We start from the raw sequence: 51,173 nt of genomic DNA, 5'->3' as shown, positions 1-51,173 counted from the left end.
CGACTCAACATCCGCTACGACCGAAAAGCCACCCACTACCTGGCATTTCTCACCTTGGCTGCGACACTGACCGGCTACAAGAAGCTCGCGAAGGCGAGAACGAAATCATCCACGTGAGACACGGTCTAAGACCGGCGCTGATGTACTTTTCGCTCCCAAAGTTCGCTTGCCGTGGCCGAAGGCAACGATGGACCGCCTACTTCACGTCTCGCCCGTAGCCGAACTGGCTGTCCAGTGCCCAGTTGATCTCTTCGACGACGAACGGGCTGGGCACCGGGTCGTCGGATTCAGTGATGACATCTTCCGGTGTGACGTATTGGAACGATTTGCCGTCATCGTACGGATCGCTTCTGCGAGACCAGTATTAGTATTTGGCGACGCCGCCATATACATCCACAGGGCAATCGCGCATCCCGCCGGCGCAGCGGGCCCGCGGCATCTTCGCAGTTCGTGGCTTGATCTCATCGAGCACCATGTGGTGCACCCAGAGGTCGGCGAAATCGTAGAGGTAGAACAGGGTGTCGCCCGGCGTGGTGATGAGTTCGTCCAGGCGAACCTGTTCCTCGGGCACTGCGGTATCACCGTCTTCGACCGCCTCGGGGCAGATATAGCGCTCCATCGTCGGGTCGTCGAAGGCTGGGCCGCAACGGAATTCGTGGGACGCACGGTCGACCCAGCCGAAGGATGCGCCGATGACCTCATGCAGATCGTTGAGGAACAGTTCGGAGGACACCTCCAACCACCGGAACAGCGGCGGCTCGGTGCCCACGATCGACGCATGCAAGCGGAAGGTGACCGGCCTCTTGCGGCGCGGTCCACGGCGGGAGAGCGGCTTCATATCGGCCACGGAGCGACATTAGCTGATGTGGTGCCGAGGTTCGTCGGTTCCGTGGAAGGTGAATCAGGATGGTGTGGTCGGAGATCCAGTTCGTCGGCCCGTTTCAAGCACCTGCACCATTCGGCATGTCGGCATCCGGCGCGCACTATCGTAGTGACAACGAACAGAAGGAGGATCCAGTGTCCGACCCCATGTCGAGTTCGGAGCGGCGGCAATTGCAGGCCCTGGAACGCGAACATGCTCGACTGCTCGCTGAACAGGAGCGGTTGCAGGGTCAATTGGCTTCCCGCGCAGCATATCTCGGTAGTCATTTGCAGCCTCCCGGCGAAATCGCGCGCCAGTTCGAGGAAGCAGCGGATGCCGATCCCGTGGATCGCGCCCAAAACCTCAACGAGGCTGCGGGGTACTGGGCTATGGCGGGCGAACTGGAGCGCGCTCGCCGCATGCATCTCGCCGCCATTGCCGACGGCGGTGAGGTCGCCGGCGACGCACGGGTCTGGTACGCGGAGTTCCTGCTCGAGTTCGGTGACGCGCAGGCCGGGCGGGCGTTGCTCGACACGGTCCTCGCCGAGGGACCGGACGATTTCGGCATCTACGAGTCGGTCGCGGAGACATTCGAAGCCATCGACGCACCGGATGAGGCACTCCACTGGTTCGACGCGGGTTTGGCCCGGCTACGGTTGACCGCTCCCGATCAGGAATTCGAGTTATATCGACTTGCGATCGGCCGCAGTCGAATTCGAGAGTCGCTCGGCCTCCCCGAGGACTCCGACGATCGATGGGCCGAACAGCAGCGCGAGGGATGGGTTGAACGCCTGACCCTGGACGGTCGCAGCGCCCAGACACATTCCGTCGCCACGGCGGTGTTCTACTTCCCGGAGCCGGAGTTCGATGCCGCGCTGCGTCGATGGCCGCAATTGCGGGAGCAGTATGACAGTCATGAGGAGCATCGCGAATCGGTCGAAAAGCGGCTCCGGGCAATGGATTCCGGACACGACACGCGTGTGTCTCCAGCTACTGTCGACGGCCTGGCCGAGTATGCGGCGGCCGGCGACGGGGATCCGGCGCAGTCGAAAACCCGTGCGGCCTACGCCGCCGAATTGAGTCGTCTCGGCATGGACATCGATTGGCCGCCGGGACGTAACGAGCCCTGTTGGTGCGGATCATCCAGGAAGTACAAGAAGTGCTGCGGTCGGCCGAACTGACGCTTCGGGGCGCGGGCACGAGTGGTCATCGAAAAGCCAAGCCGGACAGCTCCTTTCAAGCCAGCCGGGGAAGTCTTCGCTGGTGCCACCCGTTGTAGGTCGGCACCGCGTTGATGCTTCCTACCGGATCGCACATTCTTCACCGAATAGCCACACGATGTTGATTCGGTATGAGTATTGTCAAACCTTGACAGCTTTTGGCATCTATCGACATGATCTGTTGCTGGAGGAGGGCTGACATGCTGCTGCGATTTCGGGTAGAGAACCATGCGTCACTACGCGATGAACAGGAGTTGACGCTTGTCAGCTCCGAGTGCCACCCGAAGCGAGCCGAAGCCGAGGTACCTGGTTCGAGTGAACTCGTGACGGTTCCGGTGGCGGCGATCTACGGCCCGAACGCCTCGGGAAAGTCGAATGTCATCGACGCCATCACCTGGATGCGCTGGGCGGTCCTGTCGTCCTACCGCCGATGGGACCCGACCGGTGGCGTTCCGCGTCGCCCATTCCAATTCCGCCGAAATCCGGAGGACCACCCCACCGACTTTCAGATCGATTTCGCCGTCGACGGGGTGCGGCACGCCTTCGGATTCTCCGTCGATGACACGAGAGTCCGGAATGAGTGGATGGTCTACTACCCCGAAGGGCGAGCGCGCCGGCTCTACGATCGTGACGACAAGGATGAGGTGACCTTCGGCCGCTGGTTGACCGGCCGCCGCAAGACGGTAGCGGACTCGCTGCGGTCCAATAGTCTTTTCCTCTCGGTCGCTGCGGCCCAGGGGCATGAACAGCTGAGCCGCATATTCCGCTGGTTCCAGTTCGGCCTGGTGGTAGCTGATGACAGTGACTACTCCGGACGACTCGAGCACACATTGCATCTCCTGCTCGAGGACGATGTGCACCGTCCGGAGTCACGGGCGGTGGCAATGCTGCTTTCCTACGCTGATCTCGGCGCCACTGGGCTCGAGGCCAAGGAGTTCGACGAGACGGACGATGAGGAGTTGCGGAGGGTTCGCCAAGCATTGCGCGATGCGGTCGGCAGCCGCCTCGTTGTAGAGCCCGGCCGGTTCAAAGATGTGCGCGTGCGGCATCGGACAACGGATGGGGAATTCACTCTGCCCTTGTCCCACGAGTCGAGCGGAACTCGTACTTGGATCGGTCTGCTCGGGGTGGTGGTCTCCGCGCTGATGCGCGGGGCCGTCCTGTGTGTCGATGAACTCGACGCACGGCTGCACCCCCAGTTGGTCGACGCTCTGATCGGAATGTTCGCTTCGGCGGAGGTGAACACGCGCGGGGCGCAACTCGTATTCAGTTCTCACGATATGACTTTGCTGGGGCGGAACGCTCAGACGGAACTGTCGCGTGACCAGATCTGGTTCACGGAGAAGGATCCCGGTACCTTGGCGACGAACCTGTTCCCGATGACCGACTTCCCGGTGCGTGACACCGACAACTTCGAACACCGCTATCTGCTGGGCCGTTTCGGCGCGGTTCCATATCTGGACGACGACTTTCTGCCGCGGCTGGTAGAACTTCTCGAGCGTGAGGACGTGAATGAGGGGGAAGAAGCCGCTCCAGCAGACGGCGAAGTCGAAACGGCAGGAGCGACTTCGCTTCCTCATCTACTGTGAGGACGAGAAGGCGGGTGCCGAGTACTTCAAAGGCGTCAAAGGCGACCTGCGAGCGCAGATCAAAATCGGGTCACAGCATGGCGAACCGCTCGGCTTGGTGAAAGCCGCTGTCGACCATATGGATCGAGCGGAGCGTTGCCGGGAGGACCGATGGACGCCCTACGACGAGGTCTGGTGTGTCATCGATGTGGAGGCGCCGCAGCCGCACGCCTGCTTGGATCAAGCGTTGCAGCTTGCGAAGCAGAACGGCGTGGGGGTCGCGTTCGCGAATCCTTGTTTCGAGCTCTGGGTGATGCTGCACTTCGAATCGGTTACCGCACACCATGATTCATCCCGTATGCAGGCCGTTTTGGAGGGAAAGGGGCATTGCGGATATAACGCGAGGGCGAAGTCCATCCAGTACGGTTCTCTCCGTGGGAAGTACGAGACGGCTCGGATGAACGCAATGAACCTGCGGCTGGACCCACTCAGCGATTACCGGTGGAATCCATGGACCGATATCGACGAATTGGTCGAGCGCGTCAAGAAATACGCTGCGGGCAGCGTCGACGGCACAGCGTTGTAGTCGACGGCCTTCCTGATTCACTTCGGTTGGTGGCCAACTCATTGTGGTTGAGAGGTTCGGGGATTACTGCGGGCCGGTGCTGATTTAGGTGTGAGTAGCACGCTCACTGTGCTGGCCCGTTGACGATCTGAAAGGCTGGGTCGGAGCAACCCTTCAGTCGTGAACCTCGGTCGTATCCGCCTATCAAGTTGTTGATCGGCTGCATGTACAGCCGAAGCCGATGTCTCCGGGCCGAGATAGTCGAATCCGTTTTCTTCGGCGATAGTCCGAGCCTCTTCGTAGGACACCGGTTCGAGGTCGGTCCAATGTCCTTGCATGGCTCTGGAGTCAGCCGCCCACTTCCGCCAGTAGCAGGCTCGACAGGTCGGCTCTCCGTAGCTGTTCTTGTCGAGGGTGTAGTTGAACCGGTAGTGCGCATCGACTGTGCATGTGCGGCAACGAGTCAACTGCCAGCTGTCGGGGTGAGTGAACGGCTCCATTGGATCGAGGCCGCCGGCACCTTGAATTTCGGAGATGTGCTGCTCGCACCACGTTGGTTTGGTTCGGGTTTTGAACGCGGCTTCGTTGGTACAGCCTGCTGCGGAGCAGATCTGATCGGTTGGGGTTGGCTTGCGGCGTAAGGGCTTCGGCGGCCTGGGCTTCGGCCTCTCATCCAAAGGGGCTGCGCAGCCGACTCGGTGTCGGCGGCCGGCGATTCGGTTCGTCCTCGCCTGCTATGCCGATCCCGTCGAGAGGTTTGCCCTCGAGACATCTGAGGAAGTCGTCCTCGGTCATGACCTCGATGTCCTGGCCTTTATCCTGAAGTTCGAATGCTTTGCGAGCCTTGCCAGTGATGTTGGAACCTGGACGTAGCACGGCAGGGTTGATGTCACCCACGACGAGGACGTTCGTTTTCTTCGTGACGACTTTGTCGGCCGGTGCGCCGACTCGAGCGGACTCCTGCCAGGCGATCTGCCGGGTCATGGAAATCAGGGTGCCGGTGAAAACGACGACTCTGCCGTAGAGGTAGCCCTCGGGGTCGGCGTTCGGATCGAGTTCAGGCCGCACCAGTCGGGATCCGGTACCTGCGGAAATCGCAACGCTGCCTTTGTAAAGGCCGCCGGCCATCGTGCCGATGCGAACACCAACCGAACCGGCTAGTTCCTCGAGGTCGACAGCGTTTTGTCTTCCGGCCAGCCCGCGAACCAAGTCCACCACAGCTCTGGCGTCCGCGAGTGGATCGTGATGGTCGTCGATCGACCCGCCGAGCGACTCCAGGACATACGGAAGCCGATACGAAGGCAGGGAAAGGACGCGGCGAGACAGCACCATCGTGCACAGGAATCGCAGGCCCGGCCACTCGATTTGGTCGACCGCACAGGCATATCGGATGACGCCGGTGTCGAAGCCCGCATTGTGGGCAACAACGACATCGTCGCCGATGTAGTCGACGATCGCCGGCAGGATTTGCTCCCAGCTCGGCGCGTGCGCGACGGTCTTCGCGCTGATGCCGTGCAGCACAGTGTTGTACGCGTCGAAGTAGTTAACCGCCTCCGGAGGACGGATCAACCAACGGCGTTCGTCCACCACAGCCCCATCGCGGACACGGACGAGACCGACCGCACAAGGCGATCCGCGGTAGGAGTTCGCGGTCTCGAAATCGATAGCCGTGTAGTCGAACATCAGGCCACCGGCTCCGGCTGCACGCGTTCCAGGAACTCGTCGGGCAGGACCGAGATGGTCTGGCTATTGAGTTCCATCGGCATGATCCACGGGGTTTCGCCAGTCTTGGGTGCCCTGGTCCGCCGGTGCCGTTGCTCGTCGGTGAACAGCCACGCCGCCCACGTCTGGGCGACGTAGTTGGCTACCGTCAGAGCGCGGAATTGCGGTTTTTCGGCTTCCGGCGGGGCGAGCACGGGCGTCGGCGGAAAGCCCGGAATGACAAGGTCTTTGCGGTTGCTCGAGTTGTAGTCGCCGATCGCCTCACAGATGCGGTCCTGGTGGGTGGCAGTCCGCTTGATCAGGTCGTCGAACGCGTCGACGTTGACGGCGTGAACAAAACCGGCAGGGGGCTCGGTACCGGTGGTGAGCACTACCGATCGGTCTCTTGTGAGGGAGCGGATTTTCATGTCGTAGTCGGGATCGTCGTGTGAGATGACAACCGCGTTGGTGTTGTTCACGCTGGTGCGTCCGGTGCGGCTGGTCAGCCAGATGGCGGTGGCGTCGGCGGCCGATTGCCGATCGACGATTGCGAAGCCGAGCATTGCTCTCCAGTGGCGGTTGTCGGATTCCGGCATTCGAGTCATGCACGAATGGCGGTGGCGGTCGAGACCGAAGGAACTATCCTTGAATTCGGAACTCCCACACGTAGTCCCGGGCGCGGCTGTGCACAGCCGCTGGCAAGGCGAATCCCGCCGGATTGCTCTCCGACCCACCGCCGTCGCTTCTCGAGCCGCATATCGGGCATTGGCGAACCCCAGAATTTCTCTCGATCTAGGCGAACCCCCTGATTCGCAATTTGAGTATCAGTGCAGGCTTCGCGGAACGGCCCGCCATCGAATGAGATTGGCACGGAATGACACTCTCGGGGATTCCAGGTCAGAGGCGGGCGGGGAGTGGCCCGCCCTGTCGCGTGAGATGTTCGAGGGGTTAGTGCAGCGAGACCGTGACTCCGCCGGAGAACATCGAGTCGTGCAGGACTATGTGGTCCGGGGCTGAGTCTGCGGGGAGGTCGTAGACGACCTGGGCGGTGATTGTGTTGCCCGGGTTGAGGTTTGCGTAGAGGCTGGTGTCGGACTGGAGGTTGATGGCGGCGGTGGCGTCGTTGCTGAATTTGCGGTTCTTCGCGTCGAAGACGTATTGGTCGCTGGGGGAGAAGCCGTAGGGCTTGTCTGAGGTGTTGGTGATGGCTATCGACACGATGGTGAAGGCGCCCTGGGCGGTCTTTTGGAGGAATTCGTTGTCGCCCAACGTTTTCACGCCGGTTTGGACTTGGGTGACGACGAATTCGAATTTGCCGTCGCGGACGGGGGTGTTCAGGCCGGGGACGGGTTTGCTGGGGTCGGCGGCGGGGGAGCCGGAGGAGGACGAGCTGCCCTTGCTCATCAGTGCGCCGCCGATGCCGCAGACCGCCACGATGACGGCTATGACGATCAGGATGGTCCTGAGGGTGTGCGATTTCTTGGGCGGCGTGGGCATCGCGTACTGCGGGTAGCCGGGCTGCTGCGGGGGGATCTGGCCGGGCTGCGGGTGGGACATGAGGCTCCTGAGGGCGTGTTTCGGGAGGTCCCCGGCGGCTTGCCGGGGACCGATCACGTTGGTGCGGACTGGGTTTCGTGCCGGGTCGGTTACTCGGCGACCCAGGTGCAGCCGCTGACGTCGACGACGTCGCCGGCGTTGAGGCGCACGAAGGACGCCCCGGTGTAGGACTCGATGTCGATCAGGTCCGAGGACTTCGCGCCCTTGTAGGGCAGCCAGGTGATGAAGCAGGAGCCGTAGTCCTGATCGCGCGGGCCGGCGGTGCGGTAAGTGCCGGGCTGGACGTCCTGGCCGACTACCTGCTGGCCCTCGTGGAGCTGGGTGGCGGGGTCGGCGTGGGCGATGCCGGTGCCGGCGAGGGTGGTGAGGGCGGCGGCGGCCAGGAGGGTGATCACGTTGCGGCGCATGGGTTTTCCTTCGTTCGGTACTGGAGATCGGGGCGGCCGGATCAGGCTCTGTCCCGCTGATGCAAAACCGTATGAGACTGTGAAAACATTGTCAACACGAAATTGGAGATTGATTTTTGCTCACGCGTCGACAAGGGTGGAGGGAACGTTCACGAGAGGAGGGGTATGTCGAAGCCCGCGTCAACGGTCAGTGCTGCGGAGATTTCGCGGCTGGCCGACGTCACGCGTGCCACGGTCAGCAACTGGCGGCGGCGGCACGACGACTTTCCCAAGGCGATCGCCGGGAGCAGTGAGGCCCGACCCCAGTTCGACCTGCGGGAAGTGCAGGAATGGCTGGTCGGGCACGGGGTTGAGGTGTCGGAGTCGCCGACTACCGAGCTGCGGACGCTGGTGCGGACACAGGCGACGGCCGACGCTATTGCGCGGGTGATGACGGGTCTGCGGGTATCGGGAGGACGTTGGGCCGCGAGTGAAGCTCTGGTGGGCGGCGTCGGGGCGGATGCTTCGGCCGGCGAGATGAGCGGGGCCCGGCTCGATGTACGCAGTGGTTTCGCCGAGGATCTGCTGCAGGCGCTCGAACGGGCAGCCGTCGCGGACGGTAACCGTGCCGCCATCGATGTACTGGCGGAGCGAGCACTTGATGACACCGCGGCGACGGGTGTGTACATCACCCCCGAGCCCGTCGCGAAACTCATGGCGGCACTGCTGGATTCACCCACACAGCGGTTGCGCAGCGTGCTGGACCCGGCGTGCGGGAGTGGATCACTACTGCTCGCAGCCGCGCAGTTGGGCGCGACTGATCTCTACGGTCAAGACTCGCTCCCGGTGCAGGGTCAGCGCGCGAGACTGCTCCTGGAAGCCGACGCCGATCTGGAACCCGTTGTGTGCGAGGGCGATTCCCTGACAGCGGACGCTTTCCCGGACCTGCGCGTCGATGCCGTGCTCTGCAATCCGCCGTACGGGCAACGCGATTGGGGCTCAGGCGAACTGGCCTTCGACACCCGCTGGGATTACGGCACACCGCCGCGTGGTGAGCCGGAACTGGCCTGGGTGCAGCATGCGGTCGCACATCTGCAACCCGGCGGCACCGCCGTTCTGCTCCTGCCACCCGCGGTCGCGACTCGCCCGTCCGGGCGCAAGATTCGCGCGGCGCTGGTGCGTAAGGGCGCGCTGCGTGCGGTCATCGGATTGGCTCCGGGTGCGGCGCAACCCTGGCATGTGGGATTGCAGCTCTGGGTGCTGCGGCCACTGCAGGTAGATGTACCTGCCTCGGACACCATGCTTTTCGTCGATACGACCGCACTGCCTGCCGCCGCGGACGGCATCGACTGGGACGCCGTCATCGAATCGGTGGTCCGGGCCTGGCGGGCATTCGATGGTGAGAACTCCGGTACCGCAACCGTTTCCGGGATTGCCGCCGCTGTCCGACTCGTCGAGGTGATGGACGATGAAGTTGATCTGACACCCGCTCGCTATGTTCGGTCGTCGCTCGACTCGGATACCGTCTCGGGTGAGGTCGATGACGCGATTCGCAGACTGGCAAGTGTCGCAGCGGAATTGGCTTCGGTGACCGACGCGCTGGGTGGGTGGTCGACGGCCTCGGGCAAGTCCTGGCGGTTCGTATCCATCGCCGATCTGGTGAACTACGGTCAGCTGGAATGGATTCGAGCATCTCCGCCGAGTACTGCCAAGTCGGCCAATGACACCCGCGTCCTGACCGCTCCGGACGTTGCCACGGGCAACCCGGCCTCGGGCAGCTTCGCGACCTCCGCACCGGAGACCGAGATCGAGATCCACGCCGGGGATGTGCTCATCCCGGCGATCCGCAGTGATCGAACCGGTGGCCGCAGTGCGCGTGTCGCGGGTCCCGAGGATGCGGGGGCGATTCGCGGGCCGCATGTGCACCTCCTCCGCCTCGATCGTGAGCGACTTGACCCCTGGTTCGTCGCGGGCTTCCTCACTGGCGCGGAAAATGTTTCCGCCACAAGGACATCCACTATTCGATTCGACCCGAGCCGACTGCGGATCCCGGTGCTCGCGTTGTCCGAGCAGCAGCGCTACGGCGAGACCTTCCGTCACCTGTTCCTATTGCGCGGCGCTGCCCGCCGGGCGAGCTATGCCGCCGAACATGTCGCGGAGCTGGTGACCACGGGCTTCACCGCCGGAGCGCTGGCACCGGACGAGAAGGACCACAAGTGAGGCGTGCGAGCACATCCGCTACCCCGGGCTCGGCGCTGCTACGGTTGCCACAATCCGCGGTAATTGTGCGGGCGATGAGTACAGGGGAGACAGCCGGTCGTGATAGGGGACATCGCCGCCCATCCCAATTCCGCGCCGCTCGCGGAAGGGATGGTCGACTTGCTTGATGAGAGACTCGATTCGGCGCCCCGCGGCCGTGCGGTGGATTCACTTGCCGATTACGTCGCATTGCGGTCCACGCTGCTTGACCAACCTGCCTCGGAACCACCTGCGCTGCAATCGAATACCGGCGAGTTCAGCACGGTTTCGCTGGAAGAGCTCGTCGATGCCGGGGCGGTGACTCTCCATGAAGCACCCCCTACCGTTGTCTCCGAAACCGGCGAGACTCCCATGCTCTCCGCGAAGGATGTCCGACTGGGCCGTGCTCCGTCCCGCTGGGGGAACGTGGCCGCACCCGGCGCGGTGACCGTGCGCGCGGGTGATGTCGCGGTGGTGATCGGCACCGATGTCGCGGTCCGTGTCTGCGCCGACGCCGGTGCCCTCCTCGGGCCCGGAATTCACCTGGTGCGCAGCAATGTCAAAGCCCTCGATCCGGACTTCCTCGCCGGGGTGTTGCGCGCCGCCGTGGATGCAGCCGACGGCAATCACGTCGACCTGTATCAGGTCTCGGTGCCGCGCATCCCGCCTGCCGAGCAGCGCCGTTACGCCGATGTTTTCGCACAGCTGACCGAGCTGGAAACCGCTTGGCAGCAGCAGCGTTCGAATATGGAGCGCCTGATCCGCTCCGGATTCCGCGGCCTCGCACAGGGTCGCCTGAGGCCCGGCACCGGCGACGAGTAGCGTTTCGGTTTCCTGGACTCACGGAGGTAGGCGCGGTGCAACCGCAGGTCGTCGGCGGCCGGTACGAGCTGCTCAATGAGATCGGCGCGGGTGGCATGGGGCAGGTCTACGACGGCTTCGATCGCCATCTGCGGCGGCAGATCGCGGTGAAGTTCACGCATCCGAGTTTGGACAAGGATCCGGATTGGACCAAACGCTTCTTCCGGGAAGCGGAGTTCATGGCTCAGCTGCGGCATCCGGGACTGCCGATGATCCACGACGCCGGGATTGAGCCGGGGCAGCCTGAACGGCCTTATCTCGTAATGGAATTCGTGAAGGGGGTTACCTTCGACGAATTGCTGGACCGGCAGGGGCCGCTGCCGGTGGGGGCGGTGGCTTCGCTGGGCGCGCAGGCGGCGGCGGTTCTCGCTGCGACGCACCGCAATCGGATCTATCACCGGGATTTGAAGCCGTCGAATCTCATGCTGTGCGACGACGGGACCGTCAAGGTGCTGGATTTCGGGCTGGCGGTATCGCTCGATGCCGACAAGACCCGATATACCAGCACCGGACATACCTTGGGCACACCGGCTTTCATGGCTCCGGAGCAGGTCGAGGGTGGGACGGTGGTGCCGCAGACCGATCTCTACGCGCTCGGTCTCGTGCTGCACGAATTGCTCACCGGCGACCGGGTTATGACGGGTAGTTCGCCATATGTGGTGTGGCAGAACCAGGTTCATCAGACTCCGCCCGATATCCGTTCCGAGAGACCAGAAGTGCCTGTCGAACTGGCTCGGTTGATTATGGGCATGCTGGCAAAATCGCCGGATCAGCGACCCGAAGACGCGGCTACCGTGCATGCGGTGCTGCTGCGGCATGCCACCGGTGTGGGGTCGCTGTCCGAGGTGACCGATCCGGTCAGCCCGGCGGTGATGTACGCGCGGGCAGCCGCGGCCGGCGGATCTTCGCGCACCGCACAGACTGTCGTGTCCGCGACCCGGGTGCTGCGGACTCCACCCGAGCACGCGCCGAGTGTCCCGCCGAAACCGTCGGCAACCGATTTCAGCCGCGGCGATCTACAGCGCGCCATGCGCCGCGCCCGCGATTTCGCCGACGACTCGCGGTACGACCCGGCGGTGCACGAGCTCCAGACCATCGTGGACAAGGCTCTCCCTCGATTCGGATCCCGCGATGCCGATGTGGTCGAGGCGCGCCTGCGACTCGCGGATCTGCGTTTCGAAGGTGTCGACTATGCCGGTGCCGCAGAGCTTTACCGCGAACTCATCGATGATCTGACCGCCGAGCGTGGACCCTACGACGACCACGTCATGTACTGCCAGCGCCGGTTGGCGTCCTGCCATGTACACACCGGAGATGTGAAAGCCGCGCTGACTCGACTCAAGCGGCTGCACAGTCAGATGGCGGTGCGATACGGCGAGCAGGACAGGCGCGTCATCGAATTGGCGGCGCAGATCGGACATATCAAAGCCGGTTGAGCTCGGTAGTCTCACCGAAATCGGCAGACATGTCGGACCCATGCTCTACGGTGTCCGGTGCAGAGCATCCGCAGCGACCTCGGAGCGTCATGACCATTGCGACTCAAACCGTCCTGTCCCTTGTAGTGGTGCTCGACAAGGTGGAAGACCGGTTGGTTGTTTGGCACGTGAATGTCGGTCGGGCCATTGGTCTTTCGCGCCTATCGGGCGCTTGGGTGGTGGGGGAGGACAGCGCGCAGGAGATTGCGGCGCTCACCGCCGGATATGACTCGGTGTGGTGCGGTCGGGTAGCGGAGGGTATCGCCGCGGCGGGGGTCGTGGATCTCGATGCGACGTTCGCGGCCGCACAGGCAGAAGTTGACGCGGCGGACTCGCTGCTCACCGAATATCAAGCCGCACAGTCGAATAAAGCGATACGCCCGGAGTGGCCGGAGTTGGTGCATCCCGCCGAGGCGGGACGAGCGCCGGGCGTCGTAGACGAAATCGTCCACGATGCACTAGTTTTGGCGCGCGGCATTGCCGATCTCGCCGATCGCTGGTCCGATTTCGAATCCCTGCGCGTGGCAAGGCATTTCCTGACCAATCACGGCGGGCCGACCGTGCGGCCACTGCCACTCGTGGTCCGGTGAGAATGCCCGGACTGTCGTTCGCGGCTCTCGACGTCGAGACGGCAAATTCCTCTCGCGGAAGTATCTGCGCGGTAGGCGTCGCGATCGTCCGCGACGGCGTGCGCCTGGCCACCCACTCCTGGCTGTGCCGCCCACCCCGCTCGGTGGACTTCTTCTCCCGGCACAACATTCGCGTACACGGCATCTCACCGACGATGGTGGCAGACCAGCCAGTCTTCGCCGCCCGTTTTCCCGAAGTGCTCGAGGTTGTCGCCGACCTCCCGCTGGTCGCGCACAATGCCGGTTTCGACAGCAGCGCAATCCGCGAAGCCTGCCGCCACAGCGAAATCCCTTCCCCAAGCTGGGATTTCACCTGCACCCTGACCATGTCCCGCCGCCACCTCGACCTCGACAGCTACCGCCTCCCCGCCGTCGCCGATGCCCTGGACATTCCCCTCCTAACCCACCACAACGCAGCCGCCGACGCCACGGCCGCCGCCGACATAGTCCTGGCACTGGCCGCCCGCACAGGCATCGACTCCCTCAGCGACCTCGAACGCCTGGGCGCAGACCGCCCCTATCGCACTCGCCCGGCCGCCCCGCGCCACATGGAATACCCTGCCCGCGTGGAGGTCTCGCGCCCCCGCCAATCCTTCTTCGCCCGTGCGGAATTGGTCATGCCGGAAATCACCGGCACAGACCCAGCCCATCCCCTCCACGGCCAAACAGTGGTCTTCACAGGCGATCTCACCACCCTCACCCGCCAGGAAGCCTGGAACATAATCGCCGCCTGCGGCGCAACCCCCGCCAAAAACGTCACCAAGCGCACCACCTGCCTGGTAATCGGCGACGCCTTCACCGGCCAAGACCCCTCCGCCTTCACCACCACCAAGGCCCACCGCGCCGCCCACCTGCGCACCCAGGGCCAACAGATCGAAATCCTCGACGAGCAGCGCTTCCTCGCGACCCTGAAACCGGTCGGAGGTGAGAGCCAGGATTCGTGCCAGCTAACTTTCCGCAGACTTCAGCGCAGCTCCCGGATTTGATAGCGAGCTGTCATGACTATCGACGCAGGTCATCGCGGAGCGGTTCCGGTATGTGGGAGCGGCGCGGCGGGTCGGCGGGATTATCGACCGGCGCGGCGACCGATAAACTCCTTCGCGTGACCGACGAGAAGCTGCTGCAGGGACCAATCCACGCCGTCCATGTCGAACTGGGCGCTACCTTCGCGCCGTTCGGGGGGTGGGAGATGCCGGTGTCGTATGCGGGGACCGTGGGGGAGCACGCCGCCGTACGGACCACCGTGGGGCTGTTCGATGTCAGCCACCTCGGGAAGGCCACTGTCGAGGGTGAGGGCGCCGCGGCGTTCGTGAACTCGGCGTTGAGCAATGACCTCGATCGGATTCGGCCCGGCAAGGCGCAGTACACGCTGTGCTGCACGCCCGAGGGTGGCGTGATCGACGATCTCATCGCCTACTACGTCAGCGATGACGAGATCTTCCTGGTGCCGAACGCCGCCAATACCGCGACCGTGGTCGCGGAGTTGCAGAAGCGGGTGCCGGCGGGAATCACCGTGACCGATGAGCATCGCGGCTACGCGGTGTTCGCGGTGCAGGGGCCGAAGTCGGCGGAAGTGCTTGCGGCGCTGGGGTTGCCGACCGATATGGAGTACATGGCGTACGCCGATGCCGAATGGGACGGGCGGCCGGTGCGCGTCTGCCGGACCGGGTACACCGGGGAACACGGCTACGAGTTGCTGCCGAAATGGGATGACGCCGAGGCGGTATTCCGGGCACTGGTGACGCAGGTCGAAGCCGCCGGGGGACAGGCCGCCGGACTCGGCGCGCGTGACACCCTGCGCACGGAGATGGGCTACCCGCTGCACGGACATGAACTCTCCGTTGACATTTCGCCGTTGCAGGCGCGCACGGGCTGGGCCGTCGGCTGGAAGAAGCCGGAGTTCTGGGGCAAGGCCGCGCTGGAGCAGGAGAAGGCGGCCGGTCCGCGACGACTTCTGCTGGGGCTCAAGGCAATCGACCGTGGCGTGCTGCGTCAGGGGCAGGCCGTCATGCGTGGCGACGAGCAGGTCGGTGAGACCACCTCCGGCACTTTCTCGCCCAGCCTCAAGGTGGGTATCGCGCTCGCGTTGATCGACACCGCGGCAAAGATCGAACCCGGCGATGAGGTCGAGGTCGACGTGCGTGGCCGCCGCCTCAAGTGCGAGGTCGTCAAGCCGCCATTCGTCGAACCGCATACGGCCTGAACCGCATACGGCTCAGCCGTGACAATCGTGTACCTGCGGACTCGGATTGTGCGCGTCCTCCTCGAGGGTCCGCAGGCGCGCGGGCGGGCGGATTTCCGCCCGAATGCGGTGGTGAACGCTCGAAAGAGCCGGGTCTGAGACGCGCGACGCGCGAGGGATTCCGGCCGGTGGGTGGGTGGCGGCGTGTCCGGTAAAGCCACAAATTAAACTCCCCGACATGACAGTTGCCGCGCAGTTCACCCGCACCTCGCACCCCGCCCCGACCTCGGCGGAGCGACGGCAGGAGATTCTCGCGGCCCCCGGATTCGGGCGTTTCTTCACCGATCACATGGTGTCCATCGACTACATCGACGGGCAGTGGGTGAACCCGCAGGTCGAACCGTACGGGCCGCTGTCCATGGATCCGGCGACCATGGTGTTCCACTACGGGCAGGCGATCTTCGAGGGGTTGAAGGCGTACCGGCAGGCCGATGGCAGCATCGCGACCTTCCGGGTCGATGCCAATGCGGCGCGGTTCCGCCGGTCGGCGGCGCGCATGGCGATGGCCGAGCTGCCGGATGAGCTGTTCATCGAGTCCGTGCGTCAGCTGCTCGAGGTCGACTCCGCGTGGGTGCCGCCCGCCGGTGGTGAGGAGTCGCTGTACCTGCGGCCGTTCATGTTCGCCACCGAAGCCGGGCTCGGGGTGAAGCCGGCCTCGGCTTACAAGTACCTGCTGCTGGGTTCGCCTGCGGGCGCGTACTTCCCGCGTGGTGTGAAGCCGGTGAAGGTGTGGCTGTCCACCGAATACGTGCGCGCTGCCCCCGGTGGTACCGGTGAGGCGAAGGTCGCGGGTAACTACGCCTCCTCGCTGCTGGCGCAGAAGCAAGCCTCTGAAGAGGGCTGCGATCAGGTGGTGTGGCTCGATGCCATTGAGCGCCAGTATGTCGAGGAGATGGGTACGAACAACCTGTTCTTCGTCTTCGGTACCGGGTCGCAGGCGCGGCTGGTGACACCGGAGCTGTCCGGGTCGCTGCTGCCGGGTATCACTCGCGATTCGCTGCTCACCCTCGCCGCCGATGCGGGGTATCCCGTTGAGGAGCGCAAGATTTCGGTCGACGAGTGGCACAAGGGTGCCGAAAACGGGGAAATCTCAGAGGTTTTCGCCTGCGGCACCGCCGCGGTTATCACGCCGGTCGGCACGGTGAAGTCCGCCGAGGGCGAATTCACCATCGGCGGAGGCGAACCCGGCGAGGTCACCATGGCATTGCGGGATACCCTCACCGGAATCCAGCGCGGTACCTTCGCCGACAGCCACGGCTGGCTGCGCACCATGGCGTAAGCCTCTGGATGCTGAAAAGCGCCCGCTCCGAACGAGATTCGGTGCGGGCGCTTTCCGTTCGGGACGAAATCAGCCGGGCATGAACATCTGCCACTCATCGAGGGTCTTGGGCCGCATAACGTAGTTCTTCTCGACGATCTTGGACAGCTCGGCGCTGGGCTCCTCGGAGTACCAGTGCCCCGGGTACACCACCGGATTGCCTTGCAGCGCAGCCAAAGACCGCAGGCTGCGGAACATATCGTCGGAGTTGCCGCCCGGGAAGTCGGTGCGCCCGCAACCATCCACGAAGAGCGTATCGCCCGCGATCAACCTGTTCTCGAACAGGAAGCACTGGCTACCCGGCGTATGCCCGGGCGTATGCAGCAGTTCGATCTCGAACCCGCCGACCGCGACCTTGTCGCCGTGCGCGTGCCCGGTCAGCTCACTGGGCGCGATACCGGTGACATTGGCGACCCACGGCAGCTCCTCGGCATTGACGTGCACCGCCACATCGACCTTCTCCAGGAGCTCCTTCACCCCGCTCAGCGTGAAGCCCAACATGGTGCCGCCGACATGATCGGGATGGTGATGTGTGGCCAGCACGCCCGACAGCCGCATACCGTCGGCCTCGGCGATCTCCACCAGATCCCCGGCGGCATACGCCGGATCGACGACCACGCAGTCGCCGGTCTCCCGGTCGCCGATCAAATACGCGAAGTTCCGCATCTGCGTGGCGATCGGATCACCGACCGCCCAGTCGCGACCCGCGAGCAGCTGACGAAAATACAAACGGTCCGAGGCCATAACGAACACCCTATTGCCTCGCAGACGATCGAATGTGCAGGACCCCTACCGAAGTTGGACCCCCGCCCAGTCACGGCCTGGGCGGAGAGCTTGTGCGAGGCATTCAGGCGGAATCGCGATCCAGCAGTACTACGCGGGCTGTGGCTCTTGACCGGCCGAGGAGACGCCGGTCGCGGATTCCGCTGCGGCGTCGCGCCGATTCCGCACGGCCACCAGCCAATTGGCGAAGAAGATGCGCGAATGCGTGGACCAGTCCCGCGCTACTTCGGTGTGGTCGGCGGGCAGCACCAGCTCGTCGAGCAGCGCCGGATCGCGGCGGTTTCGCACCGATTCGGCATGCGCGGTGAGCCGCTCGTGCACCTCGGCCGGGAAGTATCCGACCGGAATCCGAGGGAACGGCAGCGTCGAATCGGCGATCCACCGCCGTAGATCCCGGCGGTATTCGCGAGCCATGGTGTCCGGCAGATACTCGGGATGACCCTGAATGAAGACGTGCCGCAGCCCCTGCGGGCCGATGGCCAACTGCCATTGTGCCTCCTCGGAGTCGAGCAGCACGGTGAGTCCGGCCGACCGCAGGTCCGCCGAGGTCATGACATTCCAGCGCGAATGCGGCACGCGCACGGGCGTGGCGAGCCCCGCCGTGAGTTCAGCCTCCGGTCCATCGGCGAAATTCGCTCCGGCCGTACCCATTTCGACCGGATCGAGAGCGCCCGGCGCAAGATGCACCCGATGGTCGAATGCCCCATGGCATCGATCCGCGAGCCGGTGACGGCGCACCCCGTGCAGCAGATGCAGTGCGGCATGCGCGGACTGACAGGAGAACAGCAGCGAGGTGGCACCCGCGCACTCCCGCAGCAGCCGGTCGATTATCGCCAGACACGGTTCGCCCGCGATCTCCGTCGCCGTGGGTTCACTGCCACTGATGATCAGCGCGTCCATCGCGGACAGGGCGGGCCAATCCACCGAGTTCGGGGAACCGAGCGGGTCGATGCCGAAGCAGCTCAGCTCCACCCGCACCGGATCGCCGCCGAGGAGGCTTGTCCCCGCTGAAGCGTCGCGCGAATCAGCTTGACGGACAGGGAATTCGGGCCGCTCCGTGACCAGTGGATCGGAGCTGAACGGCAGGTCCGGCACTGCCCACCCGAGCCGTTCGGTCGCGGCGCGCACCGCCTCGGCGAATACGCGTTTCGTCATGCTGTCCGGCCGAAGTGAAAGCAGATCCACTACGCCGACCCGTACCACCATCATCAGGTCCTTCGAAATAAGAGCTGACAGAACAACGCGAATGAACCGCGGTGATCAGGCCCGGTTCTCGCGCAAAAAGAACCGCACGCCAATCATTTGATCAGCGTGCGGTACGAACTTGTCGAGCAGGTTTCAACGAAGAATATTCTCGATCTCCGAAGCCGCTTCCGGACCGTAAGCCTCGCGCAGCCGCTTCAGCGCGACGTCCTTGTCGAGGGTCCATTCCTGGGTGCCGATGGTCTCGAGGACGAGAACCGCGATGAGTGAACCCAGCTGGGCCGAGCGCTCCAGGGACAGCCCGGCCGAGTGTCCGGTGAGGAAGCCCGCGCGGAAGCCGTCGCCGACGCCGGTCGGGTCGACCTTGGCATTGTCGGGGACCACGTCGACGTGCAGTTCGGTGCCGTCCTTGTCGACGATCTTCGCGCCCTTGGAGCCGAGGGTCGTCACCCGAATGCCAACGCGCTCACCGATTTCGGCTTCGGTGAGGCCGGTCTTCTGCAGCAGCAGGCCCCACTCGTACTCGTTGGTGAACAGATAGGCGGCGCCTTCGATGAGCGACAGGGCCTGCTCGCCGTCGAGACGCGCCAGCTGCTGCGATGGGTCGGCGGCGAAGGCGATGCCCGCGGTACGGCACTGCTCGGTGTGCAGCACCATGGCGTCGGGATCGTTCGCGCCGACGAGCACCAGCTCGAGGTCGCGATCGGAAGCCAGCGCGCCGATGGAGATTTCGCGGGCCTCGCTCATCGCGCCCGGGTAGAAGGACGCGATCTGTGCCATCGACTCATCGGTGGTGCAGACGAAACGCGCGGTGTGCGCCTCGGTGGAGATCCGCACGGCGGAGCAGTCGACGCCATTGGATTCCAGCCACTGCCGGTAGTCGCCGAAGTCGGGGCCGACCGCGCCGACCAGCAGCGGGGTCTGGCCCAGCAGGCCCATGGCGTAGGCGATATTGCCGGCCACGCCGCCGCGGCGGATGACCAGGTCGTCGACGAGGAAGCTCAGGGACACATGCTGGAGTTGGTCGGCCAGCAGCACATCGGAGAACTTCCCCGGAAAGCGCATGAGGTGGTCGGTCGCAATGGAGGCGGACACGGCGATGGTCACGGGCGTCGATCCTTCGGTGACGTGCGCTGCGCACACCTGAACGAGACGAGGCAGACGCGGGGCCGGGTGGAGCGAACCGAGGGGTTCGCACTTAGAAAAATACACTGTCCGAGACGGGTAGACCCAACTCTCGGGGCTCTCAGGGGCTTCGCCCCCGAACCCCCAGGAGCATTCGGGGGCGCTGCCCCCGGACCCCCGGAATGGGCGGGGTCTGTCCCGTCCGGACATGCAGCAGCGCGGAACCTCCGGTGAAGGAATGTTCCGCGCTGGATGCGTCAGATCAGTTGAAGCTGTCGCCGCAGGCGCAGGAGCCGGTGGCGTTCGGGTTGTCGATGGTGAAGCCCTGCTTCTCGATGGTGTCGACGAAGTCGATCGAGGCACCCTGGATGTACGGGGCGCTCATACGGTCGACGGCGAGCTTGACGCCACCGAATTCGACAACCAGGTCGCCGTCGAGCGAGCGATCGTCGAAGAAGAGCTGGTAGCGCAGACCGGCACAGCCACCGGGCTGCACGGCGATGCGCAGCGCGAGGTCGTCGCGGCCCTCCTGATCGAGGAGCGCCTTAGCCTTGACGGCAGCGGCGTCGGTCAGAGTCGCACCATGGGTGGTGGTCTCGTTCTGCACAGTCATGAACTCTCCTAAAGGACCTGTTTTCAACCCGTGAGAAGGGGCACGGCTCGATGCGTGTCAACGCCTCTTCGCGGACGACTATTCCCAATCCTACGCGGCAGCGATTCTGCCAGCAGTGCAGGGACTGAGCGGCCGCTCCTTCACTGAGATACCAAAGATGGGCGGACCAGGTTTTTCCGGCGGACAGGCCATCGAATAGCCTGGTCGCCGTGAAGTTCCTGCGCCGTGGCGATCCCAACCCCACCTCCGACACCTCCACCGTCGATGCCGGTGGCGCCGCGACGGCCGAGGAGCGATCCTCCACCGCCGGTAAGGGGCGGCCCACGCCCAAGCGGCGTGAGGCGCAGGCCCGCCGTCGCGGGCCGGTCGCGCCCGCCCCCCTGACCTCGAAGGAAGCGCGTGCGCGCCGCAAGGAGCTGCGTGGTTCCCGGGCGGACCGCAAGGTCGAATCGGCCGAGCGCAAGGCCGCGACGCAGGATCGCCGGGCGCGCATGCTCGCCGGTGAGGAGCAGTACCTGCTGCCGCGCGACAAGGGTCCGGTGAAGGGTTACGTGCGGGATATCGTGGACGCGCGCCGCAATCTGCTCGGCCTGTTCATGCCCCTTGCACTCGTATTGATCCTGAGCATGATTCTCTCGCCCGCACTGCAGGCGATTGTCACGCTCGCAATGCTGGTGATGATGGTCTTCATGATCATCGAGGGTGTTGTCCTGGGCCGCATCGTGAACAAGCGGGTGCGCGAGCGCTTCCCGAATGCCGAGGATTCCAGCTTCTCGCTGGGCTGGTACTCGTTCGTGCGCGCCTCGCAGGTTCGCCGCATGCGTGCGCCGAAGCCGCGGGTCAGCGCGGGGGACAGCATCTAGCAATACGTCGAAACGACGAGGGCCGCCGAATGATTCGGCGGCCCTCAGTTGTTCGCGGGGTGGTCATCGGTGCTGTGACACTGTGGTGGCGGTTCGGGTGGATGGTGTGGGCGTTCATCTCCGAAGCGGACATCCGTCGCCGTGGTGCCCCAGTGGCGCGGTGCGGGGCCGATGAGGGCGAGGGATAGCAGGCTCATCAGCTGTGCTCCCGGACGCCCGCGATGGCACGCAGTTCGAGTGCGCCGCGGTCATGGTCGCGATCGGTGATGCCGGTGGATCCGACCATGCCCCAGGAGGATTCGCGGTGGAAGGGAATGGCGCGCCCGGCGGCGGCCAAGAGTGCGAAGAGTCGGGTGAACATCGATGATGCCTTGTGGTCGGTGTCGCTGCGGGTGGTGGATACGAACCCGGTGCTGATGGTGGTCATGCGCGTGCCTCGCCTTCATCGGTGGGATCGGTTGTGCCCCATGCCATGGCGGCGTAGGTGAGATATCCGAGTGCGCTCATCGCGGTTCCGGCCGCGGTGATTGCGGTGATCGCTTGCATGGCAGTAAGTTTTCTCCAATGCAGTTACTGCCAACAGTGGCAGTTCTGTCATTGATCGCAAAAATTCAGCCAGGTAGGGTGGGGTCATGCTTTCGAAGGTCGCCGTCGTACTGAACGAACGACTCGCCATGTTCGAATTCGGCGTTGTCTGTGAGGTTTTCGGGCTGGACCGGACCGCGGACGGACTGCCCGGCTTCGACTTCCGGGTCTGCGGGGCCGATCCCGGAAAACCGCTGGGCTCCAGCTCGCCGGGGATATCGGTGACCGCGCAGTACGGTCTCGAGGAGCTGCGGGACGCGGATCTGGTGGCAATTCCGGCATTCCCGTACTCGACCGAGGGGGCGATGGATCCGCGGGTCGTGGAGGCGGTCCGCGATGCCTCGCAGCGCGGGGCCACGGTCCTGACGGTCTGCTCCGGGGCCTTCCTCGCGGGCGAGGCCGGACTGCTCGACGGACGCAAATGCACCACGCACTGGCGGTACGTCGACCAACTGGCGGAACGGTTTCCGCTCGCCACCGTCGATCCGGATGTGCTGTTCGTGGACGAGGGCAATCTCATCACCAGCGCCGGGACGGCCGCCGGAATCGACGCCTGCCTCCATCTGGTGCGCCGCGAGCTCGGCAGTGCGGTCGCCAATGCCATCGCCCGCCGCATGGTGGTGCCACCGCAGCGCGACGGTGGGCAGCGGCAGTTCATCGAACGGCCCGTGGTGGATTGCAGCTCGGACAGCCTCAGCGAGACGCTGCACTGGCTGGAAGAGAATCTGGAACTACCGCATACGGTCGAATCGCTGTCCGCGCGTTCGAATATGTCGACCCGCACCTTCGCCCGCAAGTTCGCCGCAGAAACCGGCACCACGCCGGTGAAATGGCTGACCGGCCAGCGCATCCTGCAGGCGAAGCAACTCCTCGAAGACACCGATATGGATTTGGAAACCGTCGCGCACCACTGCGGATTCGGCTCCGGAGCCCTGCTGCGCCACCACTTCCAGCGCCTGGTCGGCATCGCCCCCGCCGAATACCGACGCCGATTCGGCGGGGTGCGCGCGGGCTAGCCGAGCATGCCGATTCTTCGATGTCTCGGTGGGTTCGGTGTCTGCGGTTGGGGGCGTGTTCGAGGGTCGGTCGGGCGGAATCGGGGCGGCAGCCGTGCCTAGTCGGCTGAAGGGCACGGGCTGTTGATACCGTGCTGACGTGTCGCACAGTGCTCAGTCAACCGATCGACCGCTACGGACGCTGGTGCTCGGTGGAGCCCGGTCCGGTAAGTCGGCTTTCGCGGAACAGTTGGTCGTATCGGAGGCGGTGCGATATATCGCCACCGCGATCCCCGATCCCACCGACGCGGATTTCGCCGAACGTATTGCGGCACACCGGATCCGGCGACCCGGCAATTGGACCGTGGTGGAGGGCGACCCGATCGCCGCGCTGGCCCAGCCGGTCCCGGCCACCCTCATCGACGACCTCGGCACCTGGCTGACGGCTCGCATCGACGCGCGCGCCGCCTGGGAATCGCCCCGTGGCACCATCGCCCCCGACCTGGACTCCTTAGTCGCGGCCGTGGCCGAATACCCCGAACGCCTGATCATCGTCAGCCCCGAAGTGGGCCTCGGCGTCATCCCCGCCACCCACTCCGGCCGTCTCTTCCGCGACGAACTCGGCGCTCTCAACCAGCGCTTGGCCCAACTCTGCGACGAGGTCTACCTCGTAGTCGCCGGCCAAGCCATGCGCGTCAAGCCGGACCGCGCCTTCGCGTCGGCCGCCGCCCTCACCGACGCGGCCGCCACGGCGGATGCCCAGACCGGGCCGGCCACATCGGAATCCGGCACGGCCCCGGTGGATCAGCCTGCCACGCAGGTCGATTCGACCACGCCCGGTAGCAGCTCGGCCGCCGCGGGTGCGGGTGCTGCGACGGTGGCCACCGCAGCTGCCGCGGCCGCCGGTATATCGACGGAAATTGGGGATCAGCCCGCTGCGCACGAGGTTTCGGCCGCGGGCGCTGCCGGTGCTACGACTGCCGCAGCGGCGGCGAGTACCGCCGGGGCGATGAATCTCTCCAAGCCGGTGCGGATTTCGTTCGCGCCGGTGCCTGGGCCTGATGCCGGGGTGCTGGCGGCCGCGCAGGGGCGGCAGTTGGAGTTGACGAAGCCGGCGGGGGCTTTGGGGCGGTTGGAGACGCTCGGGAATTGGGTGGCGGCTTGTCAGGGGGTTTGTCCGCCCAAGCAGTTCGAGCGGGCTCGGGTTGTGGTGTTCGCGGGGGACCATGGGGTTGCGGCGCATGGGGTTTCGGCTTACCCGAGTGAGGTGACCGGGCAGATGGTTGCCAATTTCCTCGCGGGTGGGGCGGCGGTGAATGTGCTGGCGCGGCTGGCGGATGCCACCGTGCGGGTGGAAGACATTGCGGTGCAGGGGGATACGGCTCCGGAGATTTCCCGGCACAAGGTGCGGCGGTCGAGTGGGTCCATCGATCGGGAAGACGCGCTGAGCGAGTCGGAGGTGCAGGCCGCGCTGGCCGCCGGTGCCGCCATCGCCGACGAGGAAATCGATTCCGGCGCAGACCTTCTCATCGCCGGTGAGATGGGAATCGGTAACACCACCCCTGCCACCGTGCTGATCGCGACCATCACCGATACCGAACCCGTGGTGGCGGTCGGACGGGGCACCGGCGTCGACGACGCCGGATGGATTCGCAAGACCGCCGCCATTCGTGACGCCATGTGGCGGGCGCGGCCGGAGGTCAAGGATCCGGTTGCGTTGCTGCGCATCGCAGGTGGAGCCGACCTCGCCGCCATGGCCGGATTCCTGGCGCGCGCCGCCTCCCGCCGCACCCCGGTGATTCTCGATGGCGTGGTCGTCACCGCCGCCGCGCTCGTCGCGAATCAGCTCGCATTGGGTGCCCGCGAGTGGTGGGTGGCGGGGCATCGCTCCAGCGAGCCGTCGCACACCATCGCCCTGGAGAAGCTCCAGCTCGAACCCCTGGTCGAGATGAATATGCGACTCGGCGAAGGCTCCGGCGCGGTCACCGCCCTGCCCGTACTGCGCGCCGCCGTCGCAACCCTCACGGAGATGGCGACTTTCGCGCAGGCAGGTGTCAGCACCGCCGACGCCACGCCCGAAACCCCCGGTGCGTAAGCGCACGATGACAATGGCCGGCCGAGTGCACGGAAGTGAAGTGCCTCGGCGTCGGCGCATGAACGCGGCGCCCGAGTGGGACCGCAGCGCGGGGGCGGTTGGCCGGGCACGTGGGGCGGGGCTGGAGCGCTCGGGGTTATGAATGGTGTGCGGCTGGCGGTTTCGTGGTTGACGGTGCTGCCTGTGCGGGGGCCGGATGAGGTTGATCGTGCGGGTGCGGGGCGGGCCATTGGGTGGGCTCCCGTGGTGGGGGTGTTGCTTGGGCTCGGTGCGGCTGGACTTATGTGGGTGCTGGGTGCGGTGGGGGCCTCGTGGTTGCTGGGCGGGTTTATCGCGGTGGCGGGGCTTGCTCTCATCACGCGTGGGATGCATATCGATGGGCTCGCGGACACTATGGATGGGCTCGGTAGTTATGGTCCGCCGGAGCGTGCGCGCGAGGTTATGAAGAGTGGTGGGGCGGGGCCGTTCGGGGTGGCGGCGTTGATCTTTGTGATTGCGATTCAAGCGGTTTCATTCGCCGCGCTTGCCGCCGCCGGGCACTGGATGGGGATCGTGTCGGCGGTCGCGGTCGGGCGTGTTGCGGTCGTGCTGGCCTGCCGTCGCGGCATCGATCCCGCACCCGGGGCCGGATTCGGGGCCTTGGTCGCCGGGACGCAAGGACCGCTGATCGGGCCGATCTGGGCCGGAATCGCCTTGATTGCAGCGGTTTTCGCGGGTGGCCACTGGTGGTTGGGCCCGCTCGGTATTCTCGCCGCGCTCGGTTCGTCGCTGCTCCTGGTGCGCCATTGCGTGCGCAGATTCGGCGGCCTCAATGGCGATGTACTGGGTGCCGCACTCGAATTCACCGTCACCATCGCCGCCGGAGCCTTCACCCTCGCGTGACCACAAGATCACCAGGCACTCACCGGGCCATCGTCCGAGTAGCCCTCACGCCCATTGCCTGGTGATCTTGATCCGCTTATGCGTCGTAACTACCCTTTCGGCACGAATCACCCTGTCTCGTAACAGATTGCCCGCCGGCGCAATCCGACTGCCCCGTCGCCGCGAATACCTCGTGATCGAAGTTGCCCGGGACTGGGAGGCGGAGCCGAGTATGGCATTGCAAATGGGTGTGCTCGTCCTGTTCGCGGTCGTGGCCGTGGTGGTCTTCCTGGTCGGCGACCGCGTGCGCCCGAACTCGTGGCGGCACAGTGACGATGAGGCCTCCAGCGCCATGGTGCTGGATCTGGTGAATATGTTCTTCGCGGCGATTGTCGCGTTCATTGTCGTCATCCTGTGGCAGCAGTACGACAATTCGCACGCGCACACCGTCACCGAGGCCAAGGCGCTCGTCGCGGCGTACGAGGCGGCCGATGATCTGCCCGATCAGGACCGCACCCGGGTGCAGGGTCTGGTGCACGACTACACCGCGCGGGTGGTGGGTGAGGAATGGCAGGTGATGAGCCGCGATGGCGCGCTCAGCCGGAACACCCAGGACACCTTCGACGATCTGCGCGCGGCCGTCTCGGCGCTGCCGACCACCGATCCGAGTGTCAAGGACATCCAGGACAAGCTCGATACCGGGCTGGACGCGGTCGCCGACGCCCGCTACGACCGCGGGATGGATGCCGAATACCGTTTGCCCACTTTCCTTTACGTGGCGCTCTGGTTCGGCACCGGCATGCTGCTGCTCGGCACGGTCTTCTCCGGTGTGGTCGTCACCAAGCGCAGCGTGATCATGACCGGACTCTTCGGCGTGGTGGTCGGTGCGGTGATTCTGGCGGTGTACCAGCTCGATCGGCCCTTCGCGGGCGGGAATACGGTGTCCAAGGATGCCTATGAGCTGGCGCTGTCCAGGTTCGAGCACATTGTCTCCGGTGCTTCGTCGAGCGCATTGCCGCGCTGAGGGGGTGTGCGCACATGAGTAAGCGAAAGCACGGCGGCGCAACGAGATTCGCCGCGGCGACGGCCGCACCGATCGCGGCGGCGCTCCTGGCCGTGCAGCCGGCCGTGGCCGGCGCGGATCCGGGACTGCCCGATGCGATCGGCGAGATCCTCAGTGGCAGTGCGGGTTCCGGACCCGCCGCGCCCATCGAGGCCCCGACCGGGAGTTCACTCGGGCTGGGTACGGGCAGCAGTAACTCCGGCAATGGCGGTGCGACCTCCGGCAGCGCGCTGGGAGTGAATCCGGTCGCGGGCGGGGGCTACCTGAGCACCGGCAGCTCGGCGACCGGAAGTGCGGGCACCGGGAGCGCCGATCCGGCGGCGGCCGGAATCGCGTTACTCCCGGGCGGGGCCATCGGGGACGCGTTCGGCGGTGCGGCATTACGTCCCGCCGCGGGCACCCTCGGTGAAACGCTGGGCCTGGAGCCCGGCAGTGTGCTGACCGCCTGTGCCGGTAGCGCCATAATCGGCAGCGCCGCAATAGGTCTCGGCCTCGTCACCGGTAGTGGTTTCGGGTCCGGGTTGATCGGCCCCGGTTTCATACCGGGCTCCAGTGGGCTGATCGGCCCGGGCTCGGCGGGTGCGGGCAGCGTCATACTGGGCAGCGCGGTCACCGGGAGCGCCCTGCTCACCTGCCTACTGTTGCTCCCCGTGCCCGAAACCCCGGGTATTCCACTGCTTTTTCCCTCGATTCCCGCACTGGCTCCGGTGGCGGCACCGATTCCCCCGCCCGAGGAGCAAGCTCCGGTGCTGTCTCCACCGCCACCGCCGGTCGTCAAACCCCAGCACCAAATCCCCACTGCCGCAGCACCACCCGCCGAACCGGTGGACTGGAACACCCTGAAGATGATGACCGTCATCATCCTCACCATCCTCGCCGCCGCCCGCGCGAAGATCGGCCGCAGCCGTCGCGGCTGACTTCGCCCAGTGCGGCGCGACTACCCCAGTCGCGCCGCCGGGCCGCCGCCGAATCGGTTGGCGAGTTCGTAACGCCTTGCGGCTTCCCGCTTCTCACCGCGCTCTGCTGCCAGATCGCCCAGCCGCGAGAACCAATCCGACCGGCTCGCGGGTCCCAGCGCGTACAGCACCTGCCATACCGGTGCGGACCCGCGAGTGAACTCGTATCGTTCGAAGTGCTTGTCCACCAACCCGGTCAGGTGTTCGCGGGCCAGTCGGCGGAACTCGCCCGATACCTCGTCCGATCCGGCGCGCACCGAATTCGCCAGCCACACACCGAGTTCGGCATTGTCCTCGATCAGGCATTCCACCGCGAACCAGGTGCGCGCGAACTCCGCCGCCACCGGGTCCCGCGTCCACACCGCGAGTGCCTGCCGTCCCGCGTCGGTGTCGACGCCGCACCGATCGGCGACATCGCACAGCAGCCGCAATGCGATATCGGGCGCGATCCGCGCGGCATCGACCAGTCGCTGCTGAACAATCCGCCTATCGCGCGCCAGCTCGGCGTCATCGCGGCCCAGGAGTTCGCGCACCGCCGCCAGCACCAGCCGGATTCGCGCCGTGAACTCCGGTTCCGCATCGGCCCGGCGCATGGCGATCTCGAAATCCGAAGGCCCGCTGGGCTTTACCGGCGTGCGTGCCGGTTCGGCGGGCGGCTCCTCGGCCGACTCCCGCGGTTCTTCCTCGCCGCCCCGTAACCATCGCCATATCACGCGCAAAACTCCCGCCGGGGGATCGGAAACAGCCTGCCGGGATCGCCACCCGGCCCCGGCCCCCTAACAATGCCCGACAATATCCCGTGCCGCGCTATTCCCGTCAACCCCGCGGCCGCGAGCATCAGCGGTTGCGCTCCACGGCGATCGCCGCCTTGCGGGCGGCGACCAGGATGGGGTCCCAGACGGGGGAGAAGGGTGGTGCGTAGCCGAGGTCCAGGGCGATCATCTGATCCACCGTCATGCGGGCGGTCAGGGCTACCGCGGCGATATCGATGCGTTTCGCCGCGCCCTCGCGGCCCACGAGTTGAACGCCCAGGAGCCGGCCCGTGCGGCGTTCGGCGAGCATTTTGACGGTCATGGGCGCGGTGCCCGGAAAGTATCCGGAGCGGCTGGTGGATTCGATGGTGACGGTCACGTACTGCAGGCCCGCGGCGCGAGCGTCCTTCTCACGCAGGCCGGTTCGGGCCACCTCGAGATCGCAGACCTTGCTAACGGCGGTGCCGACCACGCCGGGGAAGGTGGCGTAACCGCCGCCGACATTCGCGCCGATTATCTGACCGTGCTTATTGGCGTGGGTGCCGAGCGCGATATGGCGTTCGGTGCCGGACACCAGGTCCAGCACTTCTACGCAGTCGCCGCCCGCCCAGATGTCCTCGTGGCCGCGCACGCGCATGGACAGGTCGGTGAGCAGACCGTCGTGCAGGCCGAGCGGAAGTCCTGCGGCGCGGGCCAATTCGGTGGTGGGACGCACTCCGATACCGAGCACGACCACGTCGGCGGGGAATTCGGCCTCGGCGGTGGCGACGGCGCGGACCCGGCCGGTGTCATCGGTCAGCACCTTGCTGAGTTCGGCGGTGCACAGTACGCGAATACCCAAGCCCTCCATGGATTTCCGGATGAGCGCGCCCATATCCGGATCCAGGGTGGCCATGGGTTGCGGGCCGCGATTGATCATGGTCACGTCGTAGCCGCGATTGATCAGCGCCTCGGCCATCTCGACCCCGATATAGCCCGCGCCGACCACCACCGCGCGCCGGCCGGGGCTGGCTTGCAGGGATTCGATGAGCGCCTGACCGTCATCGAGGGTCTGCACCCCGTGTACGCCGGGTGCGTCGATACCCGGAATCCGCGGGCGAATGGGCGTGGCGCCGGTGGCGATGACGAGTTTGTCGTAGTCCACCCACGTCTCCGTGCCCGCCTCGAGGTCCCGCGCCCGGACTCGGTGGCCGGGGACGTCGATCTCCAGCACCTCGACGCGCATGCGCAGATCGATATCGCGCGCCCGATGCTCCGCCGGTGTGCGGGCGATGAGCCGATCGCGATCCGGCACCTCACCGCCGACCCAGTACGGGATACCGCAGGCGGAGAAGGAGGTGAAATGCCCGCGTTCGAAGACGATGATCTCGAGCTGCTCCGCGGGCTTCATTCGCCGTGCCTGCGAGGCCGCCGACATGCCGGCCGCATCCCCGCCGATGATCACCAGACGCTCAGTCATACCGATGACGTTACGTCCCGATCCCGGCCGCGTTCGGACGCGGCACCGCGAATCGCTGTTCCGCCCGCCACCGGGTGGTGGTAGTAGTGGACGAATGAGCGCGAACGACCCCGATGCCGACAAGGTCCTCGAGTTGGCCGGTCAGATCTTCGACTTCGCCCGCCAGGGGGACGCCGAGAAATTGGCGGCCTACCTGGATGCCGGAGTACCGGCCGACCTCACCAATGAAAACGGCGACAGCATCCTGATGCTGGCCGCGTACCACGGCAATGAAGCCGCCGTCACCACCCTGCTCGCGCACGGCGCGGATCCGAATGTCACCAATGACGCGGGCCAAACCCCTTTGGCGGGAGCGATTTTCAAGGGTGAGACGGAGATTCTGAAGGCGCTGATCGCCGCCGGAGCCGATCCGGACGCGGGTAGTCCGTCGGCGCGGGATACCGCCGCCATGTTCGACCGGACGGCGTTTCTGGAGAGCTTCCTGCAGTGACAGCGTCCTGACCTGCGGATTGATCAGCGGTGCCGCACCACCTGCCCCGACCAGGACGTGTCCTTGGGCGGTAGGTCACGGGTGACAACTCTGGCACCGTGGCCGGGACGGGCGGGCACTCCAACAGGTGCCACAGCCGAATGGGGCACGTATCCGTCAGCGGCTGTGGTCACAGTCGTTGGTGTCATCAGTTTCATGTGGAATCACCCGGATACGATGTCCCACTTTGGGACACTTGATGCTGTGACAGCGGCAACTTGTGGCGAGAGGGGCATCAGTGAGTCAGGCCGGCCACAGCATCCCGGTCGTGCGTGCGCGCGAAAGCTTCCTCACCTCGGGCGATCTACCTGCCGATACGGTTTCCGGACTGGTGTCGGCGTCCTGGCAGCGATCCCTCGCGGCGGGCGTGAGCGATCTGACCAATGTGCTGGATCGCGGATATATAGCCGATCTGGATCTACAGAGTCGCTTCGTGCAGTGCGCACTGCCTGTAATCGACCGCCTGGAAGTGGAATTGAACGATCTGGCGGTGAGTATCGCGCTCACCGACCGGCATTCGCGGGTACTCATCCGGCGGGACAATCAGCGGCTGCTGGGCGGGCGATTCGACAATGTCTACTTCGCCCCCGGCTTCAGCTACAGCGAGGGTGAGGTCGGAACGAACGGCGTCGGCACCGCGCTGGCCTCCGGGAAGGCCGTATTCATTACCGGGCATGAACATTTCGCCGAGAACATCACCCAGTTCGCCTGCGCCGGAACACCGATTCGGGATCCGCTCACCGGACTCATCCAGGGCGTCCTGGATCTGAGCTGCCTCGCCGGGGATGCCAGCCCGTTCATGCATGCGCTGGCCCAGCAGGCGGCACGCAATATCGAAGTCGAACTGCGCGCCAGCGGATCGGTACATCAGCAGGCGGTGCTCGAACAGTTCCTGCGGGCCAGCCGCGCCGGGCGCGGACCGGTCCTGTCCCTGGGCGGCGATGTCTTCATGAGCGATACCCGTGCCAATCAGCAACTGATACCGCAGGAGAAGGCGTTCCTGCGTGAAATCGCCAGTGGGCTCACGGGATTGCGCGACAGCATGGTGCTCGATGTCCAACTGCCCACCGGCCGCACCGCACGCGTGCGCCCGGAGACGGTGACGGTCGGGGCCGAGGTCGCCGGCGTCGTGCTGCGGGTGGACCTGAGCGCACCGGAGTTGCGTACCCGCCGCATCGCCGTGAAATCCATCGGCATGCCGGAGGTACCCGGCGACTCCTCCGTCTGGCGGCGAGTCACCGGAGAGGTACTCGAGGCGGCCCGCACCGGCCTACCGGTGGTCGTCACCGGCGAATCCGGCAGCGGCAAGCTGGCTTTGCTCACCGCCGCGCACCGCCGCTCCTTCCCCACCCGCCCCCTGATCGTGCTCGACTGCCGGACGGGAACCCCCTTCGCTCAACCCCCCGACACCCTGGACCCCACCCGTCAGCCCACCCTGATGCTGGCCCATCTCGACGAATTACCCGGCGGCTACGACGATCTCGACCACGCCCTGCAATCCCTCGGCCACACCGGCTGGCTGGTCGCCACCATGGCCGACGCGAATACCGAACGCCCGCAATCCGATAGCGCCGCAGGACAGTTGGACCTCGTGCTGCGGCACTTCGGTGGGTCGATCAGTGTGCCACCGCTGCGGCATCGAATCGATGATCTGCCGCAACTGGTTTCGCATCTGCTGGGGATGCTCGCCCCGCGCCGGACCGTGGCCTGTACACCCGGTGCGCTGCGGGTACTGCTGGGCCACGATTGGCCGGGCAATGTGGCCGAGCTGCGAGATGCCTTGCGTACGGCGCTGATTCGCCGTCCGGTGGGGGATCTGCGGGCCGAGGATCTGCCCGAGACCTGTTTCGTCTCTGGTGGTCGCAGGCTCACCCCCATCGAGGCGGCCGAGCGCACCGCCATTGTGCGGGCGCTGATCCAGGCCGGTGGGAACCGCCGTGATGCGGCGGTGCTGGTGGGAATTGCCCGGTCCTCGCTGTACCGCAAGATTCAGGCGTACGGAATCCGAGTGGGGCAGAAGCTGACCGGATGATGAATCAGCCGCTGCCCCGACGCCTCAGAGGTTGACCGGGTAGACCGGTTCCTGGATCTCCGGCTTGATGCGCTGCTCGACGAAGATGCCGTGCCAGACCATGAAGATCAGCAGCGTCCACAGCCGGCGCGAGTGGTCGATCGGGCCGGTGCGGTGTGCCTCCAGCATGGCGGTGACGGCGGCCTTGTTCAGCAGGTGATCGGTGCCGGAGTCGGCGATCTGCTGGCGCGCCCAGTCGTAGAGCTCCGGCCCGCGCAGCCAATGCCGCAGCGGGACAGGGAATCCCAGCTTGGCGCGGTGCAGCACATGTGGGGGCACGATGTCCTCGAGTGCCTGGCGCAGCGCGTATTTGGTGGTTTCCTTGGTGATCTTCTGCTCGAACGGGATCTGCTCGGCGACCTTGAACACCTCGTTGTCGAGGAACGGCACGCGCAGTTCGAGCGAGTTGGCCATGGTCATCTTGTCGGCCTTGACGAGAATATCGCCGCGCAACCAGGTGAACAGGTCCAGGTGCTGCATGCGCGCGACGGGATCCATGCTCCGGTCCTGGACGCCGTAGATCGGCCCGGTGACATCCTGATGCGTCCACTCCGGGCGGAAATCGCGCAGCACCGAACGCAATTGGGCGTCATTGAAGCTGCGGGCGTTGCCGTAGTAGCGGTCTTCCAGCTTCAGCGATCCGCGATGCAGCAGGCTCTTACCGCGGGTGCCCTCCGGAATACAATCAGACAGCAGGCCCGCGAGCTTGCGCACCCCCTTGGGCAGGTACTCGAACGGCTTGAGCGACAACGGCTCCCGGTAGATGGTGTATCCGCCGAACAGCTCGTCCGCGCCCTCGCCCGAGAGCACCACTTTGACGTGCTTACGCGCTTCCTTGGCCACGAAATACAGCGGCACCAGCGCCGGGTCGGCCACGGGTTCGTCCAGGTACCAGACGATTTCGGGAATCGCGCCGGCGAAATCCTCGGGCGTGACCATGCGAATGAAGTGCTTCGCGCCGATGGCCTCGGCGGTCTCGGCGGCCACATCGGCCTCCGAATACCCCTGGCGTTCGAACGCGGAGGTGAAGGTCAGCAGATTCGGGTTATGCCGAATCGCAAGCGCCGCAATGGCGGTGGAGTCGATACCGCCGGACAGGAACGAGCCGACGGTCACATCGGCGCGCATATGCTTGGCGACCGAATCCTCCAGCGCGGCGGCGATCTCCTTGTAGCGCGCCTTGGCATCACCGAACGGCCGCACCCGGAACTGCGGGTTGAAGTAGCGGGTCACGCGCGGAGCCTGACCGGGTTCGATCCATGCATAGCAACCGGATTCGAGGCGGCGAATGTCCGCGTGCAGCGTCTCCGGCTCCGGCACATACTGCAGCACCGTGTAGTGCTCGAGCGCACGCGGATCGAGCGAGTCCGAAAGCTCCAGCTCCGGAAGCAGTTCCAGCAGGCTCTTCTTCTCGCTGGAGAACGCCGTGCCGCCGGCTCCGGTGGCCAGGAACAGCGGCTTGATGCCGAACGGGTCGCGGGCGATGAACAGCTTGTGCTGCTCGGTATCCCAGATGGCGAAGGCGAACATGCCGCGCAGTCGCTTGGCGGCCTCGGCACCCCAGTAGTGGAAGGCCGCGACAATCGCCTCGGAGTCACCCTCGGTCGCGAACATCGGCTGATCGCCGAACTCCGCACCGTGCGCCGCCCGCAACTCCTCGCGGAGTTCGAGGTAGTTGTAGATCTCGCCATTGAAGGTGAGCGCGTAGCGCTCCCGATTCTCGGGCGGGCCCCAGCGCAGCGGCTGATGCGAATGCTCGATATCGATGATGGAGAGGCGATTGAAGCCGAAGATCATTCGATCGTCGTTCCAGGTGCCCTTCTCATCTGGGCCTCGATGCCGCTGGCAGTGCAGAGCCTCGTACACCTGCGCCGCCGTGGTCTCGACCGTCCGCCCATCCGGGGTGGTCGCCGTCTGAGCCGTCAGAAATCCGAGCAGTCCACACACTGCGGGCAGAACCTCGTTTCCGGAGTAAAGGATGGTCGCGCATCGACACGCGAAACGTACTGTCCGAGTATGCCGCACGCGCGTTGATCGCGCCGCCAGAGGCCGTATCCACGGCTTATGTACTTTCCGGAGTGTTGAAGTCGACCCCACCACAAAGCCATGCCCGGTTTGGTCTACGCTGCGTAGTACTCGGGAACTCCCGGGCTCGATCATGCGTTGTGCGCGACCGGGTCCAGAGCTCCCAAACGTGCTGTAGTTGTGTCGCCCGGCGGAAGGGAGCCCGGGCGACGCCAGTCGAATAGACGACCAGGAAGGCGTTGAGCGTGGCGCACAAGGCGAGCGAAGCGATAGGGGCACGACCCGCCCAGGGTCGGCAGGGCCGCATCCTTCGACGGGCCGGGCTGGCGGTGTCCTTGGGGATGACCGCGATGCTTGTCTCGGGCTGCTCGATCGACAACCCGTGGCTCCGGTTCGGTTGGCCCTCGGGTGTCACCCCCCAGGCCACCCGGATGCGTGAACTCTGGACATGGTCCGTCATCGCCGCACTGGTGATGGGTGTGATCGTCTGGGGTCTGACGTTCTGGACGATCGCGTTCCACCGTAAGAAGGCGAACTCCCCGGAGTTCCCGCGGCAGACCGGTTACAACGTGCCGTTGGAGCTGAGCTACACGGCCGCTCCGTTCGTGATCATCGCGGTGCTGTTCTACTTCACCGTGGTGGTGCAGAACTACGTGAACGATAAGGTCGCCGACCCGGATGTCGTGGTCGATGTGACCGCGTTCCAGTGGAACTGGAAGTTCGGCTACCAGAAGGTCGACTTCAAGGGTGGTTACCAGTTCGACGGTGTGGATCACCTCCGTCAGGACATGAACCAGCAGATCAAGGACGAGTACGCGGAGCGCACCGAGGACGGTCACCCGCAGCCCGGCCCGAACAACGGTCTGCCCGCGAACGACATCTCGTACCTGAACTACGACAAGGTCGAGACCGTCGGCACCTCGAACGAGATTCCGGTCCTGGTACTGCCGACCGGTAAGAACATCGAGTTCCAGCTGGCCGCAGCCGATGTCATCCACTCCTTCTGGGTGCCGGAGTTCCTGTTCAAGCGGGACGTCATGCCGAACCCGAAGCAGAACAACTCGGACAACATCTTCCAGATCACCAAGATCGAGAAGGAAGGCGCGTTCGTCGGTCGTTGTGCCGAAATGTGCGGCACCTTCCACTCGATGATGAACTTCGAGGTTCGCGCGGTATCGCCGGAGAACTTCCAGAAGTACCTGGATGCACGTCGGGCCGGTAAGACCAATGCCGCCGCCCTGGCCGATATCGGCGAGGCACCGGTGGCGATCAAAACCCAGCCGTTCAACACCAAGCGCGATGCGCGCGGCAACGAACTCGCCTCCGAAGTCAAGTGAGGGATGAACTGACATGAAGGTCGAAGCTCGCATCTTCGAACTGCTCGCGGTCTTTTTCGCGATCGTGGGCGTCGTCTACGCCTACTTCACAAGCCAGTCGCGGACCGGCGTCGAGTGGGCCGGTACCACCGCCATCGTGCTGACGGCGGGCCTGGCGATCATCGTCGGCACCTACTTCCGCTTCGTCGCCCGTCGACTGGACCTGCGTCCGGAAGACTACGAAGACGCGGAGATCGTGGATGGCGCGGGCGATCTGGGCTTCTTCTCGCCCGGTTCGTTCTGGCCCATTCTGCTCGCGGGCGCGGGTTCCATTGCCGCCCTGGGCTTCGCGTTCTTCCAGTACTGGCTGATCGGCATCGGCGTGGTCTGCATTCTGGTCGCCGCCGGCGGTCTGGTGTTCGAGTACCACATCGGCCCCGAAAAGCACTGAGCGACAAGCTCTCGAAGCGCCCCACCGGAGTTTTCCGGCGGGGCGCTCTTTTTTTGAGTGAGAACTCCCGCGTCGCAACGACACGCCGACGCGACCTAGGGCTAGCCTGGCAACATGTTGGCAAACCCTGAAGCGCAGATCGTGGCCCTGTGCAATCAGAAGGGTGGCGTCGGGAAAACCACCTCGACCATCAATCTCGGTGCGGCGCTTGCCGAGCAAGGACTCAGAATCCTGCTGGTCGATCTCGATCCGCAGGGTGCGCTCTCGGCGGGCCTGGGGGTCTACGTCAATGACCTCGAGTTGACCATCTACGACCTACTCGGGCGGAACGCGCCCTCGGTCGACGAGGTGCTGATGAAGACCGGCGTCGAGAACATGCATCTGCTGCCGAGCAATATCGACCTGTCCGCGGCCGAGATCCAGCTCGTCAACGAGGTCGGCCGCGAACACTGCCTGCGCCGCGTGCTGGACCCCATTCGGGATCGCTACGACTACATCTTCATCGACTGCCAGCCCTCGCTGAGCCTGCTCACGGTGAATGCCCTGGCCTGCGCGGACGGCGTGATCATTCCGATGGAACCGGAGTACTTCGCGCTACGTGGCCTGGCGTTGCTCACCGACACCATGGAAAAGGTGCGCGACCGGCTGAATCCCCGCCTTAGCCTATCCGGCATCGTGGTCACCATGTTCGACCGCCGTCTGCTGCACTCGCGCCAGGTCCTGACCCGCGTGACCGAGGTCTTCGGCGATCGCGTCTACGGCACCCAGATCTCCCGCACGGTCCGCTTCCCGGACGCGACGCTCGCCGGTGAACCCGTCACCAGCTGGGCCCCCAAATCCGCAGGCGCGGAACAATACCGGTCCCTGGCCAAGGAATTCCTGGCCCGCGCGGGCAAGTAGTATGGCCGCTCTGCCGGTCGCGGTGCCGCTAAACGATGGCGAAGATCAGGAACGGGAAGATGGCCACTACTGCCATCAGGATGACCACCAATAAAACACTGACGAGCATCGAGCAGCAGAAGAACACCAGGACGGGCCAACCCGTTCGATGCGCTGCCGCTCGAACCCAGTCTCTTTTCCCGGCGGAGACCCCCGCGTTCTGTCCGGCATGCAAACGCTCGGACAGTGCGCGCACTCCTGAAGGTCGGCCGGTGTCGTGCGTTCGACGCGGCATCAGCGAACCTCCAACTGATAGGTGATCTCGACCCAGAAGCCGCCGGGCTCGTATTCGCCACCGAAGGTGAGGACGTAGTCGCCGGGCGCGAGACCATCGAGATGGACCCACAGTCCCCAGGCTTTGGCCTTGAACCGGCCGGTCTGACCGAAGGGACCGCCCGCTGCCGCCGTGATCCGAAATGCCTTGTCGTTGGTCACCGCTCGCACGGGCAGCGGGGTTCCGTTCAATGCGGCGTGACCGGACGCCGCAGGCGCCACCGGCACCTCGCCCCGCGCGAAAAATCCGTCCGGAACCTTCTGGAACATATTGAAAGCCGGGAAGAAGATCGGCCGACCCTGCGGAATCGTGCACTGCCGCTTGACCCGCCCACCGAAGGTGCCTGCCAGGAACCAGACATCCGCCGGCTGATCGATCGCGGCGAACTCTCCGGTCTCGTCCACTACCGGATTCTTGGCGTTCGGCACCGACATCGCCCACTGCCACCAACGAGCTGCCAGCTCGACGTCGCTACTCGTCATCTCTACCCCATACAACCATCGAAGCGAGGAAGAGTGCGAGCCATGCCGGATCGCCCTCTTCCGAAGTGGACTTGGAGGAGATTATCCGAAACCGGCCGGTCTGCGCCGACCGCAGAAATGGGGGCACTATCGCCGTCGATCCAGCCGGGTTCGTCGAGTTCGGTTGCGGGACCATATAGTTCGCTCGCGTCAAGATCGCTTGAATGCGCCGGGCGCGCATTACGTCAGGCGGCTCACTGCGAAGGATGGCACGAATCTGGGTGTGGACCTGCGGGTTACGAGTGCGGGGGAGGCGTCGGGGACGCTCGAACTCGGTCCCGGGAAGACATTGACCTATCTGCGGGTCGGCATCAAGACGTTCTTGCAGGGCAATCGGGATGGCTGGCTCGCAGACGGGTTCAGTGCCGACGCCGCCGCTATCTCGGACGGTATACAGCTGCTCGAACCGTCCACCTTTCATGACACGGATCTGCCGGAACTCCTGAAACCCGCGAACCTCGCGGAACGCCTCGACCCGAGTATCGATGCCGGTCAACCGGTTTCGGTCGGCCCGGTCGAGACCGTCAACGGCCATGAGTCCACACCCATCGGCAGCGGCGCGATGCGGACATACGTACACGCGGGTCATGCCGACCGAATCGTCGATCCGGCGTTCGATATCCAAGTCACACCGATGAATTGGGACGACGCGGCGCGTTTCTACACCGACCTGCGCCCGACGGTCACCGCCCTCGACCTCGCGTCCGACACCGAATCCCGGGTGGCCGTCGACAGCGGTTGGAGCACCCCCTGTGCCACAACCTGTTCCGCCGTCGCCACCCTCACCGCTACCCCGCACCCCTTCCTCTCGGTCACTATCCCCGGCTTCACCCCGCCGGTGGCGACCACCTTCGTGTCCTACGAAATCGCGTTGACCATCAACGGTGTCCGCACACCCCGCCCCGACTGCGCGGGAGTCCTGGAGATGCCCGGTGACGGCACCACCACCACCATCTCCTGCGCGTTCACCGCCGGTCCGGGCTCACAAATCAGCGCGGACACCACAACCCGCCCAGTGCTGGGCCGCACTCGCGCCGACGCCCTCCTCACCACCCTCACCGAGGACGCCACCCGAACCCAATCCAAACGCGACTGCCCCGTCACCCGAATCCACGGCTCGATAACCACTTCCAAGCCCGACTGCTGATCAGTTCGAGGCGGTGGCGCGCACCGGCTCCGACACCGCCGGGAATTCGCTCGAACTCCGTAGACTGCCCCCGTGAGCGATCTCGCGGATTTCGCCCGGCTGATCGCCGGCGACCATGGCCTCTGCACGGTGTCGACCCTGCGGCCCGACAGCACAATCCAATCCTCGGTAGTGAATGCCGGAGTCCTGAAACACCCGGACACCGGCGACCAAGTAGTGGGCATGGTGCTGCGCGGCGGCACCCGCAAACTCGCCAATCTCCGTGCGCGGCCGTACATGTCGGTAAACATCCGAGTCGGCTGGCAATGGCTCACCGTCGAAGGCTCGGCTTGGATAGCGGGCCCCGACGACCCCATCCTCGCCCCCGAACCCCTCCGCCTCCTCCTGCGCGAAGTCTTCACCGCGGCCGGCGGCACCCACGAGGACTTCGACGAATATGACCGAGTAATGGCAGCCGACCGCCGCGCGGTAGTTCTGATCACCCCAACCCGCATCTACGGCAACGCTTGACGATTGGGGCGCAAGGTAACTGCGGGTATCGGCTACGAAGGCCCCGGGCCGAGGAACTGGTTGACCTGTGAAGCCGGGGTGCCCGGTGGGTGGGCACCCCGGCTTCCCTCAATGGTGGAGAGGGCTTCAGATGCCCAGGGCGTGCTTCAGACGGGTTGTGCGGGGGGACATTCCGGCCAGGCCGAGGAGGGCCCGGGGGAAGCGGGGTTGGAGGTGGGTGGGGCGGGTGTGGATGGCTGTGGCGATCCAGTCCGCCGCTTCGCTGGGGTCCAGGGCGGGTTGTTCGGTGAAATAGGTTGGGGCGGTGGCGTCTATGCGGAAGGCGGGGTAATGGACCGTGGTGACGTGGATGCCTCGGGGGGAGAGTTCGGCGTCGGCGCATTGGCCGAAGGTGGTCCAGGCGGCTTGGGAGCTGGCGTACGAGGCGAAATTGGGTGCGGCGCCGGTGGATAGGGACCAGGGGCCGACATTGACCACATGCCCGGAGCCGCCCGCGAGCATGGCGGGAAGCAGGCCCAGGGTCAGTCGCAGCGGGCCGAAGTAGTTGGCGGCCATGGTGCGCTGGTAGTCGGCGAAACGGTCCAGGGATTGCAGGACTGGGCGGCGCGACGGGCGGCCGGCGTTATTGATCAGGACATCGATGCTGTCGAAATCGGTCAGTAGCCATTCGACGAGTTGGTCCACATCGCCGAGGGCGGAGAGGTCGCAGCGATTCCAGTGCGCACGGCCGCCGGAATCGATGATGGCGGCGAAATCGGAGGCCAATTGACTCCCGCGGCGCGCGACGAGGAGAACCTCTGCACCGTGGGAGGCGAGTAATCGTGCGGTGGCACGACCGATATCGGAACAGGCATCGGTGATGACAATGCGTTTACCCGCAATGGAGCTGTCTGCGGGACGGGGGCGGCGAGCAGCACGGAATTCCATCATGGGACAGGCAACCTTCAGTCAATGAATGAGCCGAACCATGCACCGATACCCCGCCGACAGTATCGAAGCCGTCCGCACCACCCCGGCTGCTAGCCGATTGCTGGCGGTGCGGCGGAACACATTCTAATCGGTCGGGTCATAGCGCCGGGCGCGTTCGGACACGCAGATTTCATCGATCGAGGACACGATGTCCCGCAACAGTTCCGAGGGCAGCGCGGCCGGCCGCAGCCGGCAGGTGAAGGTGATGAAGCCATGATCTTCACTGTCGAGTTCGCGCAGGTAGTGCGAGCGCACACCATAGGTGAGCGCGGAAATCACAGTGAAGCAACCGGTTTGCTCCCGATGCCCGGAGAACAGATCGTGCAGCCGGTGGAACACCCGCGGATAGGTCGACATGGGCGCGAACACCGAGATGCGGTACGCCGAGCCACGCTCCGAGGAGCTGATGACGGTATCGGCCAGGTACTCCGCATCGCGCAGCGTCAGCACCTTCGGAGCGAACATGAGCGCACCGGCGGCGGCATTACGCACCGGCATACCGGCGCGTCCGCCCGCCGATGCGGCAATGGCACCCAAGGACTTTCGGGCGCGGGAACCGACCTCACGCCGCGCCCGCAGCGACAGATTCGGTGCGGTGGGGTGCAGGCTGGACCACTGGCCGAAGCGGACCGTACCGAGCTGTACGGTGCCGGTACCGACCGGCCGGGCCACCTTCAGCGGCGCGGTATCCACCCAGCGCCCGACCTGCAGCATGGCCTCACCCGGCGACTGAATCTCCTTGTACGCCTGCTCCACGAAGGTGTCGAAGTCCAGGAAGCGATGCGCGTCGGTGGTGAGCCAGGTCCGGTCCTTGTCCACATCGGTCACGCCGAGGGTGAGCGCGGTAATGATTCCCGTCCGCCCACCGCCGCCCAGAATTCGATGGAACCGCTCGGTGTGATGATTGCGCCCGCAGGTCCCGAAGCGTCCGTCCTGATCGACGTATTCGACCTCCACGACATTGTCGCTGAACATGCCGAACCGGTGCGAGGCCGCGCTGAGCCCGCCGACCGCGGCGAACCCGCCCGCGGTGATATCCCGGTGATCGCCGACGATCGGCAGTCCGAGCCCGTGTGCGCCGAGGGTGCGGTCGATATCGGAGAGCCGCGCGCCCGCCTGCACCCGCACGGTGCGGGCATCGGCGTCGACGACCTGAACCCGGTTCATCCTCCGCAGTGACAGCACCGTGCCCTGCTCGGGCAGCGCGAGTTCCTCGTCCGGGCGCTCCCCACCGCGGATGATCAGCGGTTTCGTCGATTTGCGCGAATCCCGAACGGTACGAACCACATCCGCGGTATCGCGGGGGAGGAATTCTGCCGGGAGGGTGGAGAAGGACGTGCTCATGGCGCTACAGCTAACCATAGTCCCGGCCGTCCTGCTCGTACTTGGACCGGCGTCTCAGTGTGCGGGGGTGAGACGCTGTGTGAACAGTACGTTTCCGGTCGCGTCGCAGAGGTTCACTGTGAGTTCGCGGGACCGGCCGTCAATGCTGACCTCACCGAAATGCTGGAACGCTCCGTCCAGCGGAGAAGCATTCTGAACGGGCGGGGCATGCACGAAAACCGCTTCGGGACCGAAAGTTCCATCGAGGGGATTCGGACCGAAAGCGCCGGCGTTCAACGGACCGGAGACGAATTCCCAGAATTCGTCGAAATCTCCGAATGCGGCGCGCTCGGGCGAGTAGTGGTGTGCGGCCGTGTAATGCACATCCGCGGTGAGCCAGACGACGCCGGAAACCTTATTGGATTTGATGGATGAGAGCACCTTGGCGATTTCGTTTTCGCGGCCGGACGGTGCGCCCGGATCATTGTTCGCCGGACCTTCGAAGGCCGTACGATCAGGCTGCTCACCGTCTTTCACAACCAATCCGAGCGGCAGATCATTGGCGACGATCTTCCACGTCGCCTTCGAATCACGCAAAGCGCCGATGAGCCATTGGGTTTGGGCCGTGCCGAAAATCTTGCCGTCGGGGGAGCGGTTCTCGTCATTGGTGTCCTTGTAGGTGCGCATATCCAGCACGAAGACATCCAGCAGCGGGCCGTAGGAGATCTTGCGATACAGGCGGCCGTCGACGGTTTCCTTGGGCTCCACCGGCATCCACTCGTGAAACGCCTGCCAGGACCGGGTGGCGAGGGTGTCCATACTGCGCTCGGTGTAGCCCTTGGCCGGGCCGACCTGCCCGCCCGGGTACCAGTTGTTGACGGTCTCGTGGTCGTCCCACTGCACGATCTGCGCCACCGAAGAATTGAATCGCCGGTAATTCTCGTCCGTCAGGTTGTAGGCGAAATTACCGCGGAACTGATCCAGGGTCTGCGCCACAGCGCTTTTCGCCTCGGAGACGGTATTGCGCCAGATCCGGCCGTCGGGCAGCGTCACCGACTCCTTCAGCGGCCCATCGGCGTAGATCGAGTCGCCGGAGTGAATGAAGAAATGCGGATCGCGAGCGGCCATGGCGGAGAAGATCTTCATCCCGCCCAGCTCGGGATTGATGCCGTACCCCTGACCCGCCACATCGCCCGACCACAGCAGCTTGATATCCGATGCGCCGGTCGGCACCGTGCGGAAGACCCCGGTGATCGGCTCGGAGGTGGCATCGCCTTCGAGAGTGACGCGATAGTGCACCTGCTCTCCGGCGGGCAGGCCGTTCACCCGCACCCGCCCGGTGCCGTCGGTATCCGGGGTCAGCATCGGCCCTTCGAAACGCTTTGCGTCCTTGAAGGATTCGGTGGCCGCGGTCTCCGCAATGAGTTTGGCGGGCTGATCCGAACGCGCCCAGATGAGCGCGCCGTCACTGCGCGGATCACCCACCGCTACGCCGTGCGTCAGCCTCGGCCGCTGTTTGACCAGCGTGGGACCGTCGTTCGACGAACACGCCGCGAGCGCCGGAGCGACGATCAACCCGGCGGCGGAGGTGCGCAGCAGAGTGCGCCGCGAGAGATGCATAGCCATATGCCGACCTTTCAGCAGCGAGCTCAACACCAGTTGAACTGTGCCGGACAGAGCCACGAATGATCGGCTACGGCGCGGCGTGTCCGCGATTCCCGGGCGGGGCCGATTGTCGGTGGTGCTCCGTATAGTCCGGGCCATGAGTTTTCTGGGTGGGGTATTCGGGTCGGCGCGAAAGCGGTTCGGGGAGAAGGTGCTTGCGCAAGTCCTGGGCTACGAGGGCATCGAAGCGGCCGAGTTCGATGCCGACGCGTTCGAGGTGCGGTTTCGATTCCGCGAATCCGGGCACGGGAAGCTGGTCTTGGACACGCTGTTCAAACGCTGTCAGGGACAACCGGATACGGAGCGCGAACGCCGGGTCGATGATCTGATGCGGGATTTCGCCGCCGACGGGGAGCCCGATACCTGGGATGCGGTGGTGGGGCGACTACGCCCGGTACTGCGCGGTTCCGAGCGTATGTATATCGACCTGGAGGGTTTCGAGGGCCGCAATGTGATGCTGTGGCGGTCCGCGCTGCCGTATCTCATCGAAATGGTGGTGGTGGATATGCCCTCCACCATCCAGTTCGTGAACACCCTGGATCTGGAGCGCTGGGGTGTGGACGCCGAGCAGGTCTTCCGGGCCGCGCATGTGAATATGGCCGGGCTGGCCATGAATACCCTGCAAGCGTTCGAACCACCCAGCGGTACCAAGGTGCTCGAATTCGCCGATGACGACGGTGAGAGCTATGTCGGTTCCCTGCCGTTGATCGCTGGCTGGCTGGCGGGGGTACAGACTCGCACCGGTACCCGGCCGATCGTGCTCATGCCCGGGCACCTCGGCATGTTCGTGGTGCTCGGCGCCTCCGACGAGCAGCTCCCGGTATTCCTGGAGATGGCGCGGGAGAAGTACGACGAGGCTTTGCGGCCGCAGTCGCCGCTGCCGTACACGCTGGATGCCGAGGGGGAAGTGGTGCCGCTCCAGGTTCCGGAGGGGCATCCGGCCTGGCAGGCGATCCGCGGTGCGGAGTCCAAACTCGCCGCCCACACCTACCGCAGCCAAACCGAACACCTACGCGCCGTGCGCTTTCGGGACGAAGCGGTCAGCGAGCTCATGCACGTGCGCGCCCCCGACGGCACCGAACACACCATGACGCCGTGGACCGACGGCGTCCCCACCCTGCTACCCAGAGCCCACTTCGTCTGCCTGGTGACCATGAACGGCGAGGTCTTCCGCGTGGCCTGGGAAGACATAGCCGCCCATGTGCACCTCACGCCCGCACCCGGTTTCGACCCGCCGCGCTATCGAGTCGAGGATCACCCGTCCGCCGAGATCATGAATCGACTACGCGAGCTTGCGCGTTGACCATCGCGAAAATCGGCTCGGATCGTGTCGGGGCGGTCGGCTAGGGTCGGGCCTTGTGGACAGGGCGCAGCTGACGGCTGAAATGGCGGATGGGGCCAGACCGGAGTTTCTCTTCTTCTGGGGGCACACCCGCACTCCGGGGCACGAGATTGGCAAATGGGTGCTGAGCCAATGGTGGCCGGTGGATTTCACCGTCGACGGCCAGACCTACCGCAGCGCCGAACATTTCATGATGGGCGAGAAGGCCCGCCTCTTCGGCGATGAGGAGATCCGCACCAAGGTCCTTGCCAGCGCCACGCCCGCCGATGCCAAACGCCTCGGCCGCGAAGTGCGCGGCTTCGACCAGGACACCTGGGTCGCCCACCGCTTCGACATAGTCACCCGTGCCGGCATCGCCAAATTCGGCCAGCACGAAGCACTCCGCGACTTCCTCATTGCCACCGGCGACAAAATCCTGGTGGAAGCGGCCCCACGCGACACCATCTGGGGCATCGGCCTGGGTGCCGAAAACCCCGCCGCCGCTAACCCTTCCACCTGGCGCGGCGAAAACCTCCTCGGCTTCGCCCTCATGGACGCCCGCGAAGCCCTCGTCTCGGTGGCCTAGCAACCCTCAATGGAGGGGAGGGCGACGGAGGCTATCGGTTAGCGGTTGTCGAGTTCGGCGATGCGGTAGGCGATGGCGCGGCGGACCTTCGGGATGCGGGTTGCGGTGCTGATCAGGAGGTTTCGGAGGAAGCGGGCGGGGGCGGGGCGGAGGGTGGACATGCGGGTTATGCGGTCGGTGAAGGTGACTACGCCGAGAGCTACCGGGCGGCGGGTGGTTTCGTAGGTGTCCAGGAGGTCGGGTTCGCCCTGGGCGGTGCGGGCCAGCAGGGTGCCGAGGAGGGTCGCGTCCTGGATGCCGGTGTTCATGCCCTGGCCGCCGGCGGGGCTGTGTACGTGGGCGGCGTCGCCGGCGAGGAATACGCGACCGGCGCGGTAGTGGTCGGCCAGGCGGTGGTGCACGCGGAAGCGTGAACTCCACAGCACCTCGTGCACCTTGACCTGCGAGGCGGGGCGGCGCGCGTCCAGAATCGCTTGGACATCAGCGAGATTCGGGTGCTCGGGCGCCTCGGCGATGGTGGCCACGATGCGGTAGCGGTCGCCCTGCTCATCGGGGAGCGGCGCGACGACGGTGACGCCCTCCGGCGACAGGTGCAGGCCGACCTGATCGCGCGGGTCCGGCCAGCTCATGCGGACATCGGCGAGGACGAAGGACTCCTGGTAGGTGGCGCCGGTGAAGCCGATGCCCGTGGCCTCGCGCACCTTGCTGTGCATGCCGTCCGCACCGATCACGTAGTCCGCGCGTACCGAGCCCGCGCCGTCCGGGCCGGTGTAGCCGAGCGTGACGCCGCTGCCGTCCTGGGTGAGCCCGGTGACCTCGTACGGCCGGTGCACCTGCACGCCGGCCTTCTCCAGCCGCGCCAGCAGGATTGCCTCGGTGGTCTCCTGTCCGATCATCAGGGTGTACGGGTATTTGGTGGGCAAGTCGTCGAAGGAGATTCGGGCGATGGCGCGCTCACCGTCGCGCATGACGAAGTGCGGCACCACGATTCCGTTTTCACGCATCTCGTCGGCGAGGCCGAACTGCTCCAGCACCTCGAGGGTGCGGGCGTGCACCACGGCAGCGCGAGAAGTATTGGCGCCCTCGGCAAGTCGATCCAGCAGCAGTACGTCCACACCCGCGTCGGCGAGGGCGATTCCCGCGGTGAGACCGGCGGGGCCCGCGCCGACAATGGCGACCGTGGTGGTGGCGGGGATGGTGTTCATGTCGACTCCTCGAGCTTTGCCAACATTTGTTGGCCAACATCTGTTGACTAGAACGGTAAACCTCCGGTGCTTGGGTGTCAACACTTGTTGGCCTACAGTTGTTGGCATGACAGCCGAACCCGCCCCGCGCCGTTCCGACGCCACCCGCGCCGCCATCCTGGATGCCGCGCGCCGGAGATTCGCCGAGGAAGGCGTCCGCAAGGCGACCATTCGCGCCATCGCCGCCGACGCCGGTATCGACCCGTCCATGGTCATGCGCTACTACGGCAGTAAGGAGGGTTTGTTCGCCGCCGCCACCGACATTCGGCTCGAACTCCCCGATCTCTCTGTGGCAGAGGAGGATTCACTCGGCGAACTATTGGTCCGCCGCTTCCTCGAACTCTGGGAGACCGCGCCCGGCAATGAGGTCATGCTCACCCTGCTGCGCTCCGCGGTCACCGATGACAGCGCCACCGACCGCGTTCGCCAGATCTTCGCCGAACAGGTCATGCCCGCCGTGCTGCGTGTCGGTGACCCGGCCGATTCCCCGCGCCGCGCCGCGCTCATCGTCACCCAGATGCTGGGAATCGCGCTGTGCCGCTACGTCTTGCGTATCCCTCCGGTGCTGGCGCTCACGCCGGAGCAGTTCGTCGCCGAGGTCGGCCCTACTATCCAGCGCTATCTCACCTCTGTTCCTGCCGCATGAGGTGGATCCCGGCCAAAAACATGCCGGGATGACGAGCGGTGGGTGTCTGGTGTGACGAGGGGCCGGTACCTAGTGCGACCAGGGGTCAGTACCTGGTGTGGCCAGGCGGCTCGTGCCCGTGCTGCGCATCGTGCCCCTGGCTAGCGTGGCCGGCCGGATTCGGTTGTGAGGGTGCGGAATACGGCGGCGGTGTGGGTGCCGGGGGTGGCGCAGTAGACGATCATGCGCTGGTCGGTGTCGGCGATGTGCAGGACCTCGCATTCGAAATCGAGGAGGCCGAGCTGGGGGTGGTCGATGCGTTTGTGGTGGCCGCGGCGGACCTCGACATCGTGCGAGTTCCACATTTCGGCAAAACGCGGTGCGGTGCCGAGTAATTCGGTGACCAGCCGGGCCAGGTCCGGATTACCCGGGTAGCGCGCGTAGGCAGCGCGCAGGTCGGCGATGGTGGAGCGGGCGAATCGCTCGATGGCCTCATCGGACCAGTTCGGATGGTCGGCGGGCAGCAGGAACATCCAGCGGACCATATTGCGCTCATGATCGGGGTGAGCGTCCAGATCGCCGACGAAGGGGACCGCGCTGCGATTCCAGGCGAGGATCTCGTAGCTGGCATCCACCACATACGCGGGGGAGCCGAGCGTATCGAGGATGATTCGAACCGATTGCGGCACGGTGCGATTGGGCCCGGCGACGGTCGGCGGGTTCTCATCGCCCAGCCGGAACAGGTATTCGCGCTCGTCCACCGTCAGCATGAGCGCCCGGGCCAGCGCCGCCAGCACCTGCCGTGATGGTTTCGCCCCGCGCGCCTGCTCCATCCGAATGTAGTAGTCGACCGAGATCCCCGCCAATTGCGCGACCTCCTGCCGCCGCAGCCCGGGTGCGCGCCGGTTGATTCCGTCGGGTAATCCGACATCGCTGGGCCGCAATCGATTCCGCCGCGTCCGCAGGAATTCGGCCAGTGCGTTTCGATCCGCCATACCTTCAGTGTCGGTCATTCGGGCGCGCCCTGGGTGGTACAACTTGGTCCTCCCCGGACTGCTTTCCCGGCGCAATGCTTCTTTCATGACCACAGCACTCATCACCGGAGCCAATAAGGGCATCGGATTCGAAACCGCCCGCCAACTCGCCGCCCGCGGCATGACCGTCCTGATGGCGGCCCGGGACAAGGACCTCGGCCAGGCCGCCGCCGACACTCTGAAAGCCGAAGGCGCACAGGCGCACTTCGTCCACCTGGATGTCACCGACGAGGACTCCATTGCCCGCGCCGCGGAGTGGATCGACTCCGAATTCGGCAGCCTCGACATCCTGATCAACAATGCCGCCATTACCGGCGGCCTGGACGGTGACGGCAAACCGTCCTCCACCGCCCTGGCCACGCTGCGCCGTGTCTACGAAACCAATGTCTTCGGCGTCGTAGCGGTAACCAATGCCATGCTCCCGCTGCTGCGCCGCGCCGAGGCCGCCCGAATCGTCAATGTCTCCAGTGAGGTCAGCTCGCTGGAGATCGTCATGAATCCCGATGGCCACATGTGGCAGCTGGTCGGGCTTCCGTACCCGTCATCCAAGACCGCGCTGAACATGGTGACCGCCATGTACGCCAAGGAACTCTGGAACACCCCGATCAAGATCAATGCCGCCAATCCCGGCTACTGCGCCACCGATCTCAACCACAACAGCGGCTTCCGTACCCCCGCGGAGGGCGCGGAGCCCTCGGTTCACCTCGCCACGCTTCCGCAAGACGGCCCGTCGGGTGAGCTCTGGGGCTACCAGTGGGATTCGGCGGGTGGCTATGGCCGACTGCCCTGGTGAGATCGGGTTCGCGCGGCTCCGGTGGCGAGGTTACGCGAACTTCATCAGCGGGAAACGGACGAAACTGGTCAATTGACCAATATTGGTGATCGCCCGGACGTACGCTCTGCGCTCCGGTCACCAGTCCGGCGGAAGGAATCCCGTGAACGTAAGCCGCAGAACGATACTCAAAGCAGGCGCGGTCGCCGCCGCGGCCGGAGCACTCCGGCCGGCGACTGCCTTCGCCGGATCGGACCGCGACGCCGACGTGATCGTCGTCGGCGCGGGACTCTCCGGCCTGGCCGCCACCAAAGCCCTCCGCGCCGCCGGGCAGCGGGTACTGCTATTGGAGGCACGAGAACGCGCCGGCGGCCGAGTATTCAACGCCACCACCGATGGCGGCCTGGCCGTGGACGGCGGCGCGGAATTCCTCGGACCCACCCAGGACCGGATCGCCGCGCTCGCAGCGGAATACGGCGTCCCCACCCTACCCACCTACAACCAGGGTGAGTCGCTCTTCTCCATTCAGGGTGCGCTGCAACGGGTTCCGGCCGGGCTGCCGCTGCCCATCCTCCCCGGCACGGTCGAGACCATGGCCGCAATGGCACGAATCGACCTGAACTCCATAGGATTCCCGGTCGGCGAACCCTGGCGGCACCCCGATGCCGCCCGCCTGGACGCCATGACCTGGCAGGACTGGATCGACGCCAATGCCTCGACCGATGAGGGCAAGCTCTTCCTCGCGCTGGCGGAGTCGGCCACCTTATCGGTTCGCCCGCACGAGCTTTCGGCGCTGTTCATGATGAACTACTTCGCGTCCGCCGGAAATGCCCAGAACCCGGGTTCATTCGAGCGACTGCTCGGTGTCGACGGCGGCGCACAGGAACGCTTCTTCGACGGTGGCGCGGCGCTGGTTCCACTGCGCATGGCCGAATCCCTCTGCGACAGTATCGTTTACGGTGCGGCCGTGCGCGCCATCGACGGAACCGGCAGCAACCTGGAGGTTTTCACCGATCGAGGCTCCTTCCGTGCCGCCAAGGTGGTTGTCGCCATGTCACCCGCGATCAGCGGCCGCATCGACTTCCGGCCCGGATTACCTTCGGAGCGTGTGGAATTGGCGCGCGGCTACACCATGGGCCGGATCGCGAAATTCCTCGCCGTCTATGATCAACCGTTCTGGCGGGAGAACGGACTCACCGGCCAGGTGGTCGGCGACGGGACGCCCATCGATGTCACGTACGAGAGTTACGGCCAGGGTCATCACATCCTGATGGGCTTCATCTCCGCAGATGCCATGGCCGACCTCGACAATCGGCCGGATCGCGACCTCGTGGAATCCGGGCTGGACTGCTTCGTGCAGTACTTCGGCCCTGAAGCCCGTACCCGGGTGATCGATTACGGATTCAAGAAGTGGGACAACGATCCGTACTCGTGGGGCGGGCCGACCGCGACCACCAAACCCGGCATCCTCACCCGCTTCGGGCCTGCGCTGCGCGAACCGGTCGGTGGTATCCACTGGGCTGGAACCGAAACCGCCGACTACTGGCAGGGATACATGGACGGCGCGATTCGCAGTGGCGAACGCGCGGCCGCGGAGATTCTCGCCAGTTAGGTGGATCCCGGCCAGAAACATGCCGGGATGACGAGGGCGGGGTCTGCCGGGATGACGAAGGCGGGACGTGCGGCGAGTGTGCACTCATGGCGGGCTTTTCGGCATATTGCCGCCATGAGTGCACACTCGCGGGGGATCTAGTGGGTCGGATTTGAAGTCTTTGGACGGTCGGCCTTGGTGAGGATCTGCTCGGCGGTCTTGGTCCAGACGAACGGTTTCGCGCGGGGGTTCCAGCCGTTGATGAACTCGCGGATCTTGGTGGTC

General features: G+C 65.4%; 49 protein-coding genes. 28 read left to right on the top strand and 21 right to left on the bottom strand.

Annotated elements, in window-relative coordinates; translation table 11 throughout:
• Positions 1 to 364: 364 nt before the first annotated feature.
• Positions 365 to 838 (bottom strand): plasmid pRiA4b ORF-3 family protein, encoded by a 474-nt coding sequence (locus GFY24_RS37410; protein WP_228567034.1) that lies wholly within the window; start codon positions 836 to 838, stop codon positions 365 to 367.
• Between the two features lie 179 nt (positions 839 to 1,017).
• Here GFY24_RS37410 and GFY24_RS43150 point away from each other — a divergent pair, with 179 nt between their 5' ends.
• The 3 genes from GFY24_RS43150 to GFY24_RS37395 all read left to right on the top strand — a co-directional run bounded on the left by GFY24_RS43150 (position 1,018) and on the right by GFY24_RS37395 (position 4,236).
• Positions 1,018 to 2,043 carry an SEC-C domain-containing protein gene (locus tag GFY24_RS43150; protein ID WP_194853170.1) on the top strand — a complete coding sequence of 342 codons (1,026 nt, stop codon included), beginning with the start codon at positions 1,018 to 1,020 and terminating at the stop codon, positions 2,041 to 2,043.
• 239 nt (positions 2,044 to 2,282) lie between these two features.
• The gene (locus tag GFY24_RS37400) at positions 2,283 to 3,671 is read left to right on the top strand and encodes an ATP/GTP-binding protein (RefSeq protein ID WP_194853169.1); all 1,389 of its coding nucleotides are present in this window, start codon (positions 2,283 to 2,285) and stop codon (positions 3,669 to 3,671) included.
• A complete protein-coding gene (locus tag GFY24_RS37395) occupies positions 3,595 to 4,236 on the top strand; it encodes an RloB family protein (RefSeq protein ID WP_153809843.1) in 642 nt (213 codons plus the stop codon). Before GFY24_RS37400 ends, GFY24_RS37395 begins: the two co-directional genes overlap by 77 nt.
• A gap of 648 nt (positions 4,237 to 4,884) precedes the next feature.
• Here the strand turns inward: GFY24_RS37395 and GFY24_RS37390 are convergent.
• The 4 genes from GFY24_RS37390 to GFY24_RS37375 form a co-directional block, all read right to left on the bottom strand.
• Entirely contained in the window at positions 4,885 to 5,898 is a 1,014-nt protein-coding gene (locus GFY24_RS37390) for an exonuclease domain-containing protein (RefSeq protein WP_153809842.1), read from the bottom strand.
• The gene (locus GFY24_RS37385; RefSeq protein WP_153809841.1) at positions 5,898 to 6,479 is read right to left on the bottom strand and encodes a hypothetical protein; all 582 of its coding nucleotides are present in this window, start codon (positions 6,477 to 6,479) and stop codon (positions 5,898 to 5,900) included. Before GFY24_RS37385 ends, GFY24_RS37390 begins: the two co-directional genes overlap by 1 nt.
• A 385-nt stretch (positions 6,480 to 6,864) precedes the next feature.
• Positions 6,865 to 7,473 (bottom strand): DUF4352 domain-containing protein, encoded by a 609-nt coding sequence (locus tag GFY24_RS37380; protein ID WP_153809840.1) that lies wholly within the window; start codon positions 7,471 to 7,473, stop codon positions 6,865 to 6,867.
• An 89-nt stretch (positions 7,474 to 7,562) separates the two neighbouring features.
• Positions 7,563 to 7,880 (bottom strand): hypothetical protein, encoded by a 318-nt coding sequence (locus GFY24_RS37375; RefSeq protein WP_153809839.1) that lies wholly within the window; start codon positions 7,878 to 7,880, stop codon positions 7,563 to 7,565.
• Between the two features lie 165 nt (positions 7,881 to 8,045).
• On the opposite strand from GFY24_RS37375, the gene GFY24_RS37370 reads away from it, so the two are divergent.
• The 7 genes from GFY24_RS37370 (at position 8,046) to GFY24_RS37340 (ending at position 16,583) form a co-directional block, all read left to right on the top strand.
• Positions 8,046 to 10,079, top strand: coding sequence for an N-6 DNA methylase (locus GFY24_RS37370; protein WP_153809838.1), 2,034 nt, complete (start codon positions 8,046 to 8,048; stop codon positions 10,077 to 10,079).
• A 159-nt stretch (positions 10,080 to 10,238) separates the two neighbouring features.
• Positions 10,239 to 10,919, top strand: a complete 681-nt coding sequence (locus GFY24_RS37365; RefSeq protein ID WP_153809837.1) for a hypothetical protein — start codon at positions 10,239 to 10,241, stop codon at positions 10,917 to 10,919.
• Between the two features lie 35 nt (positions 10,920 to 10,954).
• The gene (locus GFY24_RS37360; protein ID WP_309231800.1) at positions 10,955 to 12,394 is read left to right on the top strand and encodes a protein kinase; all 1,440 of its coding nucleotides are present in this window, start codon (positions 10,955 to 10,957) and stop codon (positions 12,392 to 12,394) included.
• Positions 12,395 to 12,483: 89 nt separating this feature from the next.
• The gene (locus GFY24_RS37355; RefSeq protein WP_153809836.1) at positions 12,484 to 13,023 is read left to right on the top strand and encodes a hypothetical protein; all 540 of its coding nucleotides are present in this window, start codon (positions 12,484 to 12,486) and stop codon (positions 13,021 to 13,023) included.
• A 2-nt stretch (positions 13,024 to 13,025) separates the two neighbouring features.
• Positions 13,026 to 14,048, top strand: a complete 1,023-nt coding sequence (locus GFY24_RS37350; RefSeq protein ID WP_228567031.1) for an exonuclease domain-containing protein — start codon at positions 13,026 to 13,028, stop codon at positions 14,046 to 14,048.
• A 116-nt stretch (positions 14,049 to 14,164) separates the two neighbouring features.
• Entirely contained in the window at positions 14,165 to 15,265 is a 1,101-nt protein-coding gene (gcvT, locus tag GFY24_RS37345; RefSeq protein WP_309231799.1) for a glycine cleavage system aminomethyltransferase GcvT, read from the top strand.
• 217 nt (positions 15,266 to 15,482) lie between these two features.
• On the top strand, positions 15,483 to 16,583 hold the full coding sequence (locus GFY24_RS37340; RefSeq protein ID WP_153809833.1) for a branched-chain amino acid aminotransferase: 1,101 nt from the start codon (positions 15,483 to 15,485) through the stop codon (positions 16,581 to 16,583).
• A gap of 69 nt (positions 16,584 to 16,652) precedes the next feature.
• Here GFY24_RS37340 and GFY24_RS37335 read toward each other — a convergent pair whose 3' ends face one another.
• The 4 genes from GFY24_RS37335 to GFY24_RS37320 all read right to left on the bottom strand — a co-directional run bounded on the left by GFY24_RS37335 (position 16,653) and on the right by GFY24_RS37320 (position 20,346).
• Complete coding sequence (locus GFY24_RS37335; protein ID WP_153809832.1) at positions 16,653 to 17,366, bottom strand: MBL fold metallo-hydrolase; 714 nt, start codon at positions 17,364 to 17,366, stop codon at positions 16,653 to 16,655.
• A 129-nt stretch (positions 17,367 to 17,495) separates the two neighbouring features.
• A complete protein-coding gene (locus GFY24_RS37330; protein WP_153809831.1) occupies positions 17,496 to 18,614 on the bottom strand; it encodes a homoserine O-succinyltransferase in 1,119 nt (372 codons plus the stop codon).
• Positions 18,615 to 18,743: 129 nt separating this feature from the next.
• On the bottom strand, positions 18,744 to 19,715 hold the full coding sequence (locus GFY24_RS37325) for a carbohydrate kinase family protein (RefSeq protein ID WP_309231798.1): 972 nt from the start codon (positions 19,713 to 19,715) through the stop codon (positions 18,744 to 18,746).
• 280 nt (positions 19,716 to 19,995) lie between these two features.
• On the bottom strand, positions 19,996 to 20,346 hold the full coding sequence (locus tag GFY24_RS37320; protein ID WP_153809830.1) for an iron-sulfur cluster assembly accessory protein: 351 nt from the start codon (positions 20,344 to 20,346) through the stop codon (positions 19,996 to 19,998).
• 209 nt (positions 20,347 to 20,555) lie between these two features.
• On the opposite strand from GFY24_RS37320, the gene GFY24_RS37315 reads away from it, so the two are divergent.
• Positions 20,556 to 21,209: a DUF3043 domain-containing protein gene (locus tag GFY24_RS37315; protein ID WP_309231797.1), complete on the top strand. Its 654-nt coding sequence runs from the start codon at positions 20,556 to 20,558 to the stop codon at positions 21,207 to 21,209.
• Positions 21,210 to 21,405: 196 nt separating this feature from the next.
• Here GFY24_RS37315 and GFY24_RS37310 read toward each other — a convergent pair whose 3' ends face one another.
• Positions 21,406 to 21,636, bottom strand: a complete 231-nt coding sequence (locus tag GFY24_RS37310) for a hypothetical protein (protein ID WP_153809828.1) — start codon at positions 21,634 to 21,636, stop codon at positions 21,406 to 21,408.
• Complete coding sequence (locus GFY24_RS43145; RefSeq protein ID WP_255458849.1) at positions 21,633 to 21,755, bottom strand: hypothetical protein; 123 nt, start codon at positions 21,753 to 21,755, stop codon at positions 21,633 to 21,635. The genes GFY24_RS37310 and GFY24_RS43145 overlap by 4 nt, the downstream gene beginning before the upstream one ends.
• A gap of 86 nt (positions 21,756 to 21,841) precedes the next feature.
• Here GFY24_RS43145 and GFY24_RS37305 point away from each other — a divergent pair, with 86 nt between their 5' ends.
• From GFY24_RS37305 to GFY24_RS37285, 5 genes are all read left to right on the top strand, one after another.
• Positions 21,842 to 22,810, top strand: a complete 969-nt coding sequence (locus tag GFY24_RS37305; RefSeq protein ID WP_153809827.1) for a GlxA family transcriptional regulator — start codon at positions 21,842 to 21,844, stop codon at positions 22,808 to 22,810.
• Positions 22,811 to 22,949: 139 nt separating this feature from the next.
• The gene (cobT, locus tag GFY24_RS37300; protein ID WP_309231796.1) at positions 22,950 to 24,884 is read left to right on the top strand and encodes a nicotinate-nucleotide--dimethylbenzimidazole phosphoribosyltransferase; all 1,935 of its coding nucleotides are present in this window, start codon (positions 22,950 to 22,952) and stop codon (positions 24,882 to 24,884) included.
• A gap of 138 nt (positions 24,885 to 25,022) precedes the next feature.
• The gene (locus GFY24_RS37295; RefSeq protein ID WP_153809826.1) at positions 25,023 to 25,766 is read left to right on the top strand and encodes an adenosylcobinamide-GDP ribazoletransferase; all 744 of its coding nucleotides are present in this window, start codon (positions 25,023 to 25,025) and stop codon (positions 25,764 to 25,766) included.
• Positions 25,767 to 25,977: 211 nt separating this feature from the next.
• Complete coding sequence (locus tag GFY24_RS37290) at positions 25,978 to 26,769, top strand: DUF4239 domain-containing protein (protein WP_228567028.1); 792 nt, start codon at positions 25,978 to 25,980, stop codon at positions 26,767 to 26,769.
• A gap of 14 nt (positions 26,770 to 26,783) precedes the next feature.
• Positions 26,784 to 27,725, top strand: a complete 942-nt coding sequence (locus GFY24_RS37285; protein WP_153809825.1) for a hypothetical protein — start codon at positions 26,784 to 26,786, stop codon at positions 27,723 to 27,725.
• Positions 27,726 to 27,745: 20 nt separating this feature from the next.
• On the opposite strand, the gene GFY24_RS37280 is transcribed toward GFY24_RS37285, so the two are convergent.
• Both GFY24_RS37280 and GFY24_RS37275 read right to left on the bottom strand, forming a co-directional pair.
• Entirely contained in the window at positions 27,746 to 28,477 is a 732-nt protein-coding gene (locus GFY24_RS37280; protein WP_153809824.1) for a hypothetical protein, read from the bottom strand.
• Positions 28,478 to 28,601: 124 nt separating this feature from the next.
• Entirely contained in the window at positions 28,602 to 29,975 is a 1,374-nt protein-coding gene (locus GFY24_RS37275; protein WP_153809823.1) for an FAD-dependent oxidoreductase, read from the bottom strand.
• Between the two features lie 94 nt (positions 29,976 to 30,069).
• Between GFY24_RS37275 and GFY24_RS37270 the strand changes: the two genes are divergently transcribed.
• Together GFY24_RS37270 and GFY24_RS43525 are read left to right on the top strand one after the other, a co-directional pair.
• Entirely contained in the window at positions 30,070 to 30,465 is a 396-nt protein-coding gene (locus tag GFY24_RS37270; RefSeq protein ID WP_153809822.1) for an ankyrin repeat domain-containing protein, read from the top strand.
• 307 nt (positions 30,466 to 30,772) lie between these two features.
• On the top strand, positions 30,773 to 32,536 hold the full coding sequence (locus GFY24_RS43525; RefSeq protein WP_153809821.1) for a helix-turn-helix domain-containing protein: 1,764 nt from the start codon (positions 30,773 to 30,775) through the stop codon (positions 32,534 to 32,536).
• A gap of 24 nt (positions 32,537 to 32,560) precedes the next feature.
• Here GFY24_RS43525 and asnB read toward each other — a convergent pair whose 3' ends face one another.
• Positions 32,561 to 34,522 (bottom strand): asparagine synthase (glutamine-hydrolyzing), encoded by a 1,962-nt coding sequence (gene asnB / locus GFY24_RS37260; protein WP_309231795.1) that lies wholly within the window; start codon positions 34,520 to 34,522, stop codon positions 32,561 to 32,563.
• A gap of 419 nt (positions 34,523 to 34,941) precedes the next feature.
• On the opposite strand from asnB, the gene GFY24_RS37255 reads away from it, so the two are divergent.
• The 3 genes from GFY24_RS37255 (at position 34,942) to GFY24_RS37245 (ending at position 37,267) form a co-directional block, all read left to right on the top strand.
• A complete protein-coding gene (locus GFY24_RS37255; protein WP_153809820.1) occupies positions 34,942 to 35,937 on the top strand; it encodes a cytochrome c oxidase subunit II in 996 nt (331 codons plus the stop codon).
• Between the two features lie 13 nt (positions 35,938 to 35,950).
• Positions 35,951 to 36,367, top strand: coding sequence for a cytochrome c oxidase subunit 4 (locus GFY24_RS37250; protein ID WP_153809819.1), 417 nt, complete (start codon positions 35,951 to 35,953; stop codon positions 36,365 to 36,367).
• A gap of 114 nt (positions 36,368 to 36,481) precedes the next feature.
• Positions 36,482 to 37,267 (top strand): ParA family protein, encoded by a 786-nt coding sequence (locus tag GFY24_RS37245; protein ID WP_153809818.1) that lies wholly within the window; start codon positions 36,482 to 36,484, stop codon positions 37,265 to 37,267.
• 28 nt (positions 37,268 to 37,295) lie between these two features.
• Here GFY24_RS37245 and GFY24_RS37240 read toward each other — a convergent pair whose 3' ends face one another.
• Together GFY24_RS37240 and GFY24_RS37235 are read right to left on the bottom strand one after the other, a co-directional pair.
• Entirely contained in the window at positions 37,296 to 37,541 is a 246-nt protein-coding gene (locus GFY24_RS37240; RefSeq protein WP_153809817.1) for a hypothetical protein, read from the bottom strand.
• Entirely contained in the window at positions 37,541 to 38,062 is a 522-nt protein-coding gene (locus tag GFY24_RS37235; protein ID WP_153809816.1) for a hypothetical protein, read from the bottom strand. Before GFY24_RS37235 ends, GFY24_RS37240 begins: the two co-directional genes overlap by 1 nt.
• A gap of 262 nt (positions 38,063 to 38,324) precedes the next feature.
• Between GFY24_RS37235 and GFY24_RS37230 the strand changes: the two genes are divergently transcribed.
• Positions 38,325 to 39,248: a hypothetical protein gene (locus GFY24_RS37230; RefSeq protein ID WP_153809815.1), complete on the top strand. Its 924-nt coding sequence runs from the start codon at positions 38,325 to 38,327 to the stop codon at positions 39,246 to 39,248.
• Between the two features lie 72 nt (positions 39,249 to 39,320).
• Complete coding sequence (locus GFY24_RS37225) at positions 39,321 to 39,758, top strand: TIGR03618 family F420-dependent PPOX class oxidoreductase (protein WP_309231794.1); 438 nt, start codon at positions 39,321 to 39,323, stop codon at positions 39,756 to 39,758.
• Positions 39,759 to 39,884: 126 nt separating this feature from the next.
• On the opposite strand, the gene GFY24_RS37220 is transcribed toward GFY24_RS37225, so the two are convergent.
• From GFY24_RS37220 to GFY24_RS37210, 3 genes are all read right to left on the bottom strand, one after another.
• Positions 39,885 to 40,688, bottom strand: coding sequence for an SDR family NAD(P)-dependent oxidoreductase (locus GFY24_RS37220; protein ID WP_153809814.1), 804 nt, complete (start codon positions 40,686 to 40,688; stop codon positions 39,885 to 39,887).
• 123 nt (positions 40,689 to 40,811) lie between these two features.
• Positions 40,812 to 42,071, bottom strand: coding sequence for an FAD-dependent oxidoreductase (locus GFY24_RS37215; protein ID WP_153809813.1), 1,260 nt, complete (start codon positions 42,069 to 42,071; stop codon positions 40,812 to 40,814).
• A gap of 54 nt (positions 42,072 to 42,125) precedes the next feature.
• Positions 42,126 to 43,670 carry an alkaline phosphatase gene (locus tag GFY24_RS37210; RefSeq protein ID WP_153809850.1) on the bottom strand — a complete coding sequence of 515 codons (1,545 nt, stop codon included), beginning with the start codon at positions 43,668 to 43,670 and terminating at the stop codon, positions 42,126 to 42,128.
• Positions 43,671 to 43,812: 142 nt separating this feature from the next.
• On the opposite strand from GFY24_RS37210, the gene GFY24_RS37205 reads away from it, so the two are divergent.
• Both GFY24_RS37205 and GFY24_RS37200 read left to right on the top strand, forming a co-directional pair.
• On the top strand, positions 43,813 to 45,018 hold the full coding sequence (locus GFY24_RS37205; protein WP_153809812.1) for a hypothetical protein: 1,206 nt from the start codon (positions 43,813 to 43,815) through the stop codon (positions 45,016 to 45,018).
• Between the two features lie 55 nt (positions 45,019 to 45,073).
• On the top strand, positions 45,074 to 45,622 hold the full coding sequence (locus tag GFY24_RS37200; protein ID WP_309231793.1) for an NADAR family protein: 549 nt from the start codon (positions 45,074 to 45,076) through the stop codon (positions 45,620 to 45,622).
• Between the two features lie 38 nt (positions 45,623 to 45,660).
• Here GFY24_RS37200 and GFY24_RS37195 read toward each other — a convergent pair whose 3' ends face one another.
• Entirely contained in the window at positions 45,661 to 46,827 is a 1,167-nt protein-coding gene (locus GFY24_RS37195; protein ID WP_153809811.1) for an FAD-dependent monooxygenase, read from the bottom strand.
• Positions 46,828 to 46,933: 106 nt separating this feature from the next.
• Here GFY24_RS37195 and GFY24_RS37190 point away from each other — a divergent pair, with 106 nt between their 5' ends.
• Entirely contained in the window at positions 46,934 to 47,512 is a 579-nt protein-coding gene (locus tag GFY24_RS37190; RefSeq protein WP_153809810.1) for a TetR family transcriptional regulator, read from the top strand.
• Positions 47,513 to 47,652: 140 nt separating this feature from the next.
• Here the strand turns inward: GFY24_RS37190 and GFY24_RS37185 are convergent, their stop codons facing one another.
• A complete protein-coding gene (locus GFY24_RS37185) occupies positions 47,653 to 48,504 on the bottom strand; it encodes a helix-turn-helix transcriptional regulator (protein WP_228567027.1) in 852 nt (283 codons plus the stop codon).
• 67 nt (positions 48,505 to 48,571) lie between these two features.
• Between GFY24_RS37185 and GFY24_RS37180 the strand changes: the two genes are divergently transcribed.
• Positions 48,572 to 49,318 (top strand): SDR family oxidoreductase, encoded by a 747-nt coding sequence (locus GFY24_RS37180; RefSeq protein WP_153809809.1) that lies wholly within the window; start codon positions 48,572 to 48,574, stop codon positions 49,316 to 49,318.
• 142 nt (positions 49,319 to 49,460) lie between these two features.
• Positions 49,461 to 50,909 carry an FAD-dependent oxidoreductase gene (locus GFY24_RS37175; RefSeq protein WP_309231792.1) on the top strand — a complete coding sequence of 483 codons (1,449 nt, stop codon included), beginning with the start codon at positions 49,461 to 49,463 and terminating at the stop codon, positions 50,907 to 50,909.
• Positions 50,910 to 51,173: the final 264 nt, after the last annotated feature.

The sequence above is a fragment of the Nocardia sp. SYP-A9097 genome (assembly GCF_009649815.1).
Classification (GTDB): domain Bacteria; phylum Actinomycetota; class Actinomycetes; order Mycobacteriales; family Mycobacteriaceae; genus Nocardia.
The sequence above is the reverse complement of the archived record's forward strand: the minus strand, read 5'-3'. Positions and strand labels throughout refer to the sequence as shown.

Coding starts and splice junctions, on each gene's coding strand:
- GFY24_RS37410 (WP_228567034.1), bottom strand. CDS start 838: ATGAAGCCGCTCTCCCGCCGTGGACCGCGCCGCAAGAGGCCGGTCACC.
- GFY24_RS37400 (WP_194853169.1), top strand. CDS start 2,283: ATGCTGCTGCGATTTCGGGTAGAGAACCATGCGTCACTACGCGATGAA.
- GFY24_RS37395 (WP_153809843.1), top strand. CDS start 3,595: ATGAGGGGGAAGAAGCCGCTCCAGCAGACGGCGAAGTCGAAACGGCAG.
- GFY24_RS37390 (WP_153809842.1), bottom strand. CDS start 5,898: ATGTTCGACTACACGGCTATCGATTTCGAGACCGCGAACTCCTACCGC.
- GFY24_RS37385 (WP_153809841.1), bottom strand. CDS start 6,479: ATGCTCGGCTTCGCAATCGTCGATCGGCAATCGGCCGCCGACGCCACC.
- GFY24_RS37380 (WP_153809840.1), bottom strand. CDS start 7,473: ATGTCCCACCCGCAGCCCGGCCAGATCCCCCCGCAGCAGCCCGGCTAC.
- GFY24_RS37375 (WP_153809839.1), bottom strand. CDS start 7,880: ATGCGCCGCAACGTGATCACCCTCCTGGCCGCCGCCGCCCTCACCACC.
- GFY24_RS37370 (WP_153809838.1), top strand. CDS start 8,046: ATGTCGAAGCCCGCGTCAACGGTCAGTGCTGCGGAGATTTCGCGGCTG.
- GFY24_RS37355 (WP_153809836.1), top strand. CDS start 12,484: ATGACCATTGCGACTCAAACCGTCCTGTCCCTTGTAGTGGTGCTCGAC.
- GFY24_RS37350 (WP_228567031.1), top strand. CDS start 13,026: ATGCCCGGACTGTCGTTCGCGGCTCTCGACGTCGAGACGGCAAATTCC.
- GFY24_RS37340 (WP_153809833.1), top strand. CDS start 15,483: ATGACAGTTGCCGCGCAGTTCACCCGCACCTCGCACCCCGCCCCGACC.
- GFY24_RS37335 (WP_153809832.1), bottom strand. CDS start 17,366: ATGGCCTCGGACCGTTTGTATTTTCGTCAGCTGCTCGCGGGTCGCGAC.
- GFY24_RS37330 (WP_153809831.1), bottom strand. CDS start 18,614: ATGATGGTGGTACGGGTCGGCGTAGTGGATCTGCTTTCACTTCGGCCG.
- GFY24_RS37320 (WP_153809830.1), bottom strand. CDS start 20,346: ATGACTGTGCAGAACGAGACCACCACCCATGGTGCGACTCTGACCGAC.
- GFY24_RS37310 (WP_153809828.1), bottom strand. CDS start 21,636: ATGACCACCATCAGCACCGGGTTCGTATCCACCACCCGCAGCGACACC.
- GFY24_RS43145 (WP_255458849.1), bottom strand. CDS start 21,755: ATGCAAGCGATCACCGCAATCACCGCGGCCGGAACCGCGATGAGCGCA.
- GFY24_RS37305 (WP_153809827.1), top strand. CDS start 21,842: ATGCTTTCGAAGGTCGCCGTCGTACTGAACGAACGACTCGCCATGTTC.
- GFY24_RS37295 (WP_153809826.1), top strand. CDS start 25,023: ATGAATGGTGTGCGGCTGGCGGTTTCGTGGTTGACGGTGCTGCCTGTG.
- GFY24_RS37290 (WP_228567028.1), top strand. CDS start 25,978: ATGGCATTGCAAATGGGTGTGCTCGTCCTGTTCGCGGTCGTGGCCGTG.
- GFY24_RS37285 (WP_153809825.1), top strand. CDS start 26,784: ATGAGTAAGCGAAAGCACGGCGGCGCAACGAGATTCGCCGCGGCGACG.
- GFY24_RS37275 (WP_153809823.1), bottom strand. CDS start 29,975: ATGACTGAGCGTCTGGTGATCATCGGCGGGGATGCGGCCGGCATGTCG.
- GFY24_RS37270 (WP_153809822.1), top strand. CDS start 30,070: ATGAGCGCGAACGACCCCGATGCCGACAAGGTCCTCGAGTTGGCCGGT.
- GFY24_RS37255 (WP_153809820.1), top strand. CDS start 34,942: ATGACCGCGATGCTTGTCTCGGGCTGCTCGATCGACAACCCGTGGCTC.
- GFY24_RS37250 (WP_153809819.1), top strand. CDS start 35,951: ATGAAGGTCGAAGCTCGCATCTTCGAACTGCTCGCGGTCTTTTTCGCG.
- GFY24_RS37245 (WP_153809818.1), top strand. CDS start 36,482: ATGTTGGCAAACCCTGAAGCGCAGATCGTGGCCCTGTGCAATCAGAAG.
- GFY24_RS37240 (WP_153809817.1), bottom strand. CDS start 37,541: ATGCCGCGTCGAACGCACGACACCGGCCGACCTTCAGGAGTGCGCGCA.
- GFY24_RS37235 (WP_153809816.1), bottom strand. CDS start 38,062: ATGACGAGTAGCGACGTCGAGCTGGCAGCTCGTTGGTGGCAGTGGGCG.
- GFY24_RS37220 (WP_153809814.1), bottom strand. CDS start 40,688: ATGATGGAATTCCGTGCTGCTCGCCGCCCCCGTCCCGCAGACAGCTCC.
- GFY24_RS37215 (WP_153809813.1), bottom strand. CDS start 42,071: ATGAGCACGTCCTTCTCCACCCTCCCGGCAGAATTCCTCCCCCGCGAT.
- GFY24_RS37210 (WP_153809850.1), bottom strand. CDS start 43,670: ATGCATCTCTCGCGGCGCACTCTGCTGCGCACCTCCGCCGCCGGGTTG.
- GFY24_RS37205 (WP_153809812.1), top strand. CDS start 43,813: ATGAGTTTTCTGGGTGGGGTATTCGGGTCGGCGCGAAAGCGGTTCGGG.
- GFY24_RS37195 (WP_153809811.1), bottom strand. CDS start 46,827: ATGAACACCATCCCCGCCACCACCACGGTCGCCATTGTCGGCGCGGGC.
- GFY24_RS37190 (WP_153809810.1), top strand. CDS start 46,934: ATGACAGCCGAACCCGCCCCGCGCCGTTCCGACGCCACCCGCGCCGCC.
- GFY24_RS37185 (WP_228567027.1), bottom strand. CDS start 48,504: ATGACCGACACTGAAGGTATGGCGGATCGAAACGCACTGGCCGAATTC.
- GFY24_RS37180 (WP_153809809.1), top strand. CDS start 48,572: ATGACCACAGCACTCATCACCGGAGCCAATAAGGGCATCGGATTCGAA.